At 58.4% G+C, this 57,397-nt stretch carries 62 protein-coding genes and 1 tRNA gene (2 of these 63 only partly in view); 12 read left to right on the top strand and 51 right to left on the bottom strand.

Going from position 1 to position 57,397, the window contains the following annotated elements; all coding sequences use genetic code 11:
* Window positions 1–315 carry the 5' portion of a cupin domain-containing protein gene (locus tag P3G66_RS12860; protein WP_007730941.1) on the bottom strand. It extends 120 nt beyond the left edge of the window, so the window shows 315 of its 435 coding nt (coding positions 1–315); the start codon lies at window positions 313–315; its stop codon lies beyond the left edge, outside the window.
* A 164-nt stretch (window positions 316–479) separates the two neighbouring features.
* On the opposite strand from P3G66_RS12860, the gene P3G66_RS12855 reads away from it, so the two are divergent.
* A complete protein-coding gene (locus tag P3G66_RS12855; protein WP_050654620.1) occupies window positions 480–2,078 on the top strand; it encodes a glycoside hydrolase family 13 protein in 1,599 nt (532 codons plus the stop codon).
* 28 nt (window positions 2,079–2,106) lie between these two features.
* Here P3G66_RS12855 and P3G66_RS12850 read toward each other — a convergent pair whose 3' ends face one another.
* From P3G66_RS12850 to ettA, 5 genes are all read right to left on the bottom strand, one after another.
* A complete protein-coding gene (locus tag P3G66_RS12850) occupies window positions 2,107–2,793 on the bottom strand; it encodes a hypothetical protein (RefSeq protein WP_007730934.1) in 687 nt (228 codons plus the stop codon).
* Window positions 2,786–3,205 (bottom strand): thioesterase family protein, encoded by a 420-nt coding sequence (locus P3G66_RS12845; protein ID WP_003944573.1) that lies wholly within the window; start codon window positions 3,203–3,205, stop codon window positions 2,786–2,788. Before P3G66_RS12845 ends, P3G66_RS12850 begins: the two co-directional genes overlap by 8 nt.
* Complete coding sequence (locus P3G66_RS12840) at window positions 3,202–8,049, bottom strand: NAD-glutamate dehydrogenase (RefSeq protein WP_042450238.1); 4,848 nt, start codon at window positions 8,047–8,049, stop codon at window positions 3,202–3,204. Before P3G66_RS12840 ends, P3G66_RS12845 begins: the two co-directional genes overlap by 4 nt.
* A 99-nt stretch (window positions 8,050–8,148) precedes the next feature.
* Window positions 8,149–8,568: an acyl-CoA thioesterase gene (locus tag P3G66_RS12835; RefSeq protein ID WP_003944475.1), complete on the bottom strand. Its 420-nt coding sequence runs from the start codon at window positions 8,566–8,568 to the stop codon at window positions 8,149–8,151.
* Between the two features lie 4 nt (window positions 8,569–8,572).
* Window positions 8,573–10,252, bottom strand: coding sequence for an energy-dependent translational throttle protein EttA (ettA, locus tag P3G66_RS12830; protein ID WP_007730925.1), 1,680 nt, complete (start codon window positions 10,250–10,252; stop codon window positions 8,573–8,575).
* Window positions 10,253–11,033: 781 nt separating this feature from the next.
* Here ettA and P3G66_RS12825 point away from each other — a divergent pair.
* A complete protein-coding gene (locus P3G66_RS12825) occupies window positions 11,034–11,462 on the top strand; it encodes a hypothetical protein (protein ID WP_211921246.1) in 429 nt (142 codons plus the stop codon).
* An 821-nt stretch (window positions 11,463–12,283) separates the two neighbouring features.
* Here P3G66_RS12825 and P3G66_RS12820 read toward each other — a convergent pair.
* Complete coding sequence (locus P3G66_RS12820; protein WP_276116690.1) at window positions 12,284–12,646, bottom strand: hypothetical protein; 363 nt, start codon at window positions 12,644–12,646, stop codon at window positions 12,284–12,286.
* A gap of 253 nt (window positions 12,647–12,899) precedes the next feature.
* Here P3G66_RS12820 and P3G66_RS12815 point away from each other — a divergent pair, with 253 nt between their 5' ends.
* The 3 genes from P3G66_RS12815 to P3G66_RS12805 all read left to right on the top strand — a co-directional run bounded on the left by P3G66_RS12815 (window position 12,900) and on the right by P3G66_RS12805 (window position 14,947).
* Window positions 12,900–13,082 (top strand): helix-turn-helix domain-containing protein, encoded by a 183-nt coding sequence (locus P3G66_RS12815; protein WP_276116689.1) that lies wholly within the window; start codon window positions 12,900–12,902, stop codon window positions 13,080–13,082.
* A gap of 555 nt (window positions 13,083–13,637) precedes the next feature.
* Complete coding sequence (locus tag P3G66_RS12810) at window positions 13,638–13,841, top strand: helix-turn-helix domain-containing protein (RefSeq protein ID WP_276116688.1); 204 nt, start codon at window positions 13,638–13,640, stop codon at window positions 13,839–13,841.
* A gap of 467 nt (window positions 13,842–14,308) precedes the next feature.
* A complete protein-coding gene (locus P3G66_RS12805) occupies window positions 14,309–14,947 on the top strand; it encodes a hypothetical protein (RefSeq protein WP_276116687.1) in 639 nt (212 codons plus the stop codon).
* Between the two features lie 134 nt (window positions 14,948–15,081).
* Here P3G66_RS12805 and P3G66_RS12800 read toward each other — a convergent pair whose 3' ends face one another.
* Window positions 15,082–15,273, bottom strand: coding sequence for a hypothetical protein (locus tag P3G66_RS12800; protein WP_276116686.1), 192 nt, complete (start codon window positions 15,271–15,273; stop codon window positions 15,082–15,084).
* Window positions 15,274–15,715: 442 nt separating this feature from the next.
* Here P3G66_RS12800 and P3G66_RS12795 point away from each other — a divergent pair, with 442 nt between their 5' ends.
* Window positions 15,716–16,000 carry a type II toxin-antitoxin system Phd/YefM family antitoxin gene (locus tag P3G66_RS12795; RefSeq protein WP_276116685.1) on the top strand — a complete coding sequence of 95 codons (285 nt, stop codon included), beginning with the start codon at window positions 15,716–15,718 and terminating at the stop codon, window positions 15,998–16,000.
* A gap of 520 nt (window positions 16,001–16,520) precedes the next feature.
* Here the strand turns inward: P3G66_RS12795 and P3G66_RS12790 are convergent.
* Window positions 16,521–16,580 carry a hypothetical protein gene (locus tag P3G66_RS12790; protein ID WP_276116769.1) on the bottom strand — a complete coding sequence of 20 codons (60 nt, stop codon included), beginning with the start codon at window positions 16,578–16,580 and terminating at the stop codon, window positions 16,521–16,523.
* An 89-nt stretch (window positions 16,581–16,669) separates the two neighbouring features.
* Between P3G66_RS12790 and P3G66_RS12785 the strand changes: the two genes are divergently transcribed.
* The 3 genes from P3G66_RS12785 to P3G66_RS12775 all read left to right on the top strand — a co-directional run bounded on the left by P3G66_RS12785 (window position 16,670) and on the right by P3G66_RS12775 (window position 19,223).
* Window positions 16,670–16,819, top strand: a complete 150-nt coding sequence (locus P3G66_RS12785) for a hypothetical protein (RefSeq protein WP_276116684.1) — start codon at window positions 16,670–16,672, stop codon at window positions 16,817–16,819.
* An 86-nt stretch (window positions 16,820–16,905) separates the two neighbouring features.
* Window positions 16,906–17,931 (top strand): pentapeptide repeat-containing protein, encoded by a 1,026-nt coding sequence (locus P3G66_RS12780; protein WP_276116683.1) that lies wholly within the window; start codon window positions 16,906–16,908, stop codon window positions 17,929–17,931.
* A gap of 392 nt (window positions 17,932–18,323) precedes the next feature.
* Window positions 18,324–19,223, top strand: coding sequence for a glycosyltransferase (locus P3G66_RS12775; RefSeq protein WP_276116682.1), 900 nt, complete (start codon window positions 18,324–18,326; stop codon window positions 19,221–19,223).
* Window positions 19,224–20,385: 1,162 nt separating this feature from the next.
* On the opposite strand, the gene P3G66_RS12770 is transcribed toward P3G66_RS12775, so the two are convergent.
* From P3G66_RS12770 to P3G66_RS12725, 10 genes are read right to left on the bottom strand one after another with little or no spacing between them, the layout of a single operon-like run.
* The gene (locus tag P3G66_RS12770; protein WP_276116681.1) at window positions 20,386–21,816 is read right to left on the bottom strand and encodes a hypothetical protein; all 1,431 of its coding nucleotides are present in this window, start codon (window positions 21,814–21,816) and stop codon (window positions 20,386–20,388) included.
* Window positions 21,813–22,061 carry a hypothetical protein gene (locus P3G66_RS12765; protein WP_276116680.1) on the bottom strand — a complete coding sequence of 83 codons (249 nt, stop codon included), beginning with the start codon at window positions 22,059–22,061 and terminating at the stop codon, window positions 21,813–21,815. The genes P3G66_RS12770 and P3G66_RS12765 overlap by 4 nt, the downstream gene beginning before the upstream one ends.
* A gap of 9 nt (window positions 22,062–22,070) precedes the next feature.
* Window positions 22,071–22,727: a hypothetical protein gene (locus P3G66_RS12760; protein ID WP_276116679.1), complete on the bottom strand. Its 657-nt coding sequence runs from the start codon at window positions 22,725–22,727 to the stop codon at window positions 22,071–22,073.
* Window positions 22,727–23,104: a hypothetical protein gene (locus P3G66_RS12755; RefSeq protein ID WP_210377253.1), complete on the bottom strand. Its 378-nt coding sequence runs from the start codon at window positions 23,102–23,104 to the stop codon at window positions 22,727–22,729. The genes P3G66_RS12760 and P3G66_RS12755 overlap by 1 nt, the downstream gene beginning before the upstream one ends.
* Window positions 23,091–23,384 (bottom strand): hypothetical protein, encoded by a 294-nt coding sequence (locus P3G66_RS12750; protein ID WP_276116678.1) that lies wholly within the window; start codon window positions 23,382–23,384, stop codon window positions 23,091–23,093. The genes P3G66_RS12755 and P3G66_RS12750 overlap by 14 nt, the downstream gene beginning before the upstream one ends.
* Window positions 23,377–24,765 (bottom strand): GH25 family lysozyme, encoded by a 1,389-nt coding sequence (locus P3G66_RS12745; protein ID WP_276116677.1) that lies wholly within the window; start codon window positions 24,763–24,765, stop codon window positions 23,377–23,379. Before P3G66_RS12745 ends, P3G66_RS12750 begins: the two co-directional genes overlap by 8 nt.
* Window positions 24,765–25,379, bottom strand: coding sequence for a DUF2744 domain-containing protein (locus P3G66_RS12740; protein WP_276116676.1), 615 nt, complete (start codon window positions 25,377–25,379; stop codon window positions 24,765–24,767). Before P3G66_RS12740 ends, P3G66_RS12745 begins: the two co-directional genes overlap by 1 nt.
* Window positions 25,379–27,019: a phage tail protein gene (locus tag P3G66_RS12735; RefSeq protein ID WP_276116675.1), complete on the bottom strand. Its 1,641-nt coding sequence runs from the start codon at window positions 27,017–27,019 to the stop codon at window positions 25,379–25,381. Before P3G66_RS12735 ends, P3G66_RS12740 begins: the two co-directional genes overlap by 1 nt.
* A 13-nt stretch (window positions 27,020–27,032) precedes the next feature.
* Window positions 27,033–27,929 carry a phage tail protein gene (locus tag P3G66_RS12730; protein WP_276116674.1) on the bottom strand — a complete coding sequence of 299 codons (897 nt, stop codon included), beginning with the start codon at window positions 27,927–27,929 and terminating at the stop codon, window positions 27,033–27,035.
* 3 nt (window positions 27,930–27,932) lie between these two features.
* Window positions 27,933–32,930 (bottom strand): phage tail tape measure protein, encoded by a 4,998-nt coding sequence (locus tag P3G66_RS12725; RefSeq protein ID WP_276116673.1) that lies wholly within the window; start codon window positions 32,928–32,930, stop codon window positions 27,933–27,935.
* Window positions 32,931–33,056: 126 nt separating this feature from the next.
* Here P3G66_RS12725 and P3G66_RS12720 point away from each other — a divergent pair, with 126 nt between their 5' ends.
* Window positions 33,057–33,479 (top strand): hypothetical protein, encoded by a 423-nt coding sequence (locus tag P3G66_RS12720; protein ID WP_276116672.1) that lies wholly within the window; start codon window positions 33,057–33,059, stop codon window positions 33,477–33,479.
* Window positions 33,480–33,847: 368 nt separating this feature from the next.
* Here the strand turns inward: P3G66_RS12720 and P3G66_RS12715 are convergent, their stop codons facing one another.
* The 23 genes from P3G66_RS12715 to P3G66_RS12605 form a co-directional block, all read right to left on the bottom strand.
* Entirely contained in the window at window positions 33,848–34,309 is a 462-nt protein-coding gene (locus P3G66_RS12715) for a hypothetical protein (RefSeq protein ID WP_276116671.1), read from the bottom strand.
* A gap of 17 nt (window positions 34,310–34,326) precedes the next feature.
* Window positions 34,327–34,893, bottom strand: a complete 567-nt coding sequence (locus tag P3G66_RS12710; RefSeq protein ID WP_276116670.1) for a hypothetical protein — start codon at window positions 34,891–34,893, stop codon at window positions 34,327–34,329.
* Window positions 34,894–35,015: 122 nt separating this feature from the next.
* Window positions 35,016–35,462: a hypothetical protein gene (locus P3G66_RS12705; protein ID WP_276116669.1), complete on the bottom strand. Its 447-nt coding sequence runs from the start codon at window positions 35,460–35,462 to the stop codon at window positions 35,016–35,018.
* Window positions 35,462–35,773 (bottom strand): HK97 gp10 family phage protein, encoded by a 312-nt coding sequence (locus tag P3G66_RS12700; protein ID WP_210377273.1) that lies wholly within the window; start codon window positions 35,771–35,773, stop codon window positions 35,462–35,464. The genes P3G66_RS12705 and P3G66_RS12700 overlap by 1 nt, the downstream gene beginning before the upstream one ends.
* A complete protein-coding gene (locus tag P3G66_RS12695; protein ID WP_210377275.1) occupies window positions 35,773–35,958 on the bottom strand; it encodes a hypothetical protein in 186 nt (61 codons plus the stop codon). Before P3G66_RS12695 ends, P3G66_RS12700 begins: the two co-directional genes overlap by 1 nt.
* A gap of 376 nt (window positions 35,959–36,334) precedes the next feature.
* On the bottom strand, window positions 36,335–36,727 hold the full coding sequence (locus P3G66_RS12690; RefSeq protein ID WP_210377277.1) for a hypothetical protein: 393 nt from the start codon (window positions 36,725–36,727) through the stop codon (window positions 36,335–36,337).
* The gene (locus P3G66_RS12685; RefSeq protein WP_211921250.1) at window positions 36,711–36,980 is read right to left on the bottom strand and encodes a hypothetical protein; all 270 of its coding nucleotides are present in this window, start codon (window positions 36,978–36,980) and stop codon (window positions 36,711–36,713) included. Before P3G66_RS12685 ends, P3G66_RS12690 begins: the two co-directional genes overlap by 17 nt.
* A gap of 11 nt (window positions 36,981–36,991) precedes the next feature.
* Window positions 36,992–37,798, bottom strand: coding sequence for a hypothetical protein (locus P3G66_RS12680; protein ID WP_276116668.1), 807 nt, complete (start codon window positions 37,796–37,798; stop codon window positions 36,992–36,994).
* A gap of 179 nt (window positions 37,799–37,977) precedes the next feature.
* Window positions 37,978–38,337, bottom strand: a complete 360-nt coding sequence (locus P3G66_RS12675; protein WP_210377283.1) for a DUF2190 family protein — start codon at window positions 38,335–38,337, stop codon at window positions 37,978–37,980.
* A gap of 10 nt (window positions 38,338–38,347) precedes the next feature.
* Window positions 38,348–38,875, bottom strand: coding sequence for a hypothetical protein (locus tag P3G66_RS12670; RefSeq protein WP_276116667.1), 528 nt, complete (start codon window positions 38,873–38,875; stop codon window positions 38,348–38,350).
* Window positions 38,876–39,206: 331 nt separating this feature from the next.
* Window positions 39,207–39,542: a hypothetical protein gene (locus P3G66_RS12665; protein ID WP_276116666.1), complete on the bottom strand. Its 336-nt coding sequence runs from the start codon at window positions 39,540–39,542 to the stop codon at window positions 39,207–39,209.
* Window positions 39,535–41,037, bottom strand: coding sequence for a hypothetical protein (locus P3G66_RS12660; RefSeq protein WP_276116664.1), 1,503 nt, complete (start codon window positions 41,035–41,037; stop codon window positions 39,535–39,537). The genes P3G66_RS12665 and P3G66_RS12660 overlap by 8 nt, the downstream gene beginning before the upstream one ends.
* Window positions 41,027–42,367 carry a phage portal protein gene (locus tag P3G66_RS12655; RefSeq protein WP_276116663.1) on the bottom strand — a complete coding sequence of 447 codons (1,341 nt, stop codon included), beginning with the start codon at window positions 42,365–42,367 and terminating at the stop codon, window positions 41,027–41,029. Before P3G66_RS12655 ends, P3G66_RS12660 begins: the two co-directional genes overlap by 11 nt.
* An 18-nt stretch (window positions 42,368–42,385) precedes the next feature.
* On the bottom strand, window positions 42,386–42,994 hold the full coding sequence (locus tag P3G66_RS12650; protein ID WP_257230614.1) for a terminase: 609 nt from the start codon (window positions 42,992–42,994) through the stop codon (window positions 42,386–42,388).
* Window positions 42,969–44,042, bottom strand: coding sequence for a terminase (locus P3G66_RS12645; protein ID WP_211921263.1), 1,074 nt, complete (start codon window positions 44,040–44,042; stop codon window positions 42,969–42,971). Before P3G66_RS12645 ends, P3G66_RS12650 begins: the two co-directional genes overlap by 26 nt.
* A 661-nt stretch (window positions 44,043–44,703) precedes the next feature.
* Window positions 44,704–45,006, bottom strand: a complete 303-nt coding sequence (locus tag P3G66_RS12640; protein WP_276116662.1) for an HNH endonuclease — start codon at window positions 45,004–45,006, stop codon at window positions 44,704–44,706.
* A 407-nt stretch (window positions 45,007–45,413) separates the two neighbouring features.
* Window positions 45,414–45,584, bottom strand: coding sequence for a hypothetical protein (locus tag P3G66_RS12635; RefSeq protein ID WP_276116661.1), 171 nt, complete (start codon window positions 45,582–45,584; stop codon window positions 45,414–45,416).
* Between the two features lie 4 nt (window positions 45,585–45,588).
* Window positions 45,589–45,861, bottom strand: coding sequence for a hypothetical protein (locus P3G66_RS12630; RefSeq protein WP_276116660.1), 273 nt, complete (start codon window positions 45,859–45,861; stop codon window positions 45,589–45,591).
* Window positions 45,854–46,495, bottom strand: a complete 642-nt coding sequence (locus P3G66_RS12625) for a hypothetical protein (RefSeq protein ID WP_276116659.1) — start codon at window positions 46,493–46,495, stop codon at window positions 45,854–45,856. Before P3G66_RS12625 ends, P3G66_RS12630 begins: the two co-directional genes overlap by 8 nt.
* Window positions 46,496–46,571: 76 nt before the next feature.
* Window positions 46,572–46,709, bottom strand: a complete 138-nt coding sequence (locus P3G66_RS12620; RefSeq protein ID WP_276116658.1) for a hypothetical protein — start codon at window positions 46,707–46,709, stop codon at window positions 46,572–46,574.
* Window positions 46,710–46,873: 164 nt separating this feature from the next.
* A complete protein-coding gene (locus P3G66_RS12615) occupies window positions 46,874–47,149 on the bottom strand; it encodes a hypothetical protein (protein WP_276116657.1) in 276 nt (91 codons plus the stop codon).
* Window positions 47,142–47,513 carry a cyclic-phosphate processing receiver domain-containing protein gene (locus P3G66_RS12610; RefSeq protein ID WP_276116656.1) on the bottom strand — a complete coding sequence of 124 codons (372 nt, stop codon included), beginning with the start codon at window positions 47,511–47,513 and terminating at the stop codon, window positions 47,142–47,144. Before P3G66_RS12610 ends, P3G66_RS12615 begins: the two co-directional genes overlap by 8 nt.
* 13 nt (window positions 47,514–47,526) lie before the next feature.
* Window positions 47,527–47,853 carry a hypothetical protein gene (locus tag P3G66_RS12605; protein WP_276116655.1) on the bottom strand — a complete coding sequence of 109 codons (327 nt, stop codon included), beginning with the start codon at window positions 47,851–47,853 and terminating at the stop codon, window positions 47,527–47,529.
* A 278-nt stretch (window positions 47,854–48,131) separates the two neighbouring features.
* Between P3G66_RS12605 and P3G66_RS12600 the strand changes: the two genes are divergently transcribed.
* Window positions 48,132–48,677 (top strand): hypothetical protein, encoded by a 546-nt coding sequence (locus P3G66_RS12600; RefSeq protein WP_276116654.1) that lies wholly within the window; start codon window positions 48,132–48,134, stop codon window positions 48,675–48,677.
* Window positions 48,678–48,733: 56 nt separating this feature from the next.
* Window positions 48,734–49,369, top strand: coding sequence for a hypothetical protein (locus tag P3G66_RS12595; RefSeq protein ID WP_276116653.1), 636 nt, complete (start codon window positions 48,734–48,736; stop codon window positions 49,367–49,369).
* A gap of 1,036 nt (window positions 49,370–50,405) precedes the next feature.
* Here the strand turns inward: P3G66_RS12595 and P3G66_RS12590 are convergent.
* The 9 genes from P3G66_RS12590 to P3G66_RS12550 all read right to left on the bottom strand — a co-directional run.
* Window positions 50,406–50,478, bottom strand: a tRNA-Leu gene (locus tag P3G66_RS12590).
* 123 nt (window positions 50,479–50,601) lie between these two features.
* Window positions 50,602–51,111: a hypothetical protein gene (locus P3G66_RS12585; RefSeq protein ID WP_276116652.1), complete on the bottom strand. Its 510-nt coding sequence runs from the start codon at window positions 51,109–51,111 to the stop codon at window positions 50,602–50,604.
* Window positions 51,108–52,025 carry a ParB N-terminal domain-containing protein gene (locus tag P3G66_RS12580; protein ID WP_276116651.1) on the bottom strand — a complete coding sequence of 306 codons (918 nt, stop codon included), beginning with the start codon at window positions 52,023–52,025 and terminating at the stop codon, window positions 51,108–51,110. The genes P3G66_RS12585 and P3G66_RS12580 overlap by 4 nt, the downstream gene beginning before the upstream one ends.
* Before the next feature lie 633 nt (window positions 52,026–52,658).
* Window positions 52,659–52,829, bottom strand: coding sequence for a helix-turn-helix domain-containing protein (locus P3G66_RS12575; protein WP_211921281.1), 171 nt, complete (start codon window positions 52,827–52,829; stop codon window positions 52,659–52,661).
* Between the two features lie 175 nt (window positions 52,830–53,004).
* The gene (locus P3G66_RS12570) at window positions 53,005–53,655 is read right to left on the bottom strand and encodes a hypothetical protein (protein WP_211921283.1); all 651 of its coding nucleotides are present in this window, start codon (window positions 53,653–53,655) and stop codon (window positions 53,005–53,007) included.
* Window positions 53,656–54,675: 1,020 nt separating this feature from the next.
* Window positions 54,676–55,041 (bottom strand): hypothetical protein, encoded by a 366-nt coding sequence (locus P3G66_RS12565; RefSeq protein ID WP_276116650.1) that lies wholly within the window; start codon window positions 55,039–55,041, stop codon window positions 54,676–54,678.
* Window positions 55,042–55,570: 529 nt separating this feature from the next.
* Window positions 55,571–55,699, bottom strand: a complete 129-nt coding sequence (locus P3G66_RS12560; RefSeq protein ID WP_276116649.1) for a hypothetical protein — start codon at window positions 55,697–55,699, stop codon at window positions 55,571–55,573.
* Window positions 55,700–55,806: 107 nt separating this feature from the next.
* A complete protein-coding gene (locus P3G66_RS12555) occupies window positions 55,807–56,889 on the bottom strand; it encodes a site-specific integrase (protein WP_276116648.1) in 1,083 nt (360 codons plus the stop codon).
* A gap of 365 nt (window positions 56,890–57,254) precedes the next feature.
* On the bottom strand, window positions 57,255–57,397 hold the final stretch of the coding sequence (locus P3G66_RS12550) for an acyl-CoA dehydrogenase family protein (protein WP_276116647.1). It continues 1,036 nt past the right edge of the window; only the last 143 of its 1,179 coding nucleotides appear in the window; its start codon lies beyond the right edge, outside the window; the stop codon is at window positions 57,255–57,257.

Raw genomic sequence — 57,397 nt, 5'->3', positions numbered from 1 at the left:
CCACTCCGACCAACTGCCCGCACGGAAGAGTGCGGCGTCGCCGACACTCAGGGTTCGCTCGGCGATTCCGTCGGCCTGAACGGTGACCGACCCTTCGATGATGTGCACGATTTCGTCCGCGTGGAAGTACCAGCGGAAGCGCCCCTTCGTGCAATCCCAGACGTGTGTAGTCGTGGTCCCGTCTTTACTCGCCGACCATTGCGCCGACCGTGCAACCGGTGTGCCGAAGATTATCCAGTCGCGGTTGATCGGATCATCTTCGAGCAGTACATGATCCAAACTGACCGCTTCGATTGCCGACAAAGTCAAGGCCAAGCCCCCTTGGTTGAATTCCCGAATACTTCTCCCCCGGCAGTAACACCAAAGTTGCCACATGGTGTCACCGCGTGAATGCAAAGTACACCAAGGCTAGGTAAAGAGTCACGCTTTTGCCGTGTCCAAGTCGTGAGAGTGCCAGACGTTTGGCACTATGAACTGCTGTGAGCACCCCCGCGGATTCGTCCTCTGTAAGCCGGCCCGAAGCCCCGTGGTGGAACGAGGCGGTCTTCTATCAGATCTATCCGCGTTCTTTTGCCGATTCGGGCAGCGACGGTATCGGCGACCTCGGCGGAGTCGAGGAGAAACTCGGCTACCTCGAACTGCTCGGCATCGATGCAATCTGGTTGAGCCCGGTGATGAAGTCACCGATGGCAGACCACGGCTACGACGTCTCGGATCCTCGCGACATCGATCCCCTGTTCGGCGATCTGGCGACGATGGATTCGCTGATCACGTCAGCCCACGAACGCGGAATCAAGGTCACGATGGACCTGGTCCCGAACCACACGAGTGATCAGCACGAGTGGTTCAAGGCAGCCCTGGCGTCGGCGCCCGATTCGGCGGAGCGATCCCGTTACATCTTCCGAGACGGCAAAGGTGAGAACGGCAACGAACCGCCGAACAACTGGCCGAGCATCTTCGGCGGCCCGGCGTGGACCCGTGTCACCGAAGCCGACGGAACACCCGGCCAGTGGTACCTGCACATCTTCGCCAAGGAACAGCCCGACCTGAACTGGGACAACCCCGAGGTCTTCGACGACCTCGCCAAGACTCTGCGCTTCTGGCTCGAGCGCGGAATCGACGGATTCCGCATCGACGTGGCCCACGGAATGGCCAAGCCCGACGGTTTGCCGGACCACGACTGGGAGCTCAACGAGCTCATGCGCAATTCCGACGACGACCCGCGGTTCAACAACCCGGCAGTTCACGAAATCCACCGCGGCATCCGCAAGGTCATGGACGAGTTCCCGGAGGCGATGACCGTCGGCGAGATCTGGGTGAAGGACAACCAGAAGTTCGGCGAATACATCCGTCCAGACGAACTGCATCTCGGATTCAACTTCCGACTTGCAGAAACCGAATTCTCCGCCGAGTCCGTCCGGGAGGCCGTGGAGAACTCTCTTGCGGCCGTCGCCGAGGTCGGGGGTGTGCCCACGTGGACGCTGTCGAATCACGACGTCGAACGTGAAGTCACGCGCTACGGCGGGGGTGAGATCGGAACCCAACGCGCACGGGCGATGATCCTCGTCGAACTGGCGCTTCCGGGCGCGAGCTTCATCTACAACGGGGCCGAACTCGGCCTGCCGAACGTCGACCTGCCCGACGAGGCACTACAGGACCCGGTCTGGGAACGATCCGGACATGCCGAGCGAGGACGCGACGGCTGCCGAGTGCCCCTTCCGTGGGAAGGAAGCGAACCCCCGTTCGGATTCACCACCGGTGCGAGCACCTGGTTGCCGATGCCACGCGAGTGGTCGACACTTACGGTGGAGGCGCAGATCGAGGACGTCGACTCGATGCTCTCGCTTTATCGCGCCGCCCTCGAACTTCGTAGCGCCAGGCCGGAGTTCTCCGGCGCCGACATCGATTGGTACGGCAGTCCCCCCGGCTGCCTCGCTTTCCGTCGACGCGGTGGTCTGATCTGTGCTCTCAACACCACGGAGGTGCCGATCGCACTGCCGAGCGGGCAGCTGCTGTTGAGCAGCGCACCACTCGTCGACGGTCAACTACCCGTCAACGCTGCGGCGTGGCTGATCTGAGAGAACACCGCACCCGCCACCTGAACTCCTATCGTGCGACCATCAGCGGTATCGAACCACCGCGGTGACGGTAGATCGAACCGAACCGTGCATCGAGCCGCACCCAGGATTTGCTCGCCCGCACCCGAACCAGTTCCGAGGCGTCGATCTGCTCGAGGTCGATGTCGGCGGTCATCGCCTCGGACCCGGCGTGCGGAACGAATCCCATTGCGGTCAAGGCAAAAATAACCCGCATCGAGATCCCGACCGTGCCGGACGGACCACTGACCTCGAGCACGTCCTGATCGAGCAACGACGCCGGCGGACCGTGACTACTTCCATGCTCGAGCGCCAAGGCGTTGCCCCGCTGCGCCAGTTCGATCAGCACCCGGGCGGGTACGTCGTCCAGGTGCTCGAAGCCGTCCATCGGCGGCAACGCCCCACGCCACGCCGAATCCATGGCGAACCCCGGATCGATCAGCTCACTTGTCGCCTGCTCCACCGCCGAGAGCAACTGATCGCCGGCAGCCGAGGTGTCGTCAGGGTTGATGGTGCCCGCCACGGTTCGCGTAGCGAGAGCGTCGAAACCCGTTGACGCCCAAACGCTCAGGTGAGCATCTCCGCGTCGACGCATCCGGATGACCGTGGACTCGTCCAAACGCAAGGCATGACCGATGAAGCCGGCCAAGTTCTTTCGCTCGGCCTCCTCGGGCACGGTCAGTACACGTTCATGCACGTTGCCAGCTCTCCAAGTACTCGCGCTCGGGCCCGCTGAGGCGACGCAAACGTTGAGTGTCGATATCGAAGGCCGCGATCTGAGTCGACGCCACGATGGACGGCGGGACACTGAGATCCGCACCGCGGGGGCGAACCTCGTACGCGATGGTGAAGTCCACCGCGCGCACCTTTTCCACCCACATGAAGACGTCGAGCGGCGAATCGTCGTGCCGCAGTTGGCCGCGGTACCGCACATGGAGATCGGCAATCACGGCCCCGTCACGCAGGGTGACCGTCGGGCGCGAGTCTTCGAACAACCAAGGAATCCGCGCCTCTTCGAGCAACGTCACCATCCGTGCGTGGTTGATGTGCTGGAAGGCATCCATGTCGGACCACCGAACCACAACTTCGGCGTGGAATCCTTCGCTCAACGTCCTACCTCCGATCGGGTGCCCATGCTGCGCACCATGCTACGAACCTGACGCGCCGCCACCGAGAGCGTCGCGAGGTCAAGCGTCCCAGACTCGAAGATCTCGACGAGAGCTGCCCTCGCCCGACTCAGCCGCGAGGCGTTGGTCGATTCCCATTCGTCGATCTTCTCCTGCGGCGACTCCCCCGGCTCGCCGCCGGCCAGAACCTCCATCGTCAACTGCCGCAGCGAACTGTAGAGGTCGTCTCGCAACGCGAGCCTCGCGAGCGAGTGCCATCGATCGCCGCGCTCGAGTCCCGAGACCGCGCTCAGCAACCAGTCGATTCCCAGATGCGCGTCCAAGGCGTAGTACAGCTCCGCGACTTCGGCGATGTCGTGATCTGCGATGTCGGCGATATCCGCGATGTCGAGCAGGCAGTAGACATCCAGCAGTCGGAACACGTCCAGCGCCAACGCTTCCGGAGCCCCGCGATCGATCACCGATTGAGCCCGCACCAGCAGATCGTCGAGTTGATGGCCCGCAAGCAGCCCCGGGACCAGAGGTGCCGTAGCCCGATACGCCGCCGAGTAACGCGCAACCTCGGCGCCGACGGCGATCGGCTGGGGCCGATTGGCCAGGAACCACCGCGACGCGCGGTCGAGCAAGCGGCACGACTCCACGATCAGCTCGTTTTCGATCTCTGCACTGACGCCCGCCGAGCGGATTCGCGACCACACCTCGTCGAGCGCAAACACCTCTCGCACAGCGGCGTAGGCACGGATCGAGTCCGTACTGCTCGCTCCGGTCTCCTCGGCCAAGCGGTAGGCGTACGTGATTCCGCCGTTGTCGATCACTTCGTTCACGAGCATCGTCGCGACGATCTGCCGCCGCAACGGGTGTGCCTTGATCTCCGTTTCGAACCGATCGCGAACAGCGGTCGGGAAGTACTGCGGGATCTGCTGGGCGAAGAAATCGTTGTCCGGCAACTCGGTTGCGAGCAGATCGTCCTTGAGTGAAAGCTTCACGTGCGCCGTCAGCGTCGCCAATTCCGGCGACGTCAGACCCACACCGGCCTCGAGTCGACGCTCGATCTCCTTGTCGGTCGGCAACGCCTCGAGTTTGCGGTCAAGGCCACGTGCCTTGGTCAGATCCGTCAACTGACGGCGGTGAACACCGAGCATCTGAGAAGCGGTCACGCGGGAGATTCCGAGCAGCGCGTTCTGAGCAATGTTGTCCGCCAACACCAGCGCCGCCACGTCGTCGGTCATCGACGCCAGCAACGGATTCCGTTCCTGCGTGGGCAGTAACTGCGAACGCACGAGCGAATCGAGAAGAATCTTGATGTTCACTTCGTGATCGGAGCAGTCGACGCCGGCCGAGTTGTCGATGGCGTCGGTGTTGATGTGACCGCCGCTGGCGCTGAACTCGATTCTTCCCAGAGCAGTGACGCCGAGGTTGCCGCCCTCCCCGATCACCTTGACCCGCAGATCTTGACCGTCGACACGCACGGCGTCGTTGCTCTTGTCGCCAACCTGCGCATTGGTCTCGGTCGACGCTTTGACGTATGTACCGATTCCGCCGTTCCACAGCAGATCCACCGGTGCCGACAGAATCGCCTGCATCAATTCCGGCGGCGAGAGCTTCGTGACCCCCTCGGCCAGACCCAGTGCGATCCGGACGCTTTCGGCGATCGGAACCGACTTGACCGTGCGGTCCCAGACGCCGCCACCTTCACTGATCAGGCTCTTGTCGTAGTCGGCCCATGACGACCGTGGCAACTCGAAAAGTCGTTGACGTTCGACGAACGAGCTCGCTGCATCCGGGTTCGGATCGAGGAAGATGTGTCGATGGTCGAACGCGCCCACCAGACGGATGTGCCGACTGAGGAGCATTCCGTTGCCGAACACGTCTCCGCTCATGTCGCCGACGCCTACCGTCGTGAAATCCTGCGTCTGCGTGTCGACCCCGAGTTCGCGGAAGTGCCGCTTGACGCTTTCCCAGGCGCCGCGAGCGGTGATACCCATGCCCTTGTGGTCGTATCCCACGGAGCCACCGGAGGCAAACGCGTCGCCGAGCCAGAAGTCGTACTTGGCGGCAACCGAATTGGCGAGATCCGAGAACGTCGCCGTGCCCTTGTCCGCGGCGACCACCAGGTAGCGATCCTGATCGTCCTTGCGCACCACTCGATCCGGCGTCACAACTTCGCCGGTAGCCGCGTGCACGTTGTCGGTGATGTCGAGCAATCCGGAGATGAACGTGGTGTAGCAGGCCTTGCCGGTTTCCAGCGTCGCCATTCGATCAACGGCCGGATCACCCGTCGGCAGAGGCGGATTCTTCACGACGAAGCCGCCCTTGGCGCCGACCGGCACGATCACCGCGTTCTTGACGGCCTGAGCCTTCACCAAGCCGAGCACCTCGGTGCGGAAATCCTCGCGCCGGTCGGACCAGCGGAGCCCGCCGCGCGCGACTGCGCCGAATCGCAGGTGGACGCCTTCGACCTCGGGTGAGTACACGTAGATCTCGAAAGCCGGCCGCGGCTTGGGCAACTCGCTGATCCGTGAGGGATCGAGCTTGACCGACAGGTAGTCGCGAGAGCGGCCATCGGCGTCGACGACGTAGAAATTGGTACGCAAGGTCGCCTTCACCAAGGAGAACATTCCACGCAGAATGCGATCGGCATCCAAGCTGAGTACCTCGTCGATGGACGCACGCAACTGCTCGTCCAATTCGGCGACGCGAATGTCGTCCTGCTTCTCGGGGTCGAACATCGCCTCGAACAACTGCACCAATGCAAACGCGGTCTGCGGGTGTGTAAGCGCGATTCCTTCGATGTGGAACTGACTGTATGGAAATGTGGCCTGGCGCAGATACTTTGCGTAAGCACGCAGCACCACGGCTTGCCGCCAGGACATTCCGGCCCGCAGCACCAACTCGTTGAATCGGTCAGCTTCGGCCCGGCCGAACCAGACTGCACCGAATGCAGCCGTGAATCGCTTCTGGACCTCGGTCAGCGGGGCGGTACTGGTCTCGAGCGGCACCTGCGCATCGAGGTCGATCTCGACCGACGCCCGAAGATCCGCCGGTACCGACAATCCGAAATCGTAGATCCAGCACTGAACGCCGTCGAGTCGCTGCACGACGTGCGGCCGCTCGTCGAGAACTTCGACGCCGAGTGACTGCAGCACCGGTAGCACCTGGCTCAACGAGATACCGTCGCCGCCGACGAAGAGCGTGAAGCGCCAGGCACCGGGCGCGGAGTCCACAGCACGATAGAGCAGTACGTCGATCGCGCCTGGCGCCAACGCCTCGAGTCGGGCGATGTCGGCCAACGCGCGTGACGGTTCGAAGTCCTCCTTGTATCCATCGGGAAGCACCCGCGAATACCGCTGCACCAGTTCCGGATCCACACCCGGACTTTCACGAACAAGGTCGTTGATGCGGTCGTCCCAGCTACGACTGACTTCGGTCAACAGAGCCTGAACTCGCTCGCGGTTGGCCTCGGAGACATCCAGATGAACCGGCTCACTGTCCGGATCGCGCCGGATCGTCACGTGCAACAGCGCAAGATCGTTCTCGGTAACCCGGGCGGTGTAATCGACTGTGCCTGGTCCGAATTCGCGCCACAGCAGGTTTTGCATCGCCAGTCGCACCCGCGTCGTGTACCGGTCGCGGGGTAGGTACACCAAGCAGGACACGAAGCGTCCGAACGTGTCCTCGCGGACAAAGAGTCGCACCTGTCGACGCAGCCCGATGCTGTGCACGGCGTGGACGGTCTCGAACAAGGTCTCGGCGTCGCTCGAGAACAACTCGGTGCGTGGGAACGACTGGATGACCTCGAGCATCGCCTGACCGGAGTACGAATGCAGGTCGACACCGGCACGCGCGATGACTTCGCGAACGCGGCGCTCGATCAGAGGAATCGCGAGGACGTTCTCGTGGAGTGCGACCACGGTGAACACACCCAGGAATCTGTGCTCCCCCACGATGTTTCCCTCGTCGTCGAGGATCGAGACACCCACGAAGTACGGGTAGACAGCGCGGTGCACCGTGGCGGGGAACGATCCCTGCGTCAGGACCAGAAGCGGTCGATCCGGGAGATCTGCGACGGGAGGCAAACTCATCGGGCCTTCGGTGACCGCGTCGGAGCGCAGCACGCCGAGCCCGCTGCCGGCGACCGTGCGTGAACCGTCCTTCGTACCCTCGAATCGCCGGTATCCGAGCACGGCATAGTTTCCGTCCGCCATCCACCGCAGCAGCCGAGCGGTATCGGAGAATTCTTCGGGGGTGATCCTCCCGGAGGCAGTTTCTGCAGCACTCTCCAACTCGTCGGCAACGCGCAGTTGCAATGCCTTCATGTCCGGGGTGTCACCAACCACCTGGCGGACGTCCGCGAGCACCTTGCCGAGGTGTGCTTCGATCGCGTCGAGAGCGGAATCCTCGACTTCGGAGTCCAACTGGACGTGCATCCAGGATTCTTGGATACCGCTGTCGCCCAAGGACATCAGATTGCCCGAGTCATCGCGTTCAACCGTCAGGATCGGATGGGCGAATTGACTGATTCCCACACCTTGTCGGTTGAGCATCGCGGTAACGGACTCGACGAGCAACGACATGTCGTCGGTGACGATCTGGACGGCAGCGCCGAGACCCTCGGATCCTGACGGGCGGTACACACGCCATACGGCCGTGCCCGGGGTCCGCTGCCTCCCGAGCGCAAGATGCGCGAGCAGGACTCGATCCGATCGACCGTTGATGACGTCGTCGCTGTCACCCTCGTCGATATGCGTGAAAAAGGCCTCGCGAAGACGCGTCAACAACGTCGCTTCGTCGAGGCCTGTGCCCTGCTGCCGTACACGGTCTGTCATTCCTGGCTCACATCCTTGTGGGTTCTGATCGCCGCGACCAATCTCTGACTCGAGACTAGCCGCGGCAACCAGTACCTAGGGTGAACTGAGAAACGAAATCTACGATGTCGTCATCTGAACAAGCGATGCTTCGAGCACCGCGCGTTCGCTGTCCGCCAGCGGTCTGGACTTTTCGGACACCGTGTCGAATCCGACCATCAACGCGTCGCCGAAAGCGCATTCGACACCCGCGTTGTCACGGATGACGTGCCGAACCGTGAACGAGGAAGTCCCGACGTGAGTCGTGAAGATCTCCACATTCAAGGGACCGGACCGATCGGTGACCGGCTTGAGGAACTCGACGGTCATCTTTCGAACCACGAGGTATCCCGGCCGGCCGCCGAGCGGCGCCAGTTTCGCTTCCAGGAACTGGATGCGCGCTTCCTGCATGTACTCGACGTAACGCGTGTTGTTGACGTGACCCAACCGGTCGGAATCGCCCCACCGGACCTGGATCTGCGCTGTGTATACGTCGGACACCGGATCAGTCCCTGGTGAGCTTGCGGTGAGTCACGCGGTGCGGGCGTGCGGCGTCGGGGCCGAGTCGCTCGACCTTGTTCGCCTCGTAGCCCTCGAAGTTGCCCTCGTACCAGTACCAAGCTGCCTCGTTGTCGCCGAAGCCACCTTCCCACGCGAGGATGTGGGTACAAGTCCGGTCCAGGAACCAGCGATCGTGCGAGATCACGACGGCGCAGCCGGGGAACTCTTCGAGAGCGTTCTCCAGCGAGCCGAGGGTTTCGACGTCGAGGTCGTTGGTGGGCTCATCGAGCAGGATCAGGTTGCCGCCCTGCTTGAGCGTCATCGCCAGGTTCAGGCGGTTGCGCTCACCACCGGAGAGGACGCCGGCCGGCTTCTGCTGATCGTGGCCCTTGAAACCGAACGAGCTGATGTACGCGCGCGAGGGGAACTCGGTCTGGCCGACGACGATGAAATCGAGCCCGTCCGACACGGTCTCCCAGACCGTCTTCTTGGGGTCGATTCCGGAACGGTTCTGGTCGACGTAGCTCAGCTTGACCGTCTGACCGATCTTGACCTCACCGGCGTCAGGCTCCTCGAGACCGACGATGGTCTTGAACAGCGTCGTCTTACCGACGCCGTTGGGGCCGATGACGCCGACAATTCCGTTGCGCGGCAACGTGAACGAGAGATCCTTGATCAGAACGCGACCGTCGAAGCCCTTGTCGAGGTTCGAGACCTCCACGACCACGTCACCCAGGCGCGGCGGTGCCGGGATCTGGATCTCGTCGAAGTCGAGCTTGCGCGTCTTCTCGGCTTCGTTCGCCATTTCCTCGTAGCGATCGAGACGAGCCTTGTTCTTGGCCTGGCGGGCCTTGGCGCCGGAACGAACCCATGCGAGCTCGTCCTTGAGGCGCTTCTGCAGCTTCTGATCCTTCTTGCCGGCAACTTCGAGGCGTGCAGCCTTCTGCTCCAGGTAGGTGGAGTAGTTGCCCTCGTACGGGTACAGGCGTCCGCGGTCGACTTCACAGATCCACTGCGCGACGTGATCGAGGAAGTAGCGATCGTGAGTCACGGCGAGGATTGCGCCGGGGTAAGCAGCGAGATGCTGCTCGAGCCACAGGACAGATTCGGCGTCGAGGTGGTTGGTGGGCTCATCGAGGAGCAGGAGGTCGGGCTTGCTCAGCAGCAGCTTGCAGAGCGCAACGCGTCGCTTCTCACCACCGGAGAGGTGGGTGACCATCTCTTCCGGCGGGGGGCAGCGCAGGGCGTCCATAGCCTGCTCGAGCTGCGAGTCGATCTCCCACGCATCTGCGTGATCGAGCTTCTCCTGCAGCTCGCCCATCTCTTCCATGAGCTCGTCGGAGTAATCCGTAGCCATCAGCTCGGCGATCTCGTTGTACCGCTTGAGCTGGACCATCGTCTCTCCGAGACCGTCCTCGACGTTCTCGCGAACAGTCTTGGTCTCGTCGAGCTCCGGCTCCTGCATGAGGATGCCGACGGTCGCGCCCGGAGCCAGGAATGCCTCGCCGTTGCCCGGCTGGTCCAGTCCGGCCATGATCTTGAGGATGCTGGATTTACCAGCGCCGTTCGGTCCGACGACACCGATCTTCGCGCCGGGGTAAAAGCTCATCGTGACGTCATCGAGGATGACCTTGTCACCGTGCGCCTTGCGCACCTTCTTCATCGTGTAAATGAACTCGGCCACGCCGTGGGTCTCCTAGCTGGGAATTCTTGAGTACGACCTCGGGAATCTCTCTCAGATCCCCCACAGGCCATTCGGGCTTCTATCCCTCGATGTTATCCGACAAACCAAATCGGCCCCGGTTGGTGCGCTAACACCAGCTCCGGAGCCTCGGAACGAAGGAATCCAACTTCCCGTGAACCGTACCAAGATTGTATCGACACCCACCGACAAACTCTTTACCAGCAGAAACGTGCGTGAAGCCACCGCCGTCATGCTGATCCTCTTCGCCAGCTACGCCGTCGTCTACGCCGCACTGAAGGTCCTAGTCCTCTTGGGCTGGCACGCCTGATCCAAGTGGCGAAGCCAGTGATGCTCGGACCGATCCGGCACCCGTAGATCACCACTCCCCCGTTCGGAACTCAGATCGACCTCCTGCGCCCGAGAGATATTTCGGGTGGGCCAGCTAGCCCCTGGTGCCGTCTCCCGTTGCTGGGAATAAGCATCATCTCGATCACAAGATGACACCAGGTCCAAGGCAGGCCCGAGCTGGAACGGCGTGGCAGCCGTAGCGCATCTGTGAACACACCGGCCCTGACGCCCTGCGACTAATACCCGCCAGGCGTGGACACATCAACCAACCGACCGCAGTGACCGACGCGGCACGGCGAGTGTCCCCGTTCCAATCGCGAACGGGGAACGCTCTGCCCTTCCCTCCCGCTACTCCCTCTGCGGTCACCAAAGCTAAGCCCTCACAAGCCTTCTCAGCGCCTAATGGCGCTCCCGCAGACACGGAGCTAGAGACATGAGCAACATCGAACTGACCCACTGGCTTGGCAGAGTTTCGGCCACAGCAGTGTGCAATGAATTCGCAATCGCAGTAAGCACCGTCGTCGACACAATGCTCGGCCCACGCCACCAACTTGTCATCAACCAAGCAGACCAACAGGTGATCGTGGATGCCAAACAGTCACCATGGCTTCTGCGCCTTCTTCTGGATGGCGTTCGCGCTGTCGAGACCTTGGATCCGACTGTTGAATCGCGGTCGTGGCGGGTTGAGTCACAGCGAGCGCGTGATGTTGAGGAGGCCAGGGCATACCGGTTCCTCGCGTCGGTGGAACAAGATCAGCGTTCGTGCGAGGTGCGCGAACTGGTCGCGTCGTGGATCGAACGAAGCGGTGCTGACGTGGACGCCTTCCGCGAATGGTGGGCGGATTCGGGCGTCGCCCTCTGAAATTTCAGAGGCTCGGATGTAAGTCCAAAGCCATTCGAACGATGAAGCGCCCCACCTGTCGCATAGTCAGGTGGGGCGTTCGCCGTACAGAAGGCCGTTCGACCTGATTGCTCTCAACTGTGCGGACGCAATGGCAGCCAACGCAAACGGAACAGGCTTAAAGTCTACGGCTGAGCGATCGTGACGACTGCACGCGCGGCATCCGGGTCGAATGAAGCATCCTAAACCAAGCTGAATCACACGAGTGGCATTTTGTTACCTGGCGTTCACCAGATGTGCGGCTCGTTCCGTGGCGTGAGTCGCCAAAGCCGAATACTGTCAAAGATTGAGAAGTGCCCCGACCTCTCCACAAGGCCGGGGCGATCCTTCTCAAAACTCACCATCCGCCCACAACAGCAAGATAGGAAGAGCTTTGACAACTCCGAATCTACCGGGGCCCGGGGCCCCTGACAACGAAAATAGTGTAAACACGACGCTAACAGTTCCGCACATCCTGGCGTTTTTACTGGTCACAGCAGTAGCGGTCGGAGCAGGCCTTGCGATAGCGCATTCCCCTGATCCCACTGCCGGCGCAACAGTAGTAGCTCTGGTGCTGAACTTCTGGTCGCAGATCCACTCGTCACGCACACGGTCCGATCCGAGACCGTAGACCAGACCGTGCCCCACCTGGCCATCCTCAGGTGGGGCACACCCCTAACAGCCCTCCGCAGCCCCCTGCCGCTGTCCGCCCTGATCGATTGTGCTTCGACTCCGCACGACCTGATCAGACTCATACGGGCGACAATCGGAAAGTTCGATGTCGAGCCACTCGTCATCCGCCATCAATCCTCGCGAATCCACGCCTGACGCAACGACAAAACGAAATCATCGAGACTGCCCAAGCCAGTCGAAGAGAACAACGGCACCCGCACATCAGGGAATTTCAGCACCCAATCGGAGGCACCCACCGACATGCGGCGGCGCCTGTCCTCATGCGAAGTCTTCTGGCTAACAATCTCGAACGCACGAATGTCGAGAACCGGGCGGACCCATCCGGCAACCGCGGCATCCAAGACATCATCACTGTTATCGCTACCGTTCCACGCGTGATGCGCCGCCGTCGCCTCCACGAAGACCAGGTCTGATCCAGCAAGCCAGAACACCTTCCACGTCGTCTCGTTTGCCGTCGACGAACGGGCAATCAATGACGCGTTCGGTGACTCGCCGGGGGTAAGGCTTTGAAGTGCAACTGCGACAGCCGTGGGTACGAGCGTCCCGCTGTCGCTTAGGTGTTCGCGGTGCGTTTCGTAGATGTCCTGTGAGAATCTCATTCGTAGGTGGTACCACATTCAACACGTTTCGGACCGATTGGCGGGGCACGTGCACACAACCTGCTATCAATACGTCACTACGGACTCCACCCTGACACCTAGGCAACCTCGACATAGGAGGAACACCATGACGGCTCAATGGATCACACCGCTCGAAGCCGCAAAGATCGCACGCTGCAACAGAACTCACATCTACGCAGCGCTGACAGCAGGTGAACTCAAGGGGTTCCAACGCAAACGACGTAACGCAGTCAAGGGCCCGTGGCTAATTGATCCTGCAGATCTGGATCGGTGGATTCGCGGCGAATGATTCACATTAAATGCTGAAACGTAGGCTCAAGCAGGTCCCAACTTGACACGTGAAAGACCAAGAACGGCAGCATTGTTGGGCCGAAATGTCTCAGACATGGGACAGGTTTGATCGAACCGCAATCTTTCGTTATCGTGCACGGCAATGACGAAGCATTCACCGAATGTCCCTCTGCAAAGCCCCTGGATGACGAGCACCGAGGCAGCTGAATACGCCCGATGTGACCGCAGCACAATCACGCTCGCCGCCAACTCGGGACAACTCGTAGGACATCAACGCAAAGCCCATTCCAGGTGGCTTTTCCTGCAATCGGACATTGACCGATGGATCAACAAGCGCGACAAAATAGACCAGCAACCTGTACCGGACCGTAGGAGGTGGCTCACCACATCCGAAGCGGCCGAATTGGCGCGATGTAGCCGAAATGCAGTCCTCTTCGCACTGCAAGACGGAGAGCTAAGCGGGTACCAGCACAAAGCCCCAAATGGTCACTGGCGCACGGAACTCGAAGATCTCACACAGTGGCGGACCGGCGGGTTTCCACTTGAGCGGATCATGACTCCCCAAGATGCTGCCGCACGACTCGGTTGCCATCAGGAGTTCATCTACCGAGCACTGTGGTCAAACGAACTGGCCAGTTACAAGTTTCGCGGAACTCAGTGGATCATCGACCGTGCCAAATTCGACGAGTGGCTGGCAGGCGACTCTTCCAGCCGACAACGACTCGATCACGGGAATATCGTTTGGGGATCCCACTAGCCAGCGAGGCTCTCATCGCGAGCACAGCCCTTCCCGTACCGGAAAGTCGGTTCCAATGATCAACCAGGGTCGGCGCATGCGATGATTTCCTGAACGCACAGATCCAGCCTCCCCGGATGTGGCACACGTCCCGAGGCCGAGCCCGACAGGTGAAGATTTCCGACATGACCAACGGGACCCAGTCGCCCCGATCCGGCCCGCCAACGGATCGACACTCCGAATGGTGAACAACGGCGGGTTTCCGTCATACAAGGCAACCAAGCTCAAGTCGATTCTCAAGAAGAAGCTCGGTTACCGTGCAGTACCCAAGAGCGGCTCCGGGAGTCATACTAAGTTGAGATCCGAGGGAAGACCTGACCTACTTTGGGCGTTCCACAACGGTGTGACCATTCCGCCTGGGCTGGTCCGAAATATCCTGGTCGTCCAGGTCGGGTTAAGCATCGAGGAAGCAAGGAAGGTGGTCGGCAATGGCTGACCTGCATGTCATCTATACGTCCTACGGCGACGAGTATGGGTGGTACCTGTCATCTCCTCAGATCCCGGAACTTGTCGGTGGACGCCACACCCTCCCGGAACTCGTGCACGACACGCCAGAAATACTGCGTTTCGCCGGCGTTCCCCACCACGACAATCTTTTCGTTCACTTGCAGCGACACTTTGTCGACCCGGACGGCGACGAATACTTGGTCCGTGTTCTTCAAGACGAAAATATCGCCCGAGAGAATGCCGTGAACCGGCTGGTTAGCGGAGTCCTTGCAGGGAACGATGACGACCTCAAAGCTCGCCAACCTGAACTCGTGACGACAGAAAGACTGTTGATCGCAGTCATTGACTCAGACAGACTCGGCTGGATTGAGGATCAACTTGGCGATGCCAGCGCCATGCTCGGCATCTACGGTGGGGATGATCTCCTCTACTCGATCCCGATGACGGCAGGCAAGGCGGAAGGCCAGGTCAGTTGGTCATTCGAGAAGCTGGGGTTGTCATCAAAGAGCTCCGTGGCAGACATGCTCGATGTTGTCCTCGGGAAAGAAGCCCAGTCACTGAACGACGGGACGCGAGGTATCGCAAGCATTCGTCATGTGAGCCCGACAGTTTTCACCTAACCGCGGGGACAGCCTGGGAGTGCGGAGCGATTTGCCGTTGTCGCCCTTTCTGCGTCCTGAACAGGAATGACCTGGCAGGCTCAGAGACCAAGAAAATGCGCTGCCGGCAGCAAGCAGGTGGCGCATTTTCGTAGCTATCCCGGGATCTGCACAAACCCGGTGTCGTTCAGCGTGTGGTTGTCACACAGCCATGCTTGAAACGAGAATGACGCGTTCGGCAGCTTGATACGCCCTTGGTCGAAGCTGAGATTCTCTCCCTCTACCTTCTTCTCGTGTGTTGCCGGAGTCTTGCATCCTGTTACTGCGCATTCCTTTGCTTCGCTCATGGGGCATACTCTGGCTGGCCAACTCCCAAAATGGCAAGGGTTACATTTGCGGCTAGTTCCAGCGGTCTGTCTGTGGATCCGCCCCCAAGCATTCAGGCGTCCGGACCGTCTCGCCGCACCGCCGGCAATAGTGGGTCCGATGCCCACCGTTGTGCGCCGTCTTGCAGCCGCATACTTCCCACCCGACGAGGCATGTGTTCGCCACCAACAGGTGCCCATTCGGGCAGCGTTGCGGGGATCGTTCAGTGGCCGGCACCCTCCAATATTCGCACACCTGTTCGATGACTGGTAGCGTCAAATCTGCGGGGTCGAGAGGGTAAGGGAAGACCAACTCGGCCCCGCACAGATGAGGTCTGCAACAGTTCGTAACAGCCACACAACGAATGTGATCGGTCGCACGTAACTATATCTTTCTACGTAGAATTCTATGTACTATCTGAGCATGCAGATCGACTCGAAAGACATCGTCAGTGCCACGGAAGTGAACCGAAACATCTCTAGGTTCATCACGGAGGCCAGCGATGGACGCACGTTCGTGGTCATGAAGGACAACAAAGCCGCCGCTTGCATCGTTGGGCCCGAAGCAATGGAACGCCTCCAGTGCGTAGAGGAACGCGAACGGGACCTCAAGCTACTCGCCCTCACCCTTGTGCGAGTGGGCACCGACTCCGGTGAGCGCCACAGCCTAGATGACGTCATCGCCGAACTCGGAATCGACGAGGACTGAGCGCGGGCGATGGCTCAGGTACAACTGACGTCTGAGGCCAAGGAAGATCTTCGTGACCTAGAAGGGTCCGAACGCAAGATCGTTGTCAATGGTCTCCGCAAACTCGAAGTCGAACCCGAGAAGCGTGGGGATCCGCTCGGCAGTCGGAACAGTGGAAACCTCAGCGGGTTTCGCAAGCTGGTAGTCGGCAAGAAACAGATCCGCATCATATTTCAGGTGGAATCGGACGGCACTGTTGTAGTCGTGTGGGTGATCGGCGAACGGTCCGATAGCAGGTGCTATCAACTCGCGCTATCCAGGCTTGCCACCCATTCAAACCGCGAGATGGCTGAGGAAGTTACAGCATTGATCACGGACATGTTCGAACCTGAGGTTTGAACGACAAAAAGCCCCCAACCTCGAAAGGTTGGGGGCTTTTCTGTTCGGCTCACGTCTTGCGGGACCTGACCCACTCGTCCACCGTTTCCTTCGTCCAACCTTGATTGCGGCCGATCATTGCGTCAGGCGGAGGGAAGGACTTTTACTGCTTGGCTGTGGCGAGTGTGACGCCAAGGTATTCGGCGATTTCGCCGCGTGACATGAAGCGGATCACGGTCTCTCCTAGAATCCGCCCGAAGATAGCGGGCGGGTTCCCCTACTACAGTTTCCCACACACGGAAGGATCAAACGATGACGAACCAAGACAAGACCAGCCTGACGATCTTCGCGCTCATCGCAGCCACCCTCGCGGTCACACACCAGCCGTGGCAGTACTGGGCGGTCGCCGGCGTTTCAGCTGCTGGAGTTGCCGCGGTGTCGTGGCGGACGCAACACGCTTAAGCCCCGTCCGTGCACGGCCAAACAAAACGCCGACACAAGCCCGCCCGATACAGCACCCACCAACACAAACTCCGAAATGCAGTCCGATGGCACGCGAGAAAAACTACCAACCGTCCAGTTCGTCTGGTTTGATTGAGCGATCAACTCAGCAAGCAAAGGGCAAAACAGTGAACTCGAAGATCACAAGCGCAGTTGGTGCGCTTGCAATCGCCATTGGCACAGCTATGACTGTGGGAAGTGGCACGGCAGCCGCGGATACCGTCATCAACGGGTGCACCATCGTGGACTCTCCAACGAAAACGCGATACACGAACTGCCCGGGCGCAGACTTCACAGGCGCAAACTTGTCGCAAGTCAACTTGATGTACGCGAACGTCCCAGACGCCAAATTTGCTGGCGCGAATTTCGGAGTTGGGCGAGGACTGCACGCGTACGGCGCGAACCTTAGCGGCGCAAATTTCGCCGACACCGACATGTCGAACTCGGCGCTCAATAGCGCAAACCTAAATGGCGCGGTATTCAAGAACACGAAACTGACCTCAGCGTCGATGACGTACGGCACCATCAACGACGCAGATTTCGACGGAGCCGACCTCACGCGAGCTACCGTCAGAGGATCAAAGCTAGACCGCTCGTCCATGGCAGGTGTCACGCTGACCGACGCCGACCTCACCGGCACCAACCTCCACGAAGTGGACTTGCGTGACGCAAATCTCGGCTTCGCGAATCTCGAAAATGCCGTCCTCACAAGCACAAAGATCTCGGGAGCCAATTTCGCCGATGCTCGAATCACCAAGACTTACTTCAACGGCACCGAAATCACGCCGCACGACATCGTAGTTCCAGCTGACCGCCCCAGCAGCGGAGCGCAGATAGCCGGCGCAAACGTGTCATGGACCATGCCGGCCAGCGTCGCTGGATTGACAGTTAGCAACTGCGACCCCGCGTCTGGATCATTCTTTGGAGAACTCGGCACAATCGTCTCGTGCCAGGTGCGCAACCAGACGACGGGAGTCCAGACCGTTGGATCGGCGACGTTCACGGTCATCGTTACCCGGTATGAGGACAACGGGGGCTCAGGATCGCTTGGCGCATCGCCATTCGGAAGCTAGTCGGCAACAGCGTCTTTGGTGGACGTGACACGCTTGAGTTGCTGTCACCATGCCAGTAGGAGTCAGTGCCGATCGGCTCGGCCGCGGAAGGCAAAGTAATATTGCGCCTGCGCGCTGCACCCCCCGCTGCGCGCACCGGCCCGCTCGACGAGTCCCCCCGATTTAGTTCGAGCGGGCCACCTATGGACTGTGCGTCTTTTCGTTAGTCGGATTCGAGCGCCACACGGCCCGCCCGGTTGCTACTGACGAGTGAGCGGGTGGGCTACCGAGAACTGCGTGTCGAGGCTGGGGAGCGGTACGGCACGCGCGCCCACCGAGCTGCGGTTACGCTCAGCATCGGAGGGCACCTTGTTCGTATGGCGGGAGGAACGGGGTCCTGATTTGATATAGGCATGAGCGCCCACCCTTCACGGACGATCACCCTCCTCTCAGTCGTCATCCCCACCTTCAATGCCGTGGATCTCATCGGTGAACAACTTGCAGCCCTCGACGCCCAGAAATACAACGGCGCGTTCGAGGTCATTGTCAGCGATAACGGCTCGACAGATGGCCTACGCGGCTACATCGAAAGCCACCCTCTCCGTGAAGCGCTCCGATTGCGATGGGTCGACTCGTCCTCGGTGCGCGGCGTCTCCCATGCACGCAACGTCGGGGTCGAACATGCGGCAGGCGAATTCGTCGCCTTCTGCGATGCTGACGACCGCGTCCATCCAGAGTGGCTGCAACACATGGCGACCGCCGCTCAAACCGCCGATGTCGTCGGCGGCGGGCTGGAGACGGCATCGATCAACACTCCCCTGGTCAACAGCTGGAGAGAGTTCATCCCCGGTGCAACTCCGCACTCTTACGGCTCATTCCTTCCCTACGCATTCGGGGCAAACTTCGGGGCATGGAAAACCCAGTACCAATCGATCGGCGGATGCGACGAATCCATGACCGCAGCTGGCGACGACGTCGACTTCTCTTGGCGAGCACAGATAGCGGGAATGACTTTTGCACACGAACCCAAAGCTGTCGTGGCGTATCGACTCAGATCAGAAATCGCCAGTACATGGCAGCAGATGCGTAGGTACGGCACCGCTGCCGCGATGCTGCACAAGAAGTACAAGGGACATGGGTTCAAGAAGCCTTCCGGCCGTTCGCTCCTGACCGAGATCGCGGCGCTGGCACTTCTGAATCCAGCTCTGCCGCAATCCGTCACAAAAATGCCACGAGGCAAATGGGTGACACATGCAGGCTACTTCGCAGGAAAAGTGCAAGGCAGCATCCGCGAGAGGACTTTGTTCATCTAAGTGGCTAGCGAGCCCTCGAAGATCTCCGCATCACTGCTTCAGCACTTTTCCTGCGAAGTCTGGGCAACTCGGCGCAGCGATCCATCGAACGTTCATTATCAGTTCGTTTCATCTGAATTGATTTAGATACCTGACACATAGCAATCTCCCAGCACAGGTGTAGTAATCTTTCCAGCCGTGGCGACAATCTGTGATTGTTGGGACATTGCGAGTGGAGGATCTTTGAAGAAGTTGGCGATATATTCGGTCTCGTTATTTGCTGGAGCTCTCTTGCTCTGGCGTGCAGTCATCGCTCAGTTGATGCATCCACCGTTTGGCGTTCCGCCCGGCCATCGGCGCATTCGGTAGACGCAAAAGTGCCCCCGCCTTGTCAGGCGGGGGTACTTTGCTTGCAGCGTTACGCGGGTACGATCGCGATTGTCAGCGCGAGGCGCGTCCCCGATGGGGACAAGGTCGCAGTGCCGGTGCCTGTTGAGCCAGCTGTAGGCTGATTTGCGACTGCCAGGCTCAAGAGTGACGAACTTGAGCCGGAAACTCCTTCCACCGAAACAAGCTCCGTTGATGGCGCACCCCAAACAACAGTCTGCGCGGCGCCAGAGTTGACACACCACGCCACTCGAAACACGAGCGATCCGCCTGCTGTGGAAGTGACGGACGGAGCAGTTATAGCTGTGCCTGTGCCAGCGTGCATATCTCCCGCCCAGACATCCCCCGGGCTTTCATTCTTTGCTTGCCGCACAGTGATGGCACTGGCGAGCAACACTCCTGACGTACCGAAAGTCATCGTGTAGGTACTAGGCTCAGCAGCAGTCGCAGTGCGTCCAAATACGAAGAATCTTGAGGCGCTGTAACTTTGACTGACCAGTTTCGTCCACCCAGCTGGCGCAGCGATGTCGGACGAGTTTCCTCGCGGGGCCACGAAAGCGAGAATCAAATCGCCCTTCATCGTATTAACTGGGACCGGGATCGTGAGGCTCGTACCAGGCGTTGCCTTAGCTGTGGATGTTCCCACGACAAACAGACTCGCTGTGTATGCCTGTTTCCATTCGGTGCCGGTCCAGATGTGGGACGACTTGATGTTCTTCCATTCGGCGCCCGTCCAATACGCCCGCTGCTTAATCTTCCTGAATGCGCTTCCGTCCCAGATATGTGCAGGCACCAATTACTCCGTCACGTGGTAGATGACGCCGGTCAGTTGGCCTGATGCCGGCAGAACAGTAACAATCTGATTCGCATCACCACGCATTGCTGTCGCCGACGTTGTTCCGATCAAAAGGTTCGATGCGCCCGCGCCGATTGCTGTCCGCGCTGCGGCGGCGTCGGCGGCTTTCAGAACATTGCGTCCCACGGTCGTGGCGTCCGAGATGTCGGCGGCGGTGTGCGAGTGCGAAGTCGCTGACTTCCCGTCAAGCGCTGTCTGCAGACCCGTTACGTTCCCGATCGTATGAGTGTGCGCAGTCGGCGTGCGGGCATCAGACAGACGCGGGTCAGCGCCCTGAACTGCACTGTCTGCCTTGTCAAGGCTTGCTTGGACAGAGGTTCCAAGCTTCGGCTTCGTCACAGCGCCATCCTGAACCTTGACCGTCGAGATCGCGTTGTCCGCGACTGAGCCAGCGGCGATTTCATCAGCTGCAGCTTCAGCTCGATCCGCCTCGGAGAAAGCTCGATCAGCTTGAACCTGTGAGGCAATGGCATACCCATTCGATGCGGTTGCGCTCGCGGTGGCGGCACCTGCCTGTGCGCTCGCAGTGCTCGCAAATCCTTCCGCTTGAGCAGTAGCTGCAAACGTCGTGTCACGAGCTACGATCACCGTGGCTTTGTCGGCCGCGATCGTTGCCACACTGCCATCGACAGACGCTTTAGCCGCCAAGACATCCGAGCGCGCTGAGTCAACCTGCGCTTTAGCAGCCGCAGCCGCATCCTTCGCAGTAACCGCCTCTCCCCTTGCCGCCTCCGCAGCCGCACGACTAGCAGATGCCGCACTCGCGTCGGCCGATGCTTGAACCAACACGGGAACTGTCACTTTCGGAAGCGCAGTACTATCCTCAAGTCCAAACTGCAGCTGATTCCCCACCACAGCAACAGAATTGACCGAGAGGCCACGCTCACCGCGAAACGCCGCACCCGAACCTTCCGCCGGCCAACCGCCGACGCCGTAAATGTACAAAAGTCCATCGGAGTTGACAACGAATGCTGCACCCAAATCCCAGGGGCCTGGGCCGAGATCGGCATACGTGTCAACAGATCCAGAGAGATTGACACCAGCCCCGACATCTCCCTTGTCGCCCTTCACAACAACCTTGTGCTCAGCGATAATGATCTCTTCAAGCTCGAACAGCCTGTGAGTACCGGAGTCCGGAATCATCACATCATACCTACGAAGCCACCGCCCCGCGTTGACCTCCACCCGCGCCGGACCAGGATCCAAGAAGGGGGAAGTAACGACTCCCCCAACAGATTTCACCTCAACCTGAGCTGGAGTGATAACCCCGTCCCCCGTCGAATTCTCTCGAATAGGGACACCGAAGAACGAGACAGTCACGTCATCCGGGTTCAAAGCGAGGTCAGTGAAGTCCTCAAAAATGATGGTCATACTTTTCCCCTGTTCATGGCATGTGCCTCCTCCTCAATGGCCGACCAGCCACGAAGGAATTCGTCACGAATTGATTTCTCTCGTGCGGCGCTGGACTTCAGCGCGAGCGTCATTGCTTCAACGTCACCGTCGGGCACGCCGCTGCTCTCGACCACAGCGCGAGCGATGTCCCGCCACTCCGCATCGGTGTGCGTTTCAATCGGTGGCCAGTCACGGAAGTAGTCGATTGGCGGGTAGTCAGGCATCGAATCCCCTTAGTTCTCTTCAGTGCTGATCTTGGTGACCGACAGGCCGTTCCATTCGCTGCCACCGAACACGCCTCGACCGATAGCAGCATTGACCCACAGTTCGACGTAGTAACCCGCAGATGGGACCGTGAAGGGCATGTGAACGGAACGAGTGTTCTGCTCGCCTGTATCGAAGAGCGAAGTACGTTTGAAATGCTCAGTGCCGTTCGGGGCGTACACCTTCAACGTCATGCTGATTTTCTTCACTCCGATATTCAGAAAATCGAAGGTGGCTTGACCATCGGCGACCCACAAGCCTTTCGACCCGAGAATGAACGAACCGTTGGTCATCGTTGCGCCGACCACCGGCCCGATTTGATTCGACATTGGGTACTTCACCGAACCGAGCGCCATGGAGATGCCACCGTTCGCGTATGCGTGGGCGTAGCCGATGACACCTTCAAGCTTTTGCGTCCGCGACTGCAACCCAGCCAATTCAGTCTGCTGCTGCTGAAGCGGGTTCTGAATATTTATGCGGAACTTGTTCTGCGCGCCCTGCCAAGGACCAGTCGTCTGACCCTTGACCAGCGCCATGACGCCAGATTCAGTCTTCGGCACATCCTGGCCGTAACGCGAACCAACCACATACGCCCCATCCGGAGCACCAATACCAGGAGTAGTCACTACACACCCCCAAGACCATTCACGCGGGTACGCAACACCGCATTCTCCGCTTCCAGCTCAGCCAACCGCTCACGAGCAGAACGCTCCGCATGCAACTCCGCACGCAACGACACAATCTCCCGCAACGCCTCATCCAACTGCCCAGCCAAACCACGCACCTGAACCGAAAGCGTATCCACCCGAGCATCATTCAAAATCCGTGCAGCAGCCTCAATACGAGCCTGACGCTCAATCCTGCGCTCCTCAATGCTGGACAACCACACAGCAATCGGAGCAGCGATCTCTTTGGTCTTAGCGACAATGACCGCGACGACAGCAAGTACCGCCGCGATCACCCCCACCCACAAAACCAAAGGATGCGTCTCAGGCGGATTCACCGACGCCGCCCGCAGGCATCGCCCGATGCTTCGCAGTCACCGGAACCGGCTCAGCCGCCAACCACGGCACAAACCGCTCGATGAACGCATTCACCTGCGGCAACGCCATCACCTTCGCCACCACCGCCGACACCGCAATCAACTGCGCACCAACCACAGTCGCCGACAAACCCGAAGTCAACAACAACACCGGCAGAATCGACACCAACGCCAACCCCACCTGAAACCCAGTACGAACCGTAGTACGCCACGAATTCGCAACCTGCGTAACCTCAGACATCGCTCACCAACCCATCCAACACAGCCTGAGCGCGATTCTTCGAATCCTGATCACCCACACCAGCCATACCATTCGCCGCCACACGACGAACCTTCTCCACATACTCAGGCACACCCAACTTCGCCTGAGCCACAACAAAATCCTCGTGAATACGTGCGTCCATGTTCAGCACAAACCCGGCCAACGTATCCACAACCTGATCATGATCACGATAAATCGACCGCGAAGGGAACGACTTCCCCAACTCTTCGTCCGCAAGAGACATAACAACCTCCAAAGGGGCCACCCCAAACAGAGCAGCCAAATCTTCCACTGTGCCCCGGAAGGCATTCACATCCAACGAGTAATCAGCCACACGGCCCTGATCAGAAAACTGCAACACCGCAACACTGTTGTTGCCGTAGCCATCCCAACGAGCAGACCCGTCGCCACCCGCCCTGTCGTACAAGACGCTGGCGAAACCGCCACCGGTCACATAGTTGGACGCCATCAACGGCGGCAAACCCGAAAGATCCGGCGACCCGATATGCCCAGACCAATACCAGCGCGGCAGATACACCAAATTCACGCGATAACCGCGAGCAACAAACTCTGCGAACACCGCCCGCAAAACACCCGCATCGCCAGACGACAACTCGTGATCCAGCATCACCGGAATACTCCGGTCAGGCTCAACCGACTCATACCGGTCAACCTGCGCCCGCGCCGAATCCGCCGACTTCACATAGTGATACGAACCGAACAACAGTCCGTTCGCCCGAGCCCCATCACGCTGCCGGCGGTACTCCGGATTCGTGTAACTTGCACCCTCAGTTGCCTTCGCAATCACGTACGAGAACCCTTCAGACTTCACCCGCGACATATCCAAGCCAGCCTGATATGACGCAATATCAATCCCGAAGAACGTCACCCGTTCACCCCCAACATCAGGCTTCGGCGCAGCCTCCCCGGGATACGACGCACCATCCAACAACGGCAACGGATCCATACGGTCCGCACCATTCGCCGACCACACTGACTTATGCCATTCCAAATGCAGATGCGGATCAACATTGCCATTCCCCGCACCCTTCACAGGATTGATCCGGGCAATGCGCTGACCAGCCTCAACACGAGCGCCGACCGCGACCTCAGGGATCACATGCCCATACACAGTCGTGCCCGACCCCTCAGCAGTCGGATGATCCACTACAACCCACTGACCGAACCCGGACGCCGCCCCGGAACCGACAACAGTTCCACCTTGAACCGCGAACACCGGCAGCCCACCAGAGCCACCATCCTTACCGAAATCAGTGCCCCAGTGAGTGCTCCCCCAACGCGAACCGAAGCCTGAAGTCACCACCAGTCCGCGCTCCAACGGCCAAAACTTCGCAGCCATCACAAACCCCTATTCTGCGGCGCATTCAAAATCCCCTGCCGAGGCTTCTTCGACGCCATCTCCGCAGCAATCACACGCCGCTTCTCCGACAACGGAATTGGAGCCAACAAATACCCATTAACCCCAGAAACCGTATGATCAGCCGGATCAAACAACTCCGAAGCGTCAACAACCTCAGCCGAATCCGACTCCGACGCAGCATCCTTCACAACACCGTGATAGCGCAGTTGCTCCGCAACGAACTCCTGCTCATGCCGCGTGTACTCCCCCATATCAGGCAACGCCACCGGATCCAGCTCAGGCTCATCAATATCAACCCACTGCATCGCACCATTCAAATAATGCTGCTGACCACGATGCGGAACACGAAGTTTGAGCTTCGGCTGCGGAAGCTGGCTGACATGAATGTTCCCGTTCTCGTCAGCCAACTTCACCAAACTCGGCGCATATACAATCGCCAGCGAATCCCACCGCTTCGACCACGCAGCACGCTGATCAGGGCCAGGGGTGTACTCCTGCTTCCCGGCAAAGGGCAGCTGCACCGCAATCCACTGCAGCACCTGCTCAGGATCAGACTGATCACAATTCTCCAGCGTAGGAATACGATCCGACACTAGACCACCCCCAATTCTTGAAGCATCCCCAAAAAGTCCTGCAAATCTTCAGCCATACGAGCAATCGGATCCTCAGCTTCACGCTGGCCGATCTGAATCTGCCAAGTCGGCGTAGTGTCCCGATCCCACGCAAGCGTCAACTCCGAAACACGTTCCACGAACAAACGTCCCGGCTTCATCCCCAGAACTGAGAACGCCACACGATCACCAAGGAAGAAATGGCCGTGACCAAGTTGACCGATACGCCACGGCGCACCGTCAGCGACAGTCAAAGTGACACTGTTCGTTTCACGTGTCGACCACATGCCGGACCGCATAGCCAACAGGAACGACAGCGTGTACGCCTTGTCCGCCCCGTCAGCCCACCGCTCGTGATAATGGTTCTTGCCGAGACGTTGCGCCCTCTGCGGGCTCTTCCACTTCCCGAACGCCATGAACACATCGGTGTACAAAGGCTTCAGAATTGCATCAGCCACACCGCCTAGAGGTGGCACGCCCGGAATCATTGCCGTGAGGTCGCCGACCATCTGCACAGTCGCAGAGATCAACTCGTTCATTCCCGGCATCGAGTGGCCGCCAGCTACAACCCCAACATCAGTAGCCGGCCTATGGCTGAACTCCGATGCTTGAATGCCCGTGTGCTCACCCTCGCGGTAAACAACACCCGGCATCGACGGAATCGTGCCCTTATAGCCCGGAGTCAGATACTCGCCAGGGACATTCGGGTCATCGACCTGCTCAACATTCTCAGTTTTGCCATCCGCACCGATATTGATCAGTTCATGAACGAGACCACTGAAGATGTTGCCGCCGAACGATGTACCAGTATTCCAACCGGACTTGTCGATCAAATCCCAGACAAGGCAGCCATGCCGCACATTCGCGCCCGGCCACGGAGGCGGATCACCCGCCAAGAAACGCCGAGGCTCCCAAGACAACTGCGCATCCGCAACAATCTTCTTCGAAACCTCGTGCATGTTCTTGAAACGCGAATGCACAAGCGCACCCACCGAATGATCTGGCGTCAGATCAGGTTTGACGACATTCCACCACGTCGACTGATCGAAGTTGAACCACTGCCCCGGATCCATCGGATCGTCAGGCAGCATGAACAACGACGATTCGAGCCGCATAAGATTCACCAGCAGAGTCGTCTTCAGCGCCCAACGAGCACGCCCGAAGCACACCCACAATCGCGGAAACTGAATCTCAGCCGGCAGAAACGGATTCGACCACGCCAGAATGTGTTTCAGCTCTTCATAGTCGTTCTTGAAGAACACTCGAATGAACTTGCGTCCCTGATCATCTTTGATGATCTTGAACTCATCCATCCGGCCACCCCACCGGGAGCCGTCCTTGTCTACTGTGATGTGCACGTTCGTCGTACCGCGGCCGTCAACGTCGACCAGCCACTTCGACATGAAATAGTCCAGCGGCATCTCCAACGAACCAATCCCAGTCTCGTTATCGAGATACTGGAACGATGCGTTGTTCTCGCGTTTCACAATGCCGCGGAGATTCCAATCCCCATCCCACAACCGGACGAGAGGAGGAACCAGCCGGCGTTTCTTCTCGGCCTTCAGGCGATTGGTGATCTCGGCGAACGCAGCATCGTAATCAGTAATCGAAGGTGCCGTCATCGAACACCCCCAATCATTGAAGCCCCCACGGACGAGACCACGGGCGCGGACAACGCACCTGAATCCCCATACCGGCCGCGGCCAAGGTCATCCCCACCGGTAACTGAATCTTTTTCGTGTACGGCGGGATTGGGTAACAGAACGTGACACCGTTCATCTGCTGCCAGTACGGGATCTTCAGGCGTGACGTGGCCTGATCAGCTTCCTCATCGGTGTCATACACGATCGTGTCGCCGGCCGCGATCTTCGGCAGCCACAGCTTCCGGTCTGCATCAATCTCGGCGCGCTCGTAGCGGTCGTCACCAAAACTGAAGTCCGGCAACATCGGTTTCGCTGCCCCATGCACGACGTATTTCAGCCAGATCGGGACATCCGTCGGATTCGACACCGACACAGTCCCGTAATTGATCGAGCCGTTGAGAGTGCTCGTTGGTGACTCCCACAGGTCGGTCACATCGTTCTTCTCATACCACCACGGATCGTTTGCGACACAGGTCATTACAACCTTTTCGATCTGCGTCCCATTCGGATCGTGCTCAGGTTTGAACTCAGGATGCTGAGACATCCGCAATTTCAGATAGCGCCGCGAATCCTCAGTAGTGATCCACAGCTTGCAGTCCTGCTCATACGACCAGCCCTTACGCCACTCAGAGTCATTGAAACTCCAGTTCTTGTCACCATCATCGTGGTGTGCGTAAACTCCGAATACGATGTCGCGTTGCAGGTTTCGCTTGCCCCCATACGTTGAACCCGTCTGGAATGCATGCGAATTATGAATCGTTTTGACTGGAGCATCGTAGATACCGTCCACATCAGTACCCAGGACAATGCCACGATCGCCTTGTCCTGGGCCTGCCAATGTAAACCAGTTGCCACGAATGTCCTCCAGCTCGACAAGAGTGTCGGGCATTCGTTACCTTCTTCGTGAAAACGTCAGAGACTGCTTCCTGCGATCAAGGCGGTCCTGCCGCAATGCCGCATCAATATCCCTGGTTTGATAGGTGACGTTCGGTCGGTCAGCATGCTCGACCAGGCGATCTACCTGCGACATCAGCCCAGAGAGATCCAGAGACGCACCGTCGCCACCACGGTTCGTTGCGCCACGCATCAACGCGAAGTCACGAGACAAATTCAGTCGCTCGTCCGCCGTCAGCATCCATTCCTCAGCGCCCGACAAATTCAACGCAGCCGTGCCGTGAGGAACCGGACCACCACCATCACGCAGGACGGTCGGCATGTTCAAAGCGTCAGCAAGTCGCTTCTGCCAATCATCGCCAGCCACAGAAGCAATGGCCGTTTGCCAACCAGGCGCACCCGGAGTTGCCGGCAACTGCGCATCAATCTCGGCCTGAGAGAACGACGGAGCCGCAGCCACAGGCTTCGGCTTAACCCCCATCAGCCCTTCCCAGTCCGTTGTGATCCAACGAGACTCCGAAAGCGCACTAGGAAGTTGTTCGAATGCGGCGTCAACCAGAATGCCGACAACGTCAGTGCCGTAGCTCTTTACACGATCCTTCAGATTGAAGGTCTTCGCGCCGTCCCCCGCCTTCGCCTTTTCGAGAGCGTTCTGCGCCGAGAACACGGCTATGTCGGCTTTCTCACGATCGATCGATGACGATGCACTGTCCGCGTATGTCTTGTCACGAGCAAGCTGCGCATCAACTACAGCGATTTCAGCGTTCCGCAACGAGATCGCATCATCAGTCATCGCGCCCTGAAGCTCAGGCGCAGGACCAATCGCCTTACCCGCACCCGTACCGTCACGCTTTTGCTCAAGCTCACGGACTTTCAGTTCCGCCCGCTGAACCTTCAACTCAGCTTGCTGCCTGTCAGCTTCAGTTTTCTTCTCGTTCGCGTTGACCTTGTCCTGAGCTTCCTTCGCCTGAATGACAGCTACACGAGCCGACTCCAGCGCCAGAGCATCCTTCTCAGTCCACGGCTCCTTCGCCACACCACCCGAGTACGACGCGCCAGAGCCGCCTGTGAGAGCCATCTGCAATGCCGGCGAAAGCGCCGAATCCGGGAGATGGAACTGTGCAGGGAACTGACTGTCGTCATAGCCGGCAGCGTTACCGCCGAACGTCGAACCGGAGTTACTGCCACCGTTCTCGACATCGACCCGAGACCCGTCCTTGAAGAACAACGTGCCAGCCATATGTTCCTGGCTGACACCGATCCGGAAGTGGCCTTCACTGCCACCAGGCTGCATGCCCTGCAGGTCGCCGCCGAGGATCGAATATGTCGTCCATAGACGCCGCGGTTGCTGTCCCATGCCGGTTGCAGCGATGTGAGACATGTACATCGAGCAGTCCCACGGCCCGTAGTCATAACCGATACCGGCCTTGGCGCGGGCAAAGTTGATCATGTTGTCGAGACCGTCAGAGCCGATAGCCCCACCATCCGCGAACTTCCCGACCTTGCCTTGCGCTAGCGCAGCACGGAACCGGAAGACACCTTCTTGCCCGCCCAGACTGTCAACATCCGCAGTGGTGAGCATGTGCTCGCCAGGCATCGCCAGAATCGGAACAGAGTCCTTACCTGGAATGCCGCCTTCAATCGGTCCACCTAGGGCTCGCCCACTTATTTGCTGCTGGCGAGCCATCTCCGCCCACGCTTCGGGTGAACCAGGTCCGTACTGCAGCGCCACGTCTCGAATCGAGTTGTACTGAACGCTGATCGTGACCGTCTTGTCCTTGATCCCAGCCAGATCGTCCTTGACCTGCTGTGAATTCGCCAACGCCTCAGCGATCTTCAGAACAACTGCAGGATCAGCCGTGGACTTCGACAACTCAGCAAGATCCTGAGTGGTGATCGCCTTACCCTCTTTGAGCTTCGTGAGAATCACCCCCACCTGCGGGGTCGCCTCTAGCCCGCTCAGCATTGCAATAATGCTCTCGGACTCTTGGGCGTTCAGTTTGAAACTCTGATTGTCGAGAGTCAGGAGTGTCGAGATGACGGACGGGATACCGATGTACTTGTCAGCCATAGCTTCAGCCGCGGCACCAGTAACGCCCATCAACGCGATCTGATCCAGGAATGTCTGACGAGATGCCGCAACAACTGCTGTCGCATCAGCCTGCGCGCCAGCAAGATCCCCAACATTCTTCTTCGCTTCGTACGCTGCCTGAGCATTCGCAAGCGTTGCCTGCTGCTGAGAATTGGTTGCGTCCAACAGACGTCGTCCAGTGTCAGTACTGACATCGAATGCGCCGTTAACGATGGCGTTGACACCAGCAGCGTCCGCGAACGCAGCCTTTGTGGCGTCACTCGCTTCCGCCAAGCGGGACTGCGCCTGCTCTAGCCCAACCGTTCCTCCATTGAAGATGGTCAGCGCATTCGAGAGCGCGGACAACTTCTCCTCGGCGCTTCCAGCCATGCCGCCGAGCTTCTCCATCGCGTCGCCGAATTGACTTGCCGGCGAACGGCCCTTTTCCATTGCAGCAGCAGCATCTGAAACCCTCTGCTGAGCTGTCGCAAGATCAACGTTGGACTCGCCGACCTTCTTCCCGAGGTCGGAAGCGCCCTGGCCGGCCTGATCCATCCCGCCGTAAAGTGCTCCCAGCGGATCAAGCATCTCGGACGTAGCCGACTTCGACACACCCAGGATCTTGTTGTGATCGGAGATCTTTCCGTTGACTTCCTCGTACTTTCCAGGAACTCCGCCCAGTGCATCTGACAGATCGTCAAGCGATACACCGGCTGCCGCGTACTTGTCTGCATCGAATGACTTCGATGCCAACAGTGACTTCTGAATGTTCGCATCGAGCGCTGTATTGACTCGGCCAAGCTCATCCGCACGGTTCAGATGTGCTGCAACAAGGTCGGTCTCAGCGATTCCATAGTCCTTGGCAGACTGAATCGCGCCGCTATCCGCGAGTTCAGATGCCTTCTGCTGATAGGTACGTTCCGTGATCGCGCCGGTCTGCTCATCCAGAGTCCCGATAAGGCTCTTGATCGACTCCTCATGCTCAGCAGCTGCCTTCGCGGCATTCCGCTGATTCATCGAATAGATCGACAGCGCTGCAACGACACCCATCACAGCAAGGCCAGCAGGGCCACCCAGAGCGCCCATCAGTCCGCCAGCGGCAGTCTTGAGACCTGCAAACCCGGCCGCAACAGTACCGGCCGTGCGACCAAACGTAGACGCACCAGCAGCAGCATTCACAAACGCGCCCTGCATGCTTGCAATCGCGGGAGAGTGTGTCCCGAGGCGCTGAATGGACGAACCGAAGGACCCCATTTGGACGGTGCCGACACGAGCGGTGTTCACCAGCCCGCCACTCGCGGTCACAATCGATCGCAACCCGGTGTAAGCGCTTGTCGTGGCCGGACCGATGCCCTGAATGCGGGTACCGAGACCGTGTGCAGCGGTTGCCATCCGGCCCATGCCGTCAGTGCTCCGCGCCATGAAAGCAGAACTGGCCATCGACGCAATCTTGAACGCCACCAACCCGGTCACCACAGCTTGAATTGGCCCCGGCAAAGAACCGAAAGCGCCAGCAGCAGAAGCTACAACGCCGACAACCGGGGTCAGCACTGCGAGCGCGGTCGCTCCAACGCCCGTTGCCAGCGAAAGCCCACCTTGCAGCGTATCGAGCGCGCCACCAGAAGTTGTTGCGCCTTCCGCAATCTCAACAAGACCGTCACGAACACTCAATGCCATCTCACGCATCGAGTCGCCGGCGCGAACAACATTGTTGAACGTCCCCGACAGCATCGGCAGATTCGTCAAAGAACCTGAGATAACTTCGTTGAAGCCCTGGACCACGCCACCCGAGTTACCAAGCGCCACATCAAACTTGTCCAACGCTCCATCTGCCAAACCAACGGCCGTGTTACCGAACGAAGTCAGTGGCCCGTCAACCAGGTCATACAACTGCAGCTGCAGTCGCTCGGATGTGTTCTCGATCTTCTCGAACACACCGGGCAGGCCCTGATTCTGTGCAGCTGCGAGTTCAGCCGCGGCTCCTTGTCGGCCGATCGCGTCTCGCATTGCGTCGTATTTCTCGACGCCGCCTTCAGCTGCGACCATTGACTGCCGGATCGCATCCGATCCGAACAGTGTCGCTGTTGCAGCTTGAAACTGCTCCTGCGACATGTTCTTTGAAGCGTTCGATAACTGCTCGAACAGTGAGCGCATGCCGACGAACTTCTCTTGCGCGTCGTAAACGGTGAGACCCAGCTCTTCGATCGCGGCTTGAGCTGGCTTGCCCTGATCGGTCAATGCCAGGAGGGAGGACTTCAGCAGTGTGCCCGCGTCCGAACCCGTAATTCCTGCGTTAGCAAACAATCCGAGCATCGTGGCCGTGTCTTCCATCGAGACACCGAAACCGTTCGCCACGGTGCCCGATTGCTGCAAGCCTGCGGCGATATCAGTGATCTCAGCGCTCGACGCGTTCGCGGCATTCGCCAACACATCGGAAGCTGTTGCGGCATAACTTGCATCGAGTCCGAACGCCTGCAAAGCCTGGGACTGAATTGTTGCCGCCTCGGCCGCGTCAATCTGCGCTGCAGCGGCGAGCTGCAAGGTGCCTTTCGCTGCTTCCATCGACTGGTCGACAGAGAACCCGCCCTTGGCGAGTTCCGTCATCGCAGCAGCAGCATCATTAGCTGAGGTGGCGGACAACTCAACATCGTTGCCGAGTGCCATCGCCTTCGCCTTGATGGCGTCCATCTGCTCGCCAGTAGCGCCGGTGACACCTGACATCGCGTTCAGGGTTCTCGTGAACTCATTGCCCTTGTCGATGACCGAGGCGAAGGAGACAGCCGCGCCTGTGAAGGCGAGTACTCCGGCGATCTTTCCTGCGAAGTTCGATGCCGCGTCACCTGCACCTTCAAGGCCTTGTTCGAACTGGGAATTGAACTCGGATAGGTCTGCTGCGACCTCGACATCAATGCGGCCACCAGCCATGGCCACCTCCTATAGAAACGCCGGTAGCCCGAAGACATAAAGTCCACGGGCTGCCGGATACATGAATGTTTAGTTGTCAGGCATCGCGCGCCGTTGCGAAATCAGAAGCCGTGAGAGAATCGCGACATGAAAATGACACTTGCCTCGCTGGCGCTAATCCCGTTTGTTTTCGCAGTTGGATGTGGATCAAACGAACCTGAACTGACCCCTTTGCAAAAACTGGCAGCTAATTACCAGTCGCGAATCGACGTCACCTTAGGAGCCACTCCGTCTGTCTGCTTGGAAAAGGTCAGCCCGAACCGGTGTTTCGATGACATGTCTGACGTGATGCTTGGGATTTCTACCGACGTGAAGGAAATCCCTGACGGACCAGAAAAAGATGCACTAATGGACCCGTTGAATCGTTTCGCTGACGCGAGCCTGAAGTTTGTGATCAATCAGTGCGACGGCGGTTCTGGTGGCGTCGTAATTTGCTCTACGCAGCAAGTGGTGATGGACCGCGCCCTTGTTGATACTTGGTCAGTGTTTGACGATCACAAAGCTCAGTAGGGTTGACGATTACCCGGTCTGCCATTGCCCCACCAAATCCGCCAAACGCGGCTTAGGCTTCGGCGGCTCAACGACAGCACGCTTCTCCAAAAACTCCGCCACCAACACAGACATATCCGACACAGACCGCTTCCCCACCGGAGGCAACACAGGCAGAGGCGGAGGCTTAATACCCTCACGCTTCCGCCTGTCCCGCTCCCTCTGAGCATCCTTGTCATCAGGATCCGCGATCCAATTCGCGTACTCCGAGTTCAACCAGTAATCATCGCGATCCACCAGCATCGCGAGATTCTCAGAATCCCGCTTCTCCGCCTCAAGCCACTCCATCACCGCACGGATCTTCAACGCGCAGTCCCGAAGTGGCTCCCTCAAGATTTCGCGGAGGCCTCGACCGTAGTAGCGTTCGCATCCTGTGAGGGCAGCGCTCCATCCATCCCGCGTAGTGAGGCAGGCAAGAGCGCCAACGCTTCCCCCGAAGTCAGCGTCGAAATGTTCCCGAGCTTGTTGATCAGCTTCACAGCCTGCTCAATTGAACAGTCACCGAGATGTCGTGCAATCGCACTACCACCTTCATCGCCTGCGATCAGCTTCATCGCCAACTCGATCTGATCGGCACGCAAATAGGCACCAAACTGAATCGACTCTTCACCGCTGTAGCTTCGTCGGATGTCGAACTTCGCATCCTTCAACTTCACCGGAACAGGTGGAAGATCTTCAGTGTCCAACACGGACAGAAGGTCAAAAGCATCATCGACCTCATCTGCAACCACCTCAGACTCAACCACAGTGGGCTCAACCTTCGAAACAGACTTACGGGGTGCGCCAGGCATACAAAAAACTCCTCAAATTAAGGTGCGAGCGGGTTACTGTTAGTCAGAAGCTGAACCGGCGACAACGCCAGCAACTCAAGCTCAAAGCCATCAATCTTGTCTCCACCAAGCGAACGCGGAGGCGGAGTGAACAACGTCGCCCGCTCGCAATACAGCACCTGCTTGTCATCCTCATCCTCAAGGCGCAACAGGATCGCGAACTCCTCCGAATCCCCAATCACCCACTTGAAGATTCCGGAATCCGGTGCAGTCTCAACGATTTCACCGCCCTGCAACAGGGTCAGCACAGTCGCCTTCGAGTAATCGACAGGCTTCAGCTTCAAACGATCAGAACGCGGGCCGCGAGCAATCTTGTAAGACGACTGGCGGTAGTTCCAGATCGGCAACTCCTTGGTGTCCTGGCTGGGGTTCTGCTCAAACCCCGCCTCAATACCGCCGAACGCATCCCAAGTCACACCAGGTGCAGTGCCAGTAACAAGGGTCAAACCAAACGGATCAGTAGGTGCCGCAGTGCCAGCAGGAGCACGGAACGCGTCACCATCCTGCCAAACATAAGCCTTATTCGGATCTGCATGAGTACTCACAAAAAACCTCCAGAAAAGCCCACACCAAGCGCGGGCAGAAATAAGTGAGTCCCACCCCGAATGCGCCTGGCGCGGCAAACATTCAGGGCAGGACAATTGAGACGCCACACATCGGTGGCGAGTTAGCGGACGATCATCTTCAAGTCCCAACGCACAAGCGCACGGAACAACAGATTCTCGGGACCACGTTCGGCATCAACATCCGTAATCGGGCCGTCAATCCACTTCGCAGCCCACGAACAATTCCGGAACCGTCGCTGCGACGACGGAGCCTTGTGCACCAACCGCCCAGCAATGTCAGCAATGTTCCACGCCAACTCTTCCGGATCCGTATCCCCGCCCAAGATTTCAAGTTTCGGAACCCACACATCGCACTGAATCATCGGCCGGCGCAACATCGGATCCTCCCCATAATTACTGGGAGCGGACAAGGTCACGAACGGACCAGTCAGAGGATCAGGGATGTCCCGCGTCGAAATGTTTACCGCAGGAACAAGTGCAGTGAACTCGGCATTGTTGATCAAGAAGTCGCGGATAGCTCCAGGAGCGAACGGTGTGAAAGCAGTCATCAGGCCCTCGATCCCCGAGGTTTGAACCCGGAATACTTGCCGTGCTTGCGGGCAGCGTTCGTCATCGCCGCAATGCCGCGCATCCTCGACGTTCCGTACTCTTTCCAGAACGCCTCCGGATCGTTGTCCTCAACGAACACACGGTCACCTTCCACTACCAGCGCCGAACCCCCAACGAACTCCCCTGTGCGCCTCGGAGCTGTCGCATCGAACTCGGATTTAATCTTCTCCGCGATTTCCTTGCGACCCTCGGTGGACAGTTCCCGAGCCTCCCGCTGAGCGTTGTCACGGTAGATCGTGACCCGCGCCATTAGCTGACCTTGAGGTCAGACTTCACATCCGGCTTCGCAACAGGCTTCACAGGTTCCGGCTTCGGCGTTTCCGCCGGCTTCACCGCACCCTTGTCGGCCACAGCCTTCAGATGCTTTTCGTACGTCTTCGAGAATTCATCGGTGAAATGCACACCGTCCTCGTCGGTATAGGACACAATCGCCATAGTCACTCCTGGTAATCAGTTGAACTCCGCACAATCGCGGAAATGTACTTTGGTTTGCGGGACCCGCGAACCGGACGCCTAACCCGAGGTTTTCCGACAACCGTGAACACAGTGCCGTCCTCGTCGCGAAATTTGGAGCGTGGCACTGGATGCGGAACCAGACCCGGATCCAACAGCAGCACATACGAACTCACCACGTGACCGTCCACGATCTCCACGTTGCCGGCATCAACGGATGACGAGGCGAGCTGTCGCTGTTGCAGCAGGCCTGTCCACGGCACCTCAGTAGGGGCAACAGGCCGTCGATTGCCCGTAGACGGATCAAGCTCTGGGGGGTTGTCCTGCAACAACACCCACTTCTCAGGTAGTTTCGACATCAGCCCGGCACAATCGTGAAAGCGCCACCGAATTGAACTCCCACCGCTGGATCGAGTACAGCCAGATCATCAGCGGAGAAGAAGATCAGCGACGGATCGACATCCACATAGGTGGTGCTGATCTCCGGGTACTGTTCCGAGCGGACCCGCAAACCCACTCGCATAGCATCTACAGCGCGGGCCACCGCAGTGACCAGGACCCCCGTAACGAGCGCAGGACTCAGCGAGCCCTGCGCGATACGGGTGTCAATGTCCAGCGGATACGCACGCAGTCGAGCCGACGCGAAGTCGATCAACGACTCAACCTGAAGGCGTTCAGCGTCATCGAAGGTTTCCCCCAGACGAAACTGAACGTCTTCAACTGTGATGAGCGGGCTAAGCGGTGCCGTCACTCGATGCCCCTGCGGGCTTCTTGGGGGCTGCCTTTGCGGGAGTGGTCTTCACAACAGGCTCAACCTTCTCGGTCTCGACCGTCTCAGCCTCAACCGTTTCGGTTTCAAGCTTCTCGATCAGGCCACCCGCAGCGAGACGCGCAACATCCGCTTCCGACACATCAAGCGGCACAACCGCATCCTGATACAGGTACTTCAGCTTTCCATCAGCACCATTCACCCCGACAAGGGGCGCAACAACAACATAGGACATACTCAAACCCCTCAGATTCCGGTGATCTTGATAGCAGCACCAGGCTCATTCACATACGGAACGCACACACGCCGGCCACGAACACGCCACTGATCGTTGTCCTCGTCGCGAATCGACTTCGTCTCAACGGTGTCGCCGACGTAACCTTCACCGAGTTTCTCGTCACCGATACCGCCGAGGGCGTTGGTGTCAATAACCCATGCGCCGGCAGCAGGCAGGTTCGGGGTCGGGAGAATCGTCAGACCCGCAATGGTGCGGAACTCACCCGTGTACACCGAGTTACCCTTGTCCTCACGAGCCATCAAAGTCGACAGCTTGTCATCAGACGCGAGGAGAGCCCACGTGAGGTCATCCACGACAATAACGTCGGGGTCATAGCCTTTGTTCAGGCCCTTCACCTTCGCCTTCGCGAGCATGATGTCGCGAAGAATCTTGGTGGAACTAGCCCACGCACCATCCGTAACATTCTGGGCAGCAGTGACCTGAGACGCGATCAGCGACAGCGACAACGAATCAACTGTCTTCACAAGCTGATTCACAATGACGTTGAACGCCTTCTCAACCGGGGAGAAGTTCGACCGCTTGATCTTCTCATCCGTGATCGGCACGTCCTGGCCCCACTTGGTGACCCGAACCGCCTGCGGGGTACCCGAACCGACACCAGCCAGCGGGTACTCAGCGCCAGGCGAAATCGCCTCAACCGGACGATCAGTGTAAAGCGGGTCATCCTGATCGAACACGATCGCACCACCCGACACATCCTGACGGGAAGTCAAAATGAAATCGGAGATGAAACGCTGATTCGCAATCTCGTTCACCCGAGTCGCCACAGCCGTGGGGCTGTTCAGGAACCGATTGATCGTTGCAGTGTCCGCAGAGAAAGTGGGCGGACCAGCGGGATAAGTAATAGCCAATTTTCGGCCCTCCAGAGCCTAAAGAAGCCCACCACGAGAACGTGAGGGCTTCGAAGAATGAAATAAGAGAAAAGGAGCGGCACTCAGCGGAGCGCGACACGTACCTTGCCGCCAGCAGCAGCGGAAATCGCAATTCCCACAACCTGATCGAACGTGCCAGCGCCAGCAGTGGCGACAGCGCCAGCAGCAGCAGTAATCACATTCGCGCCAGCAACAATCGGGCCCGATGCAGTCAACTCGTGAACACCGCCACGATGCACAGTCACCGTCTCGCCGACAGCAGCATCGAACGCCGCAACACCAAACCAGGCAGCAGACGCGGCACCTGCGGGAGCGACAGTGCTGTTACCGGAAATGGCAACCACCTGCCCGCCAGTCACAGCAGCCGACGTAGCGATCGGCACATCAGCGCCAGGCTTACGGATCGGAGTATATTCAGCCATAAGTTTTGTCTCACTTTCGATTCGGAGCAGACCCGTAGACCTGCTCGTAGAGGAGTTGATCCTCAGTTTTGGTCGGACTGGGCTGCGGTCCCGGAGACGGGACCGGAGCAGGAACGCGAGGTGCGTTCGGATCGACAGCAGCCACCGGGGCCACCAACGTCGGCCGCAGGATCGCCCAGTCAGCCGCAAGTTCTTCAGGAGTCGAGCCTTCGAGGCGATTCACCCATTCCTTGGGGACGCCGTTGTTGTAAGCGAAGTTAAGACGCAGATTCTCCTGCGCTTGCTTCTCCGCCGCAGCGGTCGCTTCAGTCGCAATCTTCTGCGCCCGTTCAAGTTCCGACAGCTTCGCATCCTCAGCCGCCTTCGCATCAGCAGCAGCCTTGTCGCGCAAAGCCTTCAAATCTCGTTCAGCCTTTTCTGCACGTGCACGTTCGGCATCGAGCGCCTTCTTGCCGGGGTCACCGAGACCCTCGGGATACTGAGGTTCAGCCGTCGCGGCAGGAACAACAGGAGCAGTCGACACAGGAGCTGTAGGCACAACAGGTACAGCCTCAGGAGTGACACCAGGAACCGGCGGCACAACATTCGGATCAGAAACAACGGGAACAGCATGGGTAACTTCAGACATAGGTAGAACGCCTCCATCGCGGGGGAATTGGCCCGCACCGGATCGCCCGGACGGGAATAAGAACAGCCACAGACCGTGGCCAAAAGAATTTGGGTACAAAAATGGCCCCGGAGCAGAAAGCTCACAGGGCCTCAAAGATTGGGATCTACCAACTCGCGTTGGTTACCAAGATTTCACCGGTTTCGGGCATGAAAAAACCCCGAAGCATCAAACACTTCGGGGTTCAACAGCAAGTGCACGCTTACGCAGCAGAGCGGACCCGTTCAGCAACAACACCCTCACCCGGAGCGTCATCAGACGTCAACAGCAAACCCCACCCCGTACGCGTAACCAGCGCATCGAAGATGGACTGTGCGCACCGCCGGCGGGCAGCCAAACCACCCGCGTAGTAGATCTCCACCAACACAGTGCCGGCATCCTCAGGATCCGGGGAAACCCCCACCCGAGTGCGATCATCTGGGGTCATCCACGGCTGCGGCCCGTCCAGCACCGCAGCCCCGAGCACATCCGAAACCGCCGAAACAACATCATTCAGGGAGGAAGCACCTGACACTTCCACGTAATCGACGTTAGCCATCAGAGCCTCCAATCCTTCGTTGTAGCGGCAAACCATCCGCGCCGGCGGCACCGATGATCCAGATCTCGTGCACATCAGCATATCTACCAATCAAGTTCGATGACAGCTCTTCAGCGGCCTCGAAACTGATATCCGACCGGTTGATATCCAGAATCCAACGATTCGCCTGTTCACCCATGCTTTTGGTGATCTGCCGCATGATGGTGTTTCTGCTGGAAGATGTGGGCGATTTGAACTCCCACGCGACAGCCCCATCGGGTCCCTCGATCAGAACATCTTCACGGCGTGCTGCGATCGGTGGGCGGAACGTCACGTTGTGACCCAGCAGCGCCAGCCGCTCAGCAGTGTCCAACTCGTGTTGTTCCACATGCTTGACCTGCGTGCGGTCCACTTTGCCTTTACGGGGCGGATCGCCACCTTGGATTGATTGACCACGCGTCGGAGGCTTAACGGGAGGCTTCCCACCACCAGCGCTAGTCAAAGGAACCGGCTTCGATCGCACAGGAACCTCGTCTGCCATGTAGCCGTACAGCTTCAGGAGACGCAATGCATCAGGACGATCCTCGGCCATCGCCATAATCGACTCAGGCATCAACCTGGGTGTACTCGCCTGAAAGTAACGTCGGCCGCGGACATCAGTCGATCTGCGGGCAGACCCCGCGTTCGACATTGCCCGGTAAGCGACACCTCTACGAGTCACACCTTCGTGAGTCGCGAGCAGCTCCTCGCCGAACACCTGCGCCGTGGACATCCCCCGACGTGCATTCACAACCTGACTGATGTCAGCACCCTCGCGAATCGCCTGAGCGCCAGCAACAGTGAACTGCCTTTCCTGCTGCTCCACAGAAAGGGACTCGAAATACTCGTTCGGATCGGTGGTCAGATCACCGGAGCGGTTTTCCGTAGATGGGATATGCCGGCAATCGCACCCAGGGTGCCTAAGAAACCCCACGTTGTACTTGTAGAACTTGCCCGCCAACACTGTGCACCGCGGACATGACGGCGGATTGAGCATTCGCACGTACCCGACTCGTCGCCTCGATGCGATATGCAGCGACGTTGCAGCGCGAGATGCATCCGCAACCTGCACCTGCATCCTCACAAGCAACGCAGAAAGCCCCGACGCCCACGCCTGAGCAGTAGACGCACCCTGGGCAACCTGGCCCTTAGCGGTGACCACAGCGCCGTACATCAACGACTCCAGCGCACGCCCATCAGAGGCCACGCCGACCAAGCCATCAAGATTCGGCACCGCATCCGGTTGAACGCCAATACCCAGCTCGTCCAGCACATCAGCGACATACACACTCGAACCGGCCATCGCTCGACCTTGCCCAGAGGCCACCAACTGCATAAGCATCGGCAGATTCCGGTCAAACCACGCATCGAAATCGGAAGGCGGTCGAGAACCCCACATATCCGCGGCGATCCCCAACACCTCAGCCGTAATCCCCCGCTGCTCCGCGTAATGCGCGGCCGCAGCATCAGGCAGCATTCGCCTTCACAATGCCGGCAATCTGATTCGCAGGAGAGGTTTCCTCATCCATCTTCCGCATCTGCTCCCGCTGAGTAGCGCTGTACCCCAAATCGATACGCGTCTGCTCCAACGGAACCAAACCAGACTCATACTTCTTCACCGCAGCATCAGCAACCTGCGCCACAGTCGGTGTCGATGGATCACGCCACACCGTCTCCAACTGGTAATCGCGATCCTCCAACTCAGGCTTCCCTCGCATGAACATCAAATTGATGCGCTGAACGTCCTCCCACGCTCCACCGAGGAACGTGTGCTTGCGCTCAACCTTCTTCACCAACTGCGACTCCGAAGAGCGCATCGCATCCGCCGAAGGAGGGTTGTCACTGTTGAACCCCATGTAGTGAGGCGGTAACGCCGCGAGCTGGGAAGTCAACTGCGCCAGCAGTTTGATCGTGCCATGGAAGTTCGTCAGATCCGACTCGTCGAACGTCCCAACTTTGACATTGGAATCCTCCGACGCCCACAGACGCCCCTTGATCTTCGACCACGCACTGATCGGATTGCCGTTCTTGTCAACGAAGTCACTCGCCTTCAACCCGAACGCATACCGGCGCGGCATCGCATGAAACTCAGCCGAAGTCATCATGTCCGTAGCCATCTTGTTTGCCGCATCAGCCAACGGAATAATATCCCTGAACTCCGTCATCCCATCTGGGCGCAACAACCGCGGTTTATTGACCAGCGGCACAACAGGAACAATCCCAAAGTTGTGCTTATCCTTGAACCCGTCCTGCCTCCAGTCGCCACCGTCCTTTACGAACTCCACTGTCTCAACAGGCGTGTACACCAGGACATGCTCAACCTTGTCCAGGTCTTTCCACTTCTTGATCGCCGCATTCACTTTGCGGGTCTTCGGATCGCGCTGCGCCCACACCTGAAACGGTGACTCGACCGTATTCCGCGGCGGCTTGTCCTTCTCCTCATTCGAGGAAATCAGCACGTAGGCCCGCGACAACGCCAACGAATCCAGATGCCCCTGCTGAGACTGCTCATCCATGTCGTTGTACTGCCAACACGCCCATAGATCGGCATCCTCAGTGTCAGAGTCCGCATACCGGAAACCTTCGACATCCAAACGGTTCTCATACGCATCAGCAACCAGACGAGCCCAGTTCAACACCAACTCGACAGCGGTGTCACCAAGCTCTTCCTTCATCGCCTCAGACATGTACTTGAGAGGCTGCTCGCCCTCCAAATAGTTGTCCCACTTCGTCAGATTCGCCAGATCAGCCGTCAAACCCTTTTCAAGAACCGGGATCAGGTCAATAGCGTTCACAGTGTCGGCCATCGGCACAACCACCCACTTTCAGAAAACAATCATTCGGCTACTCGGAGCATCCGACCAACCAGCCTCACGAGCATCAGCCGCAGCCTCATGAGCAAGAATGGAAGCCATTGCAGGATCAATCTTTTGATGATCCGCCGGCTTACCCAACACATACTTCTGACCCGGCTTCGCGACCTTCCGACAATTCGCCATAGCGATCGCCGTAATCGGGCAACCATCCTGAGTGATTCGCCCACTAGCCAGATCCGTCTCAAAACGCCTAATAGCGTGAAACATTCGATCAATCTTGTTCGTCGGCCACTCCGACACATGCCCATCACCATGAGCAAGAGACCAATCACCGATCTCCGAATACCAGTCCTGCGGGTCACAGTAGAACCGGCCAACACGCCACGTCGAAAAGATCTCATCCACAGCAGCATTCACCTCGCCACGCGGAATCTGATCACCCCAATCAACAGGCTTCCAAATCGTCGGCAACCGATCAGGCCCATACAACGGCGTGAACTGAAAACCATCACGCGTCTCAGCCCGAATCGCAGTCCAGTCATTATTTTCCGACCCGTCGAAACCCAACGAAATCGCAGTTCCAGGAGCAGGATTAGGCAACGCCTCTTTCTTCGACACCAGCGAACCTCGACTCCCACAAACCATCACGAAGCCAAGACCCCTGGCCATACACCAGCCGATTACCGAAGAACCGCTCAGCCTGAGCCGGATCACGCTCCAAAATCTCGGCCGCATCAGCCTCGATCGAATCCAGATTCACCCACCACGAACCCTCGTAGACATACTGGTGAATCTTCCTACGATCACGCTTATTCCGATACGACAACCCAGCCGGCGGCTTCCGATAAAACCGGAAAATGTCCTGCACCTGAGACTCATACGTAGCCTGCGCAACCGAATTCTCGGACGGATCCCAACAGTTCGTGGTCTCCAAGGTCCGACCGCCCATACCAGCAGCACCACGACGCTGCGTATCAGCAACATTCACCATCTTATTAGTCTTGGTGTACAGACCGGTTTCATCCTGCAACGCGAAACTAATCGGATTACCAAGACGCGAATTCGCCGACGCAGTCACAACATCAATACGGTCACCATCATCATCGCCAGACTCACCAGCAATACGAATGAAACCCTCACGCGGATACATCAAATCCGACAACGGACCCAACTTGATCATCGCCACAAGCGGGCGATACACATTCGCAACCTGATCCTCAGACGTAGCCGTCAACTGAATCAACGGCGAAGGATGACGCATCCCCATCGGCTCACCAGGCAAATACGGGTACTCCCAACCACACCCACAACCCCAATCGGAGCAGGCATAGCCATCACCCTCACCAGCCCAACCAGCAAACAAACTCGGACCAACAGCCTCCACAGCCACAATCCCCGCCGACCACGGACCCTTACCCGTCTTCTGCGGAGCCACAATCTGCGAACGCCGATACGTAAACGCCTGATTCAACAACGGATTCTCAGGAACCCACTCAGCATCCGACCGAATCCTGTAATGGTTAGCAGTACACCAAAACTGCCAGTCAGCCATCTCAAACGGCTTACCACGCTGAAACCCATTCGGGACACGACAATGCTGCCGCACCCACCCATCCTGCAAATCACCCAACGTCGGAAAATCAACCACAAACTCACTGCCCGACATCAACAGCCCGCAACCGACGCTCAGGAGGGCCTACCGCAACAACAGGACCAGAACTCTCCTCACGAACAACGCCAACCTCATCCGACGCGATCGACCAACCATTCTCACGCAACCCCGCCGGCGACATCCCCACCTGATCAGCCAAACGAAACATCGCCGTAGCCTCCCCAGGACCAGCATCAGCAGACTCAGCACGAACCTTCCACCGAACCCACATCGCAACCGTCTCCCAACGCCACGACTCCCTAGCCCACGCAGCAGCCTGAGGCGACTCCCACGCCTTCCCCCACACCTCAAGCTCACGAGCAGTCCCAGACCCAAACGGCCAATCAGGCACCGGCCCCGAATAACCCTCAGCCGGCAACACCACACCACCACCCACACCACGCCGATCAGAACGACCAGAAGTCGGATCAGGCTGCGGCCCAGACCTACTACGAGCACCACCACGAGCCACCACAACCACCACCTTCAGCAGCATCGCGCCGCATCAAACCAAGCCAGCATCGCGCCGGCCTGAAAACTTTTGAACTATTCGCACCATTGCGCGCCCTCCCCCGCGGTGATTTTCGTTTTCGCGTTTGGGGGTTTGCCCCCACCCCTTGTGTTGGTGCAGGTCAGCTTGGTCGTTCGCTTTGCGTACGGTTTGTGTTTGTGCTGGTCAGGGGCTTGGCCGGCTGCCTGCTTTGGTGCTGTTGCATGCCCGGCAGAGGACTTGGAGGGGTCCTGTTGGTGACCCTCCGTGTTGGATGTCGTGGATGTGGTCGGCTGTGAGGTCGGTGCTGGGGTGTCCTGGTCTGTTGTGTCCGGGGCACCAGTTGCCTTCAAGTGCTCGGTGTTCGGTTACTGCTGTGGCTCTGCGTTTCTGTTCGGCTGCTGTGCGTGTGCGCTTGGTGGGTGTGGTTGCCCATTGGTGGGCGTCACGCTGTGCCCTGTGCTGCTTGCACTCTGGCTCTGGTTGCATGTGGTGGCATCCGGGTTGTGAACAGACGCGTGTGCGTGCTCGTGGCATGGGTGCTCACCTCGCATACTCATCGTGTCGTTGGCGTGTCTGTTGCTGTTGTCTGCGAGGGGTTGCCTGGTTCCCTGTGTGCGGGGTGCCTGTGCCCTGTGTGTACGTGTGCCACGCGTATGGATGCTGGGTGCTTTGTGTTGCACCCGTTGGCTGCTGGCCTGTGTGGTGGTCCGGTAGCCGGTGTGCATGTGTGTCCGTGTTGGGGGTTGTGTCTTCTCGCCGGCTTCTCCGCGTTTGGTGAGCTGCCTTCGTGGGTGTGCTCACCGTGCTGGCGATGCTCGTGCCGTCAGCTGTTGTCCGCGGATTTTGTTTCAGAAAAAATCTGATTAGAAAAAATCTGATTGAGAAGTTTCTGTTTAGATTTGTTTCTGCGTTTTAGATTCGCCGGCAGTTTGTTTCGGCCACCCGAGTTTGTCCGTGATGGTGTCCACCTGATCGAGCGTGGCCTCTGCTTGTTCCGCTGTCAGCCCGTAGCCGATGAGGTCGGCCTTCGCTAGTGTGCGGATCCCGTCACGCATTGTGGTCACGGGATCACCTGCTGCGTTTGAACTCTCTGCGCATCCACGAGTCGCGAGGGATTCTGATGCGGACGGACTCGGTCATGATGTCGTCGCCTGCCGCGTTGAGCTTCAGTTCACCGTTGTCGTCTTCGATGATCTGGTCTGCTTTGAGCCATCGTCTGCTGATTTGTCTGACGCGTTCGTCGGCGATTCGTTTGGATCGTGTGGGTCCGAGGATGCGTGTCACTTCGTCGTAGTGCGGTGTGTGTCTACGTACCCATGGATCTGTGTCTGGTTTATTCACTGCTGCACTCCTCGGCCAGGGCGCACTTCGCCGCCGATAGATTCTCGTCTGCGGTGCGTCGAGGATCGAACCATGAGGTTTGCTCGGTACCCCGGAGACGTTCGTAAGCCGCGGCCCTCTGCCATTGCGCCACTCGGACTTTGCGTTCGAGTGCTTCAATCCGGCTAGCCTTCACTGCGAATGTCTGCAACTGCTGTTGCCGGCGCAGCATCGAGGATAGATCCGACGGTGCGATGTTGATGTGGATTCTGGTGTCGCGAACACCTTCAGAGGTAACGGGCTTCGCGAGAACCGCCTCAACGATCCTCTCAGCATCATCAGACAACCGTGTCAGCACGTAATCCGTTGATTGCTTGCGGATCGCATTCCAGGGAACGGATGAGGATTGTCGCCACTCAAACCAGGTTGCATGGCTTTCCACTCTGTAGCTTGTGGTTTCGCCGTCATGCTCAATGATCCGGGCGATGGTGACTTCGGCTTCAGGGATAGCAGCATCAGTTGGGACATCGGTTTGATCAACGCGGATCTTGATGTTGACGCGCTTCCACATTGGATCGTAAATGGAATCACGCGAGGTGATGTCGTAAGTCGCATGGTGTTTCAGTGCTGTGGTGTACAGCTGGATTGTTGCCATCTGGGGTGAAGTCTCCTGTAGGTGTTACCCGCGGGTGAGGGAAGTTGCCTGAACAGCAGTTATGCGAATGCCTGAGTCATGCGGTGGCCACATAGGTGACATGCTCGGCAGGGATGTCAGTGAAGGTTCGTAGTTCGGGGTATCCGTCCGACCGCCAAAACGCTGTTGCCGGCACTTTCACCTGCCACAGATCCCAACTGTCTGGGTCTCGCATGCCTGCGCTCAGGCTCCATGCGTCCAGTGGCGTGGGCGAAAGGCACACAGTTGGCTTGCTTCGCGTGATTCCGCCGTGGTTCACCTTCAACCCCGAGGCTTTTATGTTGTCTCGGTGGATGGTTGGTGACCAGTGGTATGCGATTGCTGGTGGTTTCTTGCGGGTCATTCGAGGTCTGCCTCTTCTGCCTGCCCGGTCAATTCCGGGATCTTCCCCAACAAACCCTCAAGTGAATATGTGATGTCCCCGCCGTGAGGCAGTATCAGTGATGCTGTGGACTGCAATGTGCCGGTGTCGGTGAACCTTTGGTGCCCGACAATGTCCGCATAGTGCGAGACGATCCAGGATTCTTGTGTGCCTGTGGTTTCGTCGGCTGCTGCGGTGAGTTCTTTGATCGCGGCGTCGAGTTGCTGGTAGGCCTGGTCTAGTCGTTCACTCACGGGCGCCTCCGCCTATCCAGTTCCGCACCTGCGAGTCGGAGCCAGTTCCCCAGAAGTTGCAGCCGTAGCCCTTCAAAGTCCCGGCAGGAGCGTGCGCCTCTATGAAGCCGAGCATGACTTCCTCGTCGTCTTCATTGGCTGTGTGCACGTACAACTCAACCGGCCAGAAGTTGTACTTCTGCATCCAGTAGAGGACGGGCATCACTGTGTCGGTGGCATACCCGAGGTCATGGTCGAGGGACAGGCAGTCGATCGGCTGCCGCAGGAGTCGGTGCGTTCGAAGCGTCTCGATCGCGGCTTCCGCAGTCATGCGCAGCACCCAGCCGTCGGGCTCGGGACGCTCGTCATCTACGAAGAGCTTCACGGGCACCTCCAGGTCATCGATTTATGGAGGAGCTAAACGCCGCTAGTGCCTCTTCGAAAGACGTTTTGACAATCGCAGACGGCGACGGCAACTCGTGCCCGCCAACATTCACCGCCACGCGAGTGTCCGGGCGGTAAGTCAGCGACTTCACACGCAACTCGCGGCGATGAACCGCATACGCAGCATCACGCACAAGCTCATCCACCGTCGCAGCATCACGCACAAGCTCATCCACCGTCGCAGCATGAAACCCAAGCTCCAACAGTTCATCCCGATAGGACGCCAAACCCTGCGCCGTCGTATTGATACCAAGGTCACTGTCGATGCGATTGATCGTCAAGGTTGTCCTCCAGGTTTTGGGCACAAAATGGCCCCACCGACCCGAAGGTTGGCAGGGCAAGATTTGTTTGACGCGTGGGCTGTAAGGCTTATATCTCCATCATGACAGTCACAGGGACACACCAGTTTTGCTCAACCCAAGTCAAAAATCGCCACCCCGTATGCAACGATTCGTCAGTGAACTTTCTCCACGCCCAGGTTGCGCCCGTCATCGTGCAAAATATTCCCGCGCAATCCTCTACATGGCTAACCCAGCCTGTAGCGACTCTGATAGCGGCAATGGTCGCCCTCGTCGTCGCAGGAGTGACATGGCTCGGAATCCGACGCAACCACCAGCAGCACAAAGAAAAGGAGACATCGGCAGCTGTTGAGAGAAGGCGCGAGGAAGCAATGAGCGTTCTGGTGGAAGCTCTCGACGTAGCAGCAGCATCGCATGATGCTGTTCTCGCGGTTAGCATGGCCGCCGGAGCGCGAGGCGAACCAACAGATCCCATACCGACCTATAACTATGTCCGCGAGTACATCGACAAGTGCCGGCCTGTCGAGATGAAACTGCGACTGCTTGGGCTGGATTCCAACCAGTCGATGAGGAAACTGATAGATACCCATACCGCGATCCTCGAGGAAGTGTTGGCGGTTGGCATGAGTCCCCTCGGATTGGAGTTCAATCATCGCAGATTTCAGCTGAGGGCTACCGATGCTCTCACCGATCTGGTCCGGTCGTGTCAGCGGACGCTTGATCGGTTGCGCACGAAGTATGATCCGCCTGCGAGTCGTCTGTCATTCAACTCTGATGGTGAGGATGTGCCGCCCCGGACCAGCTAGTGCGCGAGTGCGGGACTATCGCTGCCGCTTCGACGCGGATGGTGCACACTTGCCACATGAATTGGTGGCAACAAATGCCGTGGGTAGTCGCTTTGACAGCGCTGCTGTTTGGACCGTTTATCGCAGGGGTCGCGGCGATGGTGATTCGTAGGATCGAGGCGATGGATGAACGCTCAACCCTCGTCGCTGACGCGGAGTTGCTTGATAAATTCCCCGACTACAGCGCGAGCATCTTGCTGCGAGATTTGCTTGAAGATCGATTATCCGAATATGTCAAGCGCATGTACGCGAAGAGCGTCAAACCCCTTCCCCTCACCCGCAAACAAAGAATATATGTCCGCCTAATCGTGGCGATATCAATCGTAAGCCTTGCCTTTGGATCGTTCGTCGTCCTAGGAAAGATCGATGGCGCGCAACTTGTTCATAACGTCTCATGGCCATTGGCCTTGACCTTGGTGGCGGGAGGAGCACTTAACCTTCTCCAGGCCCGACTTGCGGCGCGCCGATTCGGGCAGAGCAACGGCAACAGGGCCGCGATCGCTCGTCGCGAGCAAGCCAACCGACAAGCGAGTGAAACGACTCCGACTACCTCCGAAGACTCGGAAGCGCCCGTATCCGGGGATGAAACCGTCTCTCAGATCACGACAACTCCGACTCGCGATCCGAACGTTAACTGCAGACGAGACTGTTGAAATAACTGCTCAGAAAGCCAATCTCATCCTCATGCAGAAAAAGTGCCCCAGACATCGCCTGGGGCCAACACTCAAACCTTCATCTGAAACAACATGAACTTCACAAGCCAGTCATAATACGTCTCAACGACCCATTCCCGAAATCGTTTCAAATCATCTACCCTTCTTTTTGAAATAGGTTTGCGAGCAAGAAAATTAGCGAGCGGATCTAATCCGCCGAACTGGGACCCTTCATGCGAAATCCGCAGACTACGAAGTAGAATTTTGACTTCGCCTATCAACCAGGAGAACCCAGGTACCTCGAATTCGTTCACAACCGACGACCGACTAACATGCCTTGACGGTGCTATCCGAGACTGCTTCCGATTCGAAGGACTGTGCAGGCATATGTGGGTTGTGTTCGTAGGCAAAGTTCTTGAAATCGGAGGCCTGACCCTGGCTGCCAGAGGGCTATTCCTCGCATGGCGACACTCCGCGGATGGTGCGCACCTGCTTCCCGAACGGATTCGAAACTTGAATCCGTTTCGACGTAGACAACATGCCACCGTCTACGCCACGGCCTCCACCATCAGCGTAGGCAGTTCCACTGCGCTAGTAGAGGTCAGCATCGATCCAGATCTGCCGCTTAGGCCACGGGTGACTGCACTGGAAGCCAATCTGAATGCGGCACGTCGGGATATCGCCGCACTCACTTCAGCCTTGCAGCAACAGACTGAGAAGCTCGTGGCCGAGGATCAGCGTATCGAGCGAAGTCTTCTCGCGGCATTGTCGGAACAATCTCGTGAACACGCGGGGCATGCGGTTATCGAGCTCAGGACCGCTGTGCTAGGTCTGTCCTTTTCAGCGTTCGGCGTCCTAATGCAGCTACCTCAAGCGCTGGGCCTATAACCACTCTGCTTGGAGGCTGGGTGGTGGCCTGGTTCAGGCCACCACCCGCCAAGGCGGACCACGGGAACCACCCACAAGCTCACCGGGTCAACACCAACCTGCCGCGACTGGCCAACGCCCGCAGATTCTCACACCGACATGTGAGCCGTACCCCGTGCGAGAGTTGAACTCGCACACACATTCTTTTGTGGAATGCCGCTTTGCCGTTTGCGTAACGGGGCAGATCTTCCGCCCTTTGAGGGCGGGGATGCAGCAGCTGGTTTGGCGGGTCGCGATTAGTATCTGAGAGACCCAACTTCAAACCAGCTACAACTAAAGTTTACGGTCCAGTCACCCGAGCCGGTTTATGCCGCAACGGCTATGGAGTCAAGGAACACCCCTTCGAGAACCCGGGAACCAGTTATCGACATCGCCTCGACCAGATATGCCGTTGAGTTCTCCGAGTTGTCGAATGCGCCTTGTTGCCTCTGAAGATTGCCGCGACGATTTTCCAACAGGTGGAGCAGGTCCTCTGCAGTCAAGCTCCCCGTCGGGATGATCACCCCGTTGACGCGCACCGGAAGCTCTAGGTGCTTCGATGCTGAGCCCCAAAGGCCTTCTCCCGCTTGCTTCAACAGCTCGACTAGGTCCTCCAGATTGCGGTTAAACGTGCTCCGCGAGTAGTCGACCCACCGTTTCTGTTGTGCCCTTACCATTTGGGCGATGGGGTCTAGGTTGGGAAAATAGCCGGCAGCGACCTTGGATCGAAAATCTACTTCGACCGATGACCATAGGTGTGTCTCGTCCATGCCGCCGGCGTCGTTTGCCAGTTGGGCGACAGTCTCATTGAAGAACTTGTTGAGGTCTTGGTTCATTTCTTTGTCCACTCCAGGAGGTCGCTGAGGAAGCTGATCGCGCCCTCAATTTTGTCGGCGGTGTATGCGGATGCGTTGAGGTCGGCCAACTCCTTAGCGTTGAATCCGTCCATGAATTCTGCAGCTGGGATCTTGCGTTTCGCTGCGAGCGGGAGGATGGATTGTGCGCAGCCGGTGTACAGGCTGTAGCGAATGTCGCGTTCGGCTTTGGCGGCGCGTTCGGCTTCCTCAGCTTCACGTCGAGCCGTCGCGGCCTCCCTCTTGAAGTCCGCTTCCCAGCGCGCTTTTGACACGGATGGTGGTTCATTGTCTGTGAGGTAGTCAGGCGCTTTGGCTTCGAGGAAGGCGCGTGCATCGGTCTCGCGCTGCTCCGCACGTTTCTCTTCTTCGAGCAGCGACGTTTCGTAATCCCGCTTCTCGCATGCTTTCTTGAAGGCCGCATCGAGGGCGAGGGTGCCAGCCACCACCTGCTCAGCAAACTCGGGAGCGAAGTCCAGGACGATGCCAGCGTCTTTCAACGCCTTGATCCAGGCCGAGTTAATAGAGGATTCTCCATTATCTCCGATCTGGACGCTGCCGCGCTTCCATCGGCCGTCATTTCTACGTCCGTCCGCTTCCAACACCAACGCCGTAGACATAGCCCGGGCACCAGTGGACATGTGACGACGCCCGACATTGCAGGCGATGACGAACTCAGCGAAATCATCGCCGTCGTAGACGTCGATACGCGCCTCGACGCCGGCCCGATTACACGCTTCTAGGCGATTGCGGCCATCCAACAACAGGCCGTCATTGGTGACTGTCAGCGGATGGAGTAAGCCGACCGACTTGATCGACTCCGCCAGCTCATCCAACTCACCATCCGACAACATAGGGAAATGGTCCGCATACCGGTGGACTCCAACGATATTCATGTGAACTCCTTAATGAAGGCTAACTACCCGCGTGATCGCGAGGTAGTTTTTGATTTCTATCGTCCGTAAGCCATATCGGGTTTCGGCCGGCCCGCAATTTCCGGCTGCCGCTCGGAACTGAATCGTCCACTGGCCTTGTTGGCCTCACTCTGATGTTTGATGCGAAGGAGGTCAGATAGTCGATACTTCGCGTACCTACCTTGGCCTCGTTGCTCGATGTCGTTCTGCGTGATCCAGCGGGCGATTGTCTGCTTTGATCGGGATAACCGATCAGCAGCCTCGTATCGGGTGATCCAATCCTGTTCCATAGGGTGTTCTCTTTTCTAAGTGTGAGTTCGGTCTTTGTGTAGGCATAAAAAGGGCCACCCCAAGGTGTTGTCGGGGTGGCTTCGCTATCTCGAACGGATTAATCCGCTACATATGAATGGTGGCATAGCTGCGGACGAGCCGGTTTACGTCAAGATTCGCCGGTTTCTGCACGGAAGAGTGCAGCTAATCGACTCCTCCGTTCCTCGGTGAGAGGAGGGGCTGCGACGAGTAACTCGGCGACACGTGGGTCTGCCTGGGGTTGTTCGAGTTTTGACACAGTTCTCCTATTCGAAGGCACAGATCTGTTCAGTTCGGTTGGTGCGACTACGCGTTGGCCCTCTCCCAAGCCACGATCTTGTCCACGTTGAATCGCCACAACTTTCCGATCCGCATCGCAGGAACTTCTCCGCACGCCGCGAGGTCACGGACTCTTCGTTCGGAGATCACCCATCGCATCGAAAGGTCCTTCACAGTCATAAACGTTGTCTCTGCCATTCTTCCTCCTGTTCTGGTGTCCAATCTGTACGTTCGGAGACGTGAAGAATTTCCTCACGTCGTGAGATTCCATCGAGGATCCGGTGACTCACTGAGCCTTCAGTGAGGATTCAGTGAGTGTTGGAAAGATTTACCACCCCGAAATCAACCCATAGAGGGATCGCCACTCGGAGAGCTACCGCGCCAATGGACCCAGCGCAAAGATCGCCGCCTTCCCATGCCTGGCACCAGAATGTCCACTGGACAATTTTTCGAGCCATCCAAGTTGAACCAGCTTGCCCAACGCCGTCCGAATCCTTTGCCGGTTGAAACCCGTTGCGGCCTCGACATCCCGAGTCGGGCAGGTGACCGACCTCCGCTCACGACGTACGATTTCATTGGCCACGAAACACAAAGTCGCCCTCTGCGGTTCGTTCAAACCCAAGTCCAAATCCGGATCATCGAGCAGATCCACGACCGCGAACGCCTCCTCAACCGCCTTCTGCCGCATATCGAAAGAGTTGTATGGATCATCAAGGTGCTCCTGGGCTCGATCCCATGCATCGCGAAACGCCCGCGCCGCACTCCCAGCAGGGAACTCTTTTCCCTTGTGGTCGACGGAAAGCTGCCTCCACAGACCGGATTTGAGCGGATCGCACACATGAGACTCGGTTCGCTCCCGACTCCACCCTCGAATCTGGGCAGCCATGCAGATCGAGACGAGCATCCCGAATTGTTCGGGCCGCTTACCCCTGACCCCGTCGTGGACAGCGTCGACATACTGGGCCGGTAGTGCTTCATCGAGTTGAGGCGTCAGTGGTGGTTCTAGGACGCCGGTGGCCGGCATAAGTTTCCTCCTCGTGAGCTAGGAGGGCATCGTGAATTTGATCAGCGAGGTCCTGAAGAGCCGTCGGGCTCATCGACCACACGCCAGCTGGGCCGTTGCCCCTTTGGCGAGAGACCAAAAAGCGCTGAAAGGGCTTGTGCCCTTTGCGGCGCTGCGTCTCTGACGTAACTGTGAACTCGGACATTTAGACCAGCACCACCCGATTTGTTGCGTTCAGCAACACCTTGGCGGCACCGTGATCGGATCGAAAAGCATCAAAGTTCAATGTGATAATCTCCTACGTAGTTGACGATCGATTGCACTCGATCGAGTTGACAAAGCGGGAATGCACCACACGCCTTAACGGCATGCAGCGTTAGATCTGACGCTGTGAAATTGACAAGGATCCCCCACCTGGCAGCGGGTAGAGCTGTAGCCGACAAATCGGCGCGAAGAATGACGCAACGAAATCCGCATTGTGCGGGCGTTGCGTCACAAGAATGAGCTGCGATGCGGGGACTGTTAGTTGTCGCCCCGGCGAGTCTGCTCAATCGGCATGCTACACCGCGTCCCGCTCCACCGCAAGCTTAGACCTAGTGGCCGACAGAAACACATAACGCGAGATGTTGCGAGTCAGATCGATGAAAAACCCAGCACGCCTCTGTCAGCACACACATCGTGCGGCGCATCGGCGTGCCGTCTGTCACATTTCTAATCGCAGACTCGACCTTATGCATCCAAAGGGTCCCCAGCGTCGGGAAGCTTCAGTCCGGTACTGGCTATTCCCGATGGAGGACTTCGCCAAGATCATCGAGCGCGCCATGGCATCAGCGCACAACAGTGGCAACAACGTCACTGGGCGTTTTACGGGATCCCGTAAAACGCCGTCTGAGGGGGTGGGCCAGCCACTTTGGACTACGCCCTCTCTCGTTTCGCCGCGTACCTCGTAGCAACGAATGGCGACCCGAGCAGCCCGAGATTGCAGCCGCAAAACTCGTGACAACAAGGCTTCAACGGGACCGAGTGTCCGTGTGCGGGAAACTAACCCATTAAGCCCCAAAAGCTATATGGGTTGATCTGAGCAACCTGGTCCACAATCGACACCTCGAAGCCATCGAGGTCGGAGACAAGGAGTTCGTCGGCTGTCATGCCTGGCGCGGATTCAGTTTCTCGGTTGGAATGGTCGATTGACGGATCTGGCTGTCGTGGTGCGGAATCGACAACCGGCCGAGGCTTCGTGGCAGGACGTTCTTTGCCGTCCGCCCCGACTGTTCGCTCCAACTGGTGAATTTCACCAGTTGACTCAAGTTCGTCACGAACCGCGCTGACGGTGTTCTTATCGACGCCCGTCCGCTTGGCATGTTCACGGTTCGACAGTTGCGGGTCCGCTTTGATGGACTCAGCCACCAAAGCCCCGACGCTGCCCACGGTAGCCCTGGGTTCGTGGCCCCACCCTCGATCGGGCCCCTCCTCACTGCACGCCGGATCTACGCCGACGCGGTGACAGTTCATGCCAAGCAATACCTCGCCGACCTGCCATGACCACCACATGTAACGGCGCTACACGTGCGTTACAGGCTCCGTTACATCTCCACTGGGTCTAAATAGGGTCTACAGAGACTCTCAATAATTCGCCACGGGCCTGCCTGCGACGGCCCTTTGCGACAACTTGCAACAGACTGCTGCAACAACATGTCCCCTGGGGACACATGCGGGGACTCCCCGAGGATTCCCGCCGGAACAAAACACCATCACCGCAGGTAGCCTGCGGAATCCTACAGCCAAACTCAGGCCACACAGTTGGCCTAAAGTCGGCGAAAAGAACCTTCGGCGCACGGCGAAGGTTTTTCCCGGAGGCGGGAAGATTCCCGGTGCCGGCTGTGGCAAAGCGCTAGCACCCGCTAAGCACTTCCTAAGCGCCTGCTGTAGCAAAGCGCTAGCGCCCGCCACGGATCCAGGCAGTCGCGACATAGTCGGGAGCATTCCCGAAGGTGTCGGGAATCGGCGCAAAGTAGCTCTGGGGCGGCCGGGCCAGAGCTACTTGCAGTGAGCGCTCAGTGAGCATTCAGTGAGGATTCAGTGAGCGCTCCGTGAAGCAACCGACATAGGCGAGGTGCGCCAATTGGGACACCTGAGTTAGCTCAGTGACTTAGTTCAATGCAATCCCTGCACTCAAAGCAGACCATCGAACACAGCGCGGGTCTTCTCGTCCTCCCCTGGCCACAGATGTGAATAAACCGCCAACGTCACCATTGGCGATGCATGACCCAACCTCTGCTGAACCGTCGTCACCGAAGCACCTGACGCGATCAACGCGGACGCAAAGAAGTGACGTAACGAATGCCAGGAGTGATTCTCAACGCCAGCCTCCGAAGCCACTGCTCGCCACACTTTCGCAATGTGCGCGCTCGACCATTGACCGCCCTGAGTGGCACGAAACAGCGGCGTGCTCGGGCCGTAGTCCGGATGAGATTCGAGATGCGCCTCGATAGCTCGAATCGTGGAATCCGGCAGCGGGATCGTTCGCCGAGACTTCTCAGACTTCAGGGGTCGCCAACCAAACGCGGTGTGATGTCCGTCAGCCTGCTCGGTTACGTCCACGACTTGACGTTCGAAATCGATCGAACGGACACGCAATCCAGCAAGCTCACCAGCTCGCAGACCACTTGTCGCACCGAACTCAAGCATTGTTACGAATGGTTCACCAGCCGCAGCCATCAGCGCTCGAATCTCATCGAGCAATAGGATCTGATGGGGCTCGACAGCCTGATTCGCGGTCCCTTTTCGACGCACCGCAGTCACCGGATTTCTAACGATCTGGCCTTGGGCCACTGCATCATTGAACACAGCCGACAAGGTGCCAGTGAGCGTACGGATCGAACTGTTCGACAGCGGCCGACCATCAACCCACGGACGCCCATTCGCAAGGACTGCTCGCCATCCCCGAACATCGTCGGCGTCGATGTCGCCTAGCTTTTTGAACTCAAGATCACCGAGGTTCGCGGCAAGATGCGTGCGTACTGCCCGAGTTGACTCGGTTGCAGATTGTTCAATGTGGGCTTCGAGGATTTTGCTGAGCATCTGATTGTCTACGCGTGCGCCAGTTGGCTTGAGTCCTTCGCGATCCCGGATCCAGTCACGGGCTTCTTTCTGCTTCGCGAAGCTCTTCGAGATTTCCTTGCCGCCGACACGCGTCCGCGCAATGTACCGGGGCGGCTTCCCCTCGGCGTACGTGCGGCGCTGTATCGATCCCATTCGAGGAGTGTATCGGTTGCGGGGGACTCCCACATATCCCCCGACCGAAACAAACTTTGCGCGCCGAACGTGCCGCAAACGCACACACTCTCGTGAGCAGAAAATGGGCTATCAACTGCAAATATGCCCTCTACCATTGACAATGGATTCACATTGTGCGTAGGGTCTACAACAACATCGTGTAAATGAACTCAGCCATGACCGCCAGCCTATCGGTGTTTGCCCTATAACCCACATTGCGCGTTGGCCGTCACTCCGATGCGGGTTCTGCGGACAGTCCGAGGTCATCGACCAGATTCACCGACATGCTCATCGACCCCCACGAAAACCGCGATGGGGACACCTCCGGGTGTCCCCAGGACGGCTCAGATCATTGCCCTGTGGATGCCCTTCGGCTCGCCACCGAGCTGCGAGAGCGTCGACGCATGGAAAATGGAACCGGGTACATGGATCGCGTGCGCCAAACCGGCATGCGCATCACGCCAGAACCGCTGCATCGGCGTGCTCA

The sequence above is a fragment of the Rhodococcus sp. C3V genome, assembly GCF_029269915.1.
Lineage (GTDB): Bacteria > Actinomycetota > Actinomycetes > Mycobacteriales > Mycobacteriaceae > Rhodococcus_F > Rhodococcus_F qingshengii.
Note: the sequence above shows the minus strand (reverse complement) of the source record. Positions and strands in the feature narration are given on the sequence as shown.

Bases quoted from the DNA above. Each gene is read 5' to 3' on its own strand.
- P3G66_RS12840 (WP_042450238.1), bottom strand. From the start codon at position 8,049: ATGACAGACCGTGTACGGCAGCAGGGCACAGGCCTCGACGAAGCGACG.
- P3G66_RS12825 (WP_211921246.1), top strand. From the start codon at position 11,034: ATGAGCAACATCGAACTGACCCACTGGCTTGGCAGAGTTTCGGCCACA.
- P3G66_RS12815 (WP_276116689.1), top strand. From the start codon at position 12,900: ATGACGGCTCAATGGATCACACCGCTCGAAGCCGCAAAGATCGCACGC.
- P3G66_RS12810 (WP_276116688.1), top strand. From the start codon at position 13,638: ATGACTCCCCAAGATGCTGCCGCACGACTCGGTTGCCATCAGGAGTTC.
- P3G66_RS12805 (WP_276116687.1), top strand. From the start codon at position 14,309: ATGGCTGACCTGCATGTCATCTATACGTCCTACGGCGACGAGTATGGG.
- P3G66_RS12800 (WP_276116686.1), bottom strand. From the start codon at position 15,273: ATGAGCGAAGCAAAGGAATGCGCAGTAACAGGATGCAAGACTCCGGCA.
- P3G66_RS12795 (WP_276116685.1), top strand. From the start codon at position 15,716: ATGCAGATCGACTCGAAAGACATCGTCAGTGCCACGGAAGTGAACCGA.
- P3G66_RS12785 (WP_276116684.1), top strand. From the start codon at position 16,670: ATGACGAACCAAGACAAGACCAGCCTGACGATCTTCGCGCTCATCGCA.
- P3G66_RS12780 (WP_276116683.1), top strand. From the start codon at position 16,906: ATGGCACGCGAGAAAAACTACCAACCGTCCAGTTCGTCTGGTTTGATT.
- P3G66_RS12775 (WP_276116682.1), top strand. From the start codon at position 18,324: ATGAGCGCCCACCCTTCACGGACGATCACCCTCCTCTCAGTCGTCATC.
- P3G66_RS12770 (WP_276116681.1), bottom strand. From the start codon at position 21,816: ATGACCATCATTTTTGAGGACTTCACTGACCTCGCTTTGAACCCGGAT.
- P3G66_RS12765 (WP_276116680.1), bottom strand. From the start codon at position 22,061: ATGCCTGACTACCCGCCAATCGACTACTTCCGTGACTGGCCACCGATT.
- P3G66_RS12750 (WP_276116678.1), bottom strand. From the start codon at position 23,384: ATGTCTGAGGTTACGCAGGTTGCGAATTCGTGGCGTACTACGGTTCGT.
- P3G66_RS12745 (WP_276116677.1), bottom strand. From the start codon at position 24,765: ATGGCTGCGAAGTTTTGGCCGTTGGAGCGCGGACTGGTGGTGACTTCA.
- P3G66_RS12735 (WP_276116675.1), bottom strand. From the start codon at position 27,019: ATGACGGCACCTTCGATTACTGATTACGATGCTGCGTTCGCCGAGATC.
- P3G66_RS12730 (WP_276116674.1), bottom strand. From the start codon at position 27,929: ATGCCCGACACTCTTGTCGAGCTGGAGGACATTCGTGGCAACTGGTTT.
- P3G66_RS12725 (WP_276116673.1), bottom strand. From the start codon at position 32,930: ATGGCTGGTGGCCGCATTGATGTCGAGGTCGCAGCAGACCTATCCGAG.
- P3G66_RS12720 (WP_276116672.1), top strand. From the start codon at position 33,057: ATGAAAATGACACTTGCCTCGCTGGCGCTAATCCCGTTTGTTTTCGCA.
- P3G66_RS12715 (WP_276116671.1), bottom strand. From the start codon at position 34,309: ATGCCTGGCGCACCCCGTAAGTCTGTTTCGAAGGTTGAGCCCACTGTG.
- P3G66_RS12705 (WP_276116669.1), bottom strand. From the start codon at position 35,462: ATGACTGCTTTCACACCGTTCGCTCCTGGAGCTATCCGCGACTTCTTG.
- P3G66_RS12700 (WP_210377273.1), bottom strand. From the start codon at position 35,773: ATGGCGCGGGTCACGATCTACCGTGACAACGCTCAGCGGGAGGCTCGG.
- P3G66_RS12695 (WP_210377275.1), bottom strand. From the start codon at position 35,958: ATGGCGATTGTGTCCTATACCGACGAGGACGGTGTGCATTTCACCGAT.
- P3G66_RS12685 (WP_211921250.1), bottom strand. From the start codon at position 36,980: ATGTCCTATGTTGTTGTTGCGCCCCTTGTCGGGGTGAATGGTGCTGAT.
- P3G66_RS12675 (WP_210377283.1), bottom strand. From the start codon at position 38,337: ATGGCTGAATATACTCCGATCCGTAAGCCTGGCGCTGATGTGCCGATC.
- P3G66_RS12665 (WP_276116666.1), bottom strand. From the start codon at position 39,542: ATGGCTAACGTCGATTACGTGGAAGTGTCAGGTGCTTCCTCCCTGAAT.
- P3G66_RS12660 (WP_276116664.1), bottom strand. From the start codon at position 41,037: ATGCTGCCTGATGCTGCGGCCGCGCATTACGCGGAGCAGCGGGGGATT.
- P3G66_RS12655 (WP_276116663.1), bottom strand. From the start codon at position 42,367: ATGGCCGACACTGTGAACGCTATTGACCTGATCCCGGTTCTTGAAAAG.
- P3G66_RS12645 (WP_211921263.1), bottom strand. From the start codon at position 44,042: ATGTCGGGCAGTGAGTTTGTGGTTGATTTTCCGACGTTGGGTGATTTG.
- P3G66_RS12640 (WP_276116662.1), bottom strand. From the start codon at position 45,006: ATGCAACCAGAGCCAGAGTGCAAGCAGCACAGGGCACAGCGTGACGCC.
- P3G66_RS12625 (WP_276116659.1), bottom strand. From the start codon at position 46,495: ATGGCAACAATCCAGCTGTACACCACAGCACTGAAACACCATGCGACT.
- P3G66_RS12620 (WP_276116658.1), bottom strand. From the start codon at position 46,709: ATGCGAGACCCAGACAGTTGGGATCTGTGGCAGGTGAAAGTGCCGGCA.
- P3G66_RS12600 (WP_276116654.1), top strand. From the start codon at position 48,132: ATGGTCGCCCTCGTCGTCGCAGGAGTGACATGGCTCGGAATCCGACGC.
- P3G66_RS12595 (WP_276116653.1), top strand. From the start codon at position 48,734: ATGAATTGGTGGCAACAAATGCCGTGGGTAGTCGCTTTGACAGCGCTG.
- P3G66_RS12585 (WP_276116652.1), bottom strand. From the start codon at position 51,111: ATGAACCAAGACCTCAACAAGTTCTTCAATGAGACTGTCGCCCAACTG.
- P3G66_RS12580 (WP_276116651.1), bottom strand. From the start codon at position 52,025: ATGAATATCGTTGGAGTCCACCGGTATGCGGACCATTTCCCTATGTTG.
- P3G66_RS12575 (WP_211921281.1), bottom strand. From the start codon at position 52,829: ATGGCAGAGACAACGTTTATGACTGTGAAGGACCTTTCGATGCGATGG.
- P3G66_RS12570 (WP_211921283.1), bottom strand. From the start codon at position 53,655: ATGCCGGCCACCGGCGTCCTAGAACCACCACTGACGCCTCAACTCGAT.
- P3G66_RS12560 (WP_276116649.1), bottom strand. From the start codon at position 55,699: ATGCTCACTGAGCGCTCACTGCAAGTAGCTCTGGCCCGGCCGCCCCAG.
- P3G66_RS12555 (WP_276116648.1), bottom strand. From the start codon at position 56,889: ATGGGATCGATACAGCGCCGCACGTACGCCGAGGGGAAGCCGCCCCGG.